The sequence below is a fragment of the Maribacter sp. ACAM166 genome (genome assembly GCF_005771495.1).
Taxonomy (GTDB): Bacteria; Bacteroidota; Bacteroidia; order Flavobacteriales; family Flavobacteriaceae; genus Maribacter.
The window spans coordinates 115,343-172,702 of record NZ_VAUW01000005.1; the positions used below are offsets into that span (position 1 = coordinate 115,343).

General features: G+C 34.1%; 60 protein-coding genes, 4 tRNA genes and 2 pseudogenes (2 of these 66 only partly in view). 31 read left to right on the forward strand and 35 right to left on the reverse strand.

From position 1 onward, the window contains the following. On the forward strand, window positions 1–243 hold the end of the coding sequence (lpxK, locus tag ES765_RS06015; RefSeq protein ID WP_138112257.1) for a tetraacyldisaccharide 4'-kinase. It extends 759 nt beyond the left edge of the window; the window shows 243 of its 1,002 coding nt (coding positions 760–1,002); its start codon lies beyond the left edge, outside the window; the stop codon is at window positions 241–243. Here lpxK and ES765_RS06020 read toward each other — a convergent pair. The 9 genes from ES765_RS06020 to ES765_RS06060 all read right to left on the reverse strand — a co-directional run bounded on the left by ES765_RS06020 (window position 224) and on the right by ES765_RS06060 (window position 9,130). Further along, window positions 224–2,443, reverse strand: a complete 2,220-nt coding sequence (locus ES765_RS06020; protein ID WP_317131396.1) for an ATP-binding protein — start codon at window positions 2,441–2,443, stop codon at window positions 224–226. The genes lpxK and ES765_RS06020 overlap by 20 nt on opposite strands. Next, window positions 2,440–3,450, reverse strand: coding sequence for a type I glyceraldehyde-3-phosphate dehydrogenase (gene gap / locus ES765_RS06025; protein WP_138112259.1), 1,011 nt, complete (start codon window positions 3,448–3,450; stop codon window positions 2,440–2,442). Before gap ends, ES765_RS06020 begins: the two co-directional genes overlap by 4 nt. Window positions 3,451–3,542: 92 nt before the next feature. Beyond that, window positions 3,543–4,415 carry a lipoyl synthase gene (gene lipA, locus ES765_RS06030; protein ID WP_138112261.1) on the reverse strand — a complete coding sequence of 291 codons (873 nt, stop codon included), beginning with the start codon at window positions 4,413–4,415 and terminating at the stop codon, window positions 3,543–3,545. A 109-nt stretch (window positions 4,416–4,524) separates the two neighbouring features. Then, on the reverse strand, window positions 4,525–5,082 hold the full coding sequence (locus tag ES765_RS06035; RefSeq protein ID WP_138112263.1) for an RNA polymerase sigma factor: 558 nt from the start codon (window positions 5,080–5,082) through the stop codon (window positions 4,525–4,527). Between the two features lie 44 nt (window positions 5,083–5,126). Next, the gene (locus ES765_RS06040) at window positions 5,127–5,330 is read right to left on the reverse strand and encodes a membrane or secreted protein (protein ID WP_138112265.1); all 204 of its coding nucleotides are present in this window, start codon (window positions 5,328–5,330) and stop codon (window positions 5,127–5,129) included. 73 nt (window positions 5,331–5,403) lie between these two features. Then, on the reverse strand, window positions 5,404–6,162 hold the full coding sequence (locus ES765_RS06045; protein WP_138112267.1) for an anti-sigma factor domain-containing protein: 759 nt from the start codon (window positions 6,160–6,162) through the stop codon (window positions 5,404–5,406). Beyond that, complete coding sequence (locus ES765_RS06050; protein WP_138112269.1) at window positions 6,159–6,722, reverse strand: RNA polymerase sigma factor; 564 nt, start codon at window positions 6,720–6,722, stop codon at window positions 6,159–6,161. Before ES765_RS06050 ends, ES765_RS06045 begins: the two co-directional genes overlap by 4 nt. Before the next feature lie 201 nt (window positions 6,723–6,923). After that, on the reverse strand, window positions 6,924–7,940 hold the full coding sequence (murB, locus tag ES765_RS06055; protein WP_138112271.1) for a UDP-N-acetylmuramate dehydrogenase: 1,017 nt from the start codon (window positions 7,938–7,940) through the stop codon (window positions 6,924–6,926). Further along, window positions 7,940–9,130 (reverse strand): pyridoxal phosphate-dependent aminotransferase, encoded by a 1,191-nt coding sequence (locus tag ES765_RS06060; RefSeq protein ID WP_138112273.1) that lies wholly within the window; start codon window positions 9,128–9,130, stop codon window positions 7,940–7,942. Before ES765_RS06060 ends, murB begins: the two co-directional genes overlap by 1 nt. 146 nt (window positions 9,131–9,276) lie before the next feature. Here ES765_RS06060 and ES765_RS06065 point away from each other — a divergent pair, with 146 nt between their 5' ends. Continuing rightward, window positions 9,277–10,608 carry a PDZ domain-containing protein gene (locus tag ES765_RS06065; RefSeq protein WP_138112274.1) on the forward strand — a complete coding sequence of 444 codons (1,332 nt, stop codon included), beginning with the start codon at window positions 9,277–9,279 and terminating at the stop codon, window positions 10,606–10,608. 47 nt (window positions 10,609–10,655) lie between these two features. Here ES765_RS06065 and ES765_RS06070 read toward each other — a convergent pair whose 3' ends face one another. Further along, entirely contained in the window at window positions 10,656–11,048 is a 393-nt protein-coding gene (locus ES765_RS06070) for a DUF1573 domain-containing protein (protein WP_138112276.1), read from the reverse strand. Between the two features lie 192 nt (window positions 11,049–11,240). On the opposite strand from ES765_RS06070, the gene ES765_RS06075 reads away from it, so the two are divergent. The 5 genes and pseudogenes from ES765_RS06075 (at window position 11,241) to ES765_RS06095 (ending at window position 16,700) form a co-directional block, all read left to right on the forward strand. Then, entirely contained in the window at window positions 11,241–13,871 is a 2,631-nt protein-coding gene (locus tag ES765_RS06075) for a valine--tRNA ligase (protein WP_138112278.1), read from the forward strand. 128 nt (window positions 13,872–13,999) lie between these two features. Continuing rightward, a pseudogene (locus tag ES765_RS06080) lies at window positions 14,000–14,885 on the forward strand (dienelactone hydrolase family protein). A 138-nt stretch (window positions 14,886–15,023) separates the two neighbouring features. Further along, entirely contained in the window at window positions 15,024–15,191 is a 168-nt protein-coding gene (locus ES765_RS06085) for a lmo0937 family membrane protein (RefSeq protein ID WP_133674558.1), read from the forward strand. Between the two features lie 140 nt (window positions 15,192–15,331). Then, on the forward strand, window positions 15,332–15,925 hold the full coding sequence (locus ES765_RS06090; RefSeq protein ID WP_171017243.1) for a hypothetical protein: 594 nt from the start codon (window positions 15,332–15,334) through the stop codon (window positions 15,923–15,925). Window positions 15,926–15,935: 10 nt separating this feature from the next. After that, entirely contained in the window at window positions 15,936–16,700 is a 765-nt protein-coding gene (locus ES765_RS06095; RefSeq protein ID WP_212744215.1) for a creatininase family protein, read from the forward strand. 13 nt (window positions 16,701–16,713) lie between these two features. Here ES765_RS06095 and ES765_RS06100 read toward each other — a convergent pair whose 3' ends face one another. The 6 genes from ES765_RS06100 to rsfS all read right to left on the reverse strand — a co-directional run bounded on the left by ES765_RS06100 (window position 16,714) and on the right by rsfS (window position 21,477). Beyond that, window positions 16,714–16,971 carry an acyl-CoA-binding protein gene (locus ES765_RS06100; RefSeq protein WP_138112280.1) on the reverse strand — a complete coding sequence of 86 codons (258 nt, stop codon included), beginning with the start codon at window positions 16,969–16,971 and terminating at the stop codon, window positions 16,714–16,716. Beyond that, a complete protein-coding gene (locus tag ES765_RS06105) occupies window positions 16,946–17,629 on the reverse strand; it encodes a phosphatidylserine decarboxylase family protein (RefSeq protein WP_138112282.1) in 684 nt (227 codons plus the stop codon). The genes ES765_RS06100 and ES765_RS06105 overlap by 26 nt, the downstream gene beginning before the upstream one ends. Beyond that, window positions 17,619–18,422 carry a phosphatidate cytidylyltransferase gene (locus tag ES765_RS06110; RefSeq protein ID WP_138112284.1) on the reverse strand — a complete coding sequence of 268 codons (804 nt, stop codon included), beginning with the start codon at window positions 18,420–18,422 and terminating at the stop codon, window positions 17,619–17,621. The genes ES765_RS06105 and ES765_RS06110 overlap by 11 nt, the downstream gene beginning before the upstream one ends. A gap of 1 nt (window position 18,423) precedes the next feature. After that, window positions 18,424–19,035: an LUD domain-containing protein gene (locus tag ES765_RS06115; RefSeq protein ID WP_138112286.1), complete on the reverse strand. Its 612-nt coding sequence runs from the start codon at window positions 19,033–19,035 to the stop codon at window positions 18,424–18,426. Between the two features lie 81 nt (window positions 19,036–19,116). After that, a complete protein-coding gene (gene ftsH, locus ES765_RS06120) occupies window positions 19,117–21,090 on the reverse strand; it encodes an ATP-dependent zinc metalloprotease FtsH (protein WP_138112289.1) in 1,974 nt (657 codons plus the stop codon). A 9-nt stretch (window positions 21,091–21,099) separates the two neighbouring features. Beyond that, window positions 21,100–21,477 carry a ribosome silencing factor gene (gene rsfS, locus ES765_RS06125; RefSeq protein WP_138112291.1) on the reverse strand — a complete coding sequence of 126 codons (378 nt, stop codon included), beginning with the start codon at window positions 21,475–21,477 and terminating at the stop codon, window positions 21,100–21,102. 93 nt (window positions 21,478–21,570) lie between these two features. On the opposite strand from rsfS, the gene ES765_RS06130 reads away from it, so the two are divergent. After that, complete coding sequence (locus tag ES765_RS06130) at window positions 21,571–22,302, forward strand: biotin--[acetyl-CoA-carboxylase] ligase (protein ID WP_138112293.1); 732 nt, start codon at window positions 21,571–21,573, stop codon at window positions 22,300–22,302. Here the strand turns inward: ES765_RS06130 and ES765_RS06135 are convergent. Next, entirely contained in the window at window positions 22,299–22,691 is a 393-nt protein-coding gene (locus tag ES765_RS06135) for an SRPBCC family protein (RefSeq protein ID WP_138112295.1), read from the reverse strand. The two genes, ES765_RS06130 and ES765_RS06135, sit on opposite strands and share 4 nt — an antisense overlap. A 2-nt stretch (window positions 22,692–22,693) precedes the next feature. Next, window positions 22,694–23,338, reverse strand: a complete 645-nt coding sequence (pyrE, locus tag ES765_RS06140; RefSeq protein WP_138112297.1) for an orotate phosphoribosyltransferase — start codon at window positions 23,336–23,338, stop codon at window positions 22,694–22,696. Between the two features lie 7 nt (window positions 23,339–23,345). Between pyrE and ES765_RS06145 the strand changes: the two genes are divergently transcribed. Continuing rightward, window positions 23,346–23,936 (forward strand): NUDIX hydrolase, encoded by a 591-nt coding sequence (locus ES765_RS06145; RefSeq protein WP_138112299.1) that lies wholly within the window; start codon window positions 23,346–23,348, stop codon window positions 23,934–23,936. Between the two features lie 554 nt (window positions 23,937–24,490). On the opposite strand, the gene ES765_RS06150 is transcribed toward ES765_RS06145, so the two are convergent. The 4 genes from ES765_RS06150 to ES765_RS06165 all read right to left on the reverse strand — a co-directional run bounded on the left by ES765_RS06150 (window position 24,491) and on the right by ES765_RS06165 (window position 28,974). After that, window positions 24,491–24,895 carry a response regulator gene (locus ES765_RS06150; RefSeq protein ID WP_138112301.1) on the reverse strand — a complete coding sequence of 135 codons (405 nt, stop codon included), beginning with the start codon at window positions 24,893–24,895 and terminating at the stop codon, window positions 24,491–24,493. Then, window positions 24,882–26,732, reverse strand: coding sequence for a sensor histidine kinase (locus ES765_RS06155; RefSeq protein ID WP_138112303.1), 1,851 nt, complete (start codon window positions 26,730–26,732; stop codon window positions 24,882–24,884). Before ES765_RS06155 ends, ES765_RS06150 begins: the two co-directional genes overlap by 14 nt. Before the next feature lie 783 nt (window positions 26,733–27,515). After that, entirely contained in the window at window positions 27,516–27,968 is a 453-nt protein-coding gene (gene coaD / locus ES765_RS06160) for a pantetheine-phosphate adenylyltransferase (protein ID WP_138112305.1), read from the reverse strand. Window positions 27,969–27,999: 31 nt separating this feature from the next. Beyond that, a complete protein-coding gene (locus tag ES765_RS06165) occupies window positions 28,000–28,974 on the reverse strand; it encodes a D-alanine--D-alanine ligase (RefSeq protein WP_138112307.1) in 975 nt (324 codons plus the stop codon). 172 nt (window positions 28,975–29,146) lie between these two features. Here ES765_RS06165 and ES765_RS06170 point away from each other — a divergent pair, with 172 nt between their 5' ends. The 4 genes from ES765_RS06170 to ES765_RS06185 all read left to right on the forward strand — a co-directional run bounded on the left by ES765_RS06170 (window position 29,147) and on the right by ES765_RS06185 (window position 32,034). Next, entirely contained in the window at window positions 29,147–29,734 is a 588-nt protein-coding gene (locus tag ES765_RS06170) for a PASTA domain-containing protein (RefSeq protein ID WP_138112309.1), read from the forward strand. Between the two features lie 3 nt (window positions 29,735–29,737). Then, window positions 29,738–30,766: an RluA family pseudouridine synthase gene (locus ES765_RS06175; RefSeq protein ID WP_138112311.1), complete on the forward strand. Its 1,029-nt coding sequence runs from the start codon at window positions 29,738–29,740 to the stop codon at window positions 30,764–30,766. A 93-nt stretch (window positions 30,767–30,859) separates the two neighbouring features. Further along, on the forward strand, window positions 30,860–31,621 hold the full coding sequence (yaaA, locus tag ES765_RS06180) for a peroxide stress protein YaaA (protein WP_138112313.1): 762 nt from the start codon (window positions 30,860–30,862) through the stop codon (window positions 31,619–31,621). Window positions 31,622–31,668: 47 nt separating this feature from the next. After that, complete coding sequence (locus ES765_RS06185; protein ID WP_138112315.1) at window positions 31,669–32,034, forward strand: hypothetical protein; 366 nt, start codon at window positions 31,669–31,671, stop codon at window positions 32,032–32,034. Window positions 32,035–32,036: 2 nt separating this feature from the next. On the opposite strand, the gene ES765_RS06190 is transcribed toward ES765_RS06185, so the two are convergent. Further along, a complete protein-coding gene (locus ES765_RS06190) occupies window positions 32,037–32,165 on the reverse strand; it encodes a 30S ribosomal protein THX (protein ID WP_138112317.1) in 129 nt (42 codons plus the stop codon). A gap of 92 nt (window positions 32,166–32,257) precedes the next feature. On the opposite strand from ES765_RS06190, the pseudogene ES765_RS06195 reads away from it, so the two are divergent. Continuing rightward, window positions 32,258–32,918, forward strand: a pseudogene (locus ES765_RS06195) (uracil-DNA glycosylase family protein). A 294-nt stretch (window positions 32,919–33,212) separates the two neighbouring features. Next, the gene (locus ES765_RS06200; protein WP_138112320.1) at window positions 33,213–35,759 is read left to right on the forward strand and encodes a phosphoenolpyruvate carboxylase; all 2,547 of its coding nucleotides are present in this window, start codon (window positions 33,213–33,215) and stop codon (window positions 35,757–35,759) included. Between the two features lie 75 nt (window positions 35,760–35,834). Here ES765_RS06200 and ES765_RS06205 read toward each other — a convergent pair whose 3' ends face one another. Continuing rightward, entirely contained in the window at window positions 35,835–37,328 is a 1,494-nt protein-coding gene (locus tag ES765_RS06205; protein ID WP_138112322.1) for a M20/M25/M40 family metallo-hydrolase, read from the reverse strand. Between the two features lie 343 nt (window positions 37,329–37,671). On the opposite strand from ES765_RS06205, the gene ES765_RS06210 reads away from it, so the two are divergent. Beyond that, window positions 37,672–38,961 (forward strand): sensor histidine kinase, encoded by a 1,290-nt coding sequence (locus ES765_RS06210; protein ID WP_138112324.1) that lies wholly within the window; start codon window positions 37,672–37,674, stop codon window positions 38,959–38,961. Between the two features lie 159 nt (window positions 38,962–39,120). Here the strand turns inward: ES765_RS06210 and ES765_RS06215 are convergent, their stop codons facing one another. From ES765_RS06215 to ES765_RS06265, 11 genes are all read right to left on the reverse strand, one after another. Next, entirely contained in the window at window positions 39,121–39,348 is a 228-nt protein-coding gene (locus ES765_RS06215; RefSeq protein ID WP_138112326.1) for a hypothetical protein, read from the reverse strand. Window position 39,349: 1 nt separating this feature from the next. Then, the gene (gene trpA / locus ES765_RS06220) at window positions 39,350–40,114 is read right to left on the reverse strand and encodes a tryptophan synthase subunit alpha (RefSeq protein WP_138112328.1); all 765 of its coding nucleotides are present in this window, start codon (window positions 40,112–40,114) and stop codon (window positions 39,350–39,352) included. Between the two features lie 4 nt (window positions 40,115–40,118). Next, on the reverse strand, window positions 40,119–41,303 hold the full coding sequence (gene trpB, locus ES765_RS06225; RefSeq protein WP_138112331.1) for a tryptophan synthase subunit beta: 1,185 nt from the start codon (window positions 41,301–41,303) through the stop codon (window positions 40,119–40,121). Further along, window positions 41,300–41,926: a phosphoribosylanthranilate isomerase gene (locus ES765_RS06230; RefSeq protein ID WP_138112333.1), complete on the reverse strand. Its 627-nt coding sequence runs from the start codon at window positions 41,924–41,926 to the stop codon at window positions 41,300–41,302. The genes trpB and ES765_RS06230 overlap by 4 nt, the downstream gene beginning before the upstream one ends. After that, on the reverse strand, window positions 41,926–42,714 hold the full coding sequence (trpC, locus tag ES765_RS06235; RefSeq protein ID WP_138112335.1) for an indole-3-glycerol phosphate synthase TrpC: 789 nt from the start codon (window positions 42,712–42,714) through the stop codon (window positions 41,926–41,928). The genes ES765_RS06230 and trpC overlap by 1 nt, the downstream gene beginning before the upstream one ends. Window positions 42,715–42,818: 104 nt before the next feature. Next, complete coding sequence (gene trpD, locus ES765_RS06240; protein WP_138112337.1) at window positions 42,819–43,814, reverse strand: anthranilate phosphoribosyltransferase; 996 nt, start codon at window positions 43,812–43,814, stop codon at window positions 42,819–42,821. Between the two features lie 67 nt (window positions 43,815–43,881). Next, window positions 43,882–44,463, reverse strand: a complete 582-nt coding sequence (locus ES765_RS06245) for an anthranilate synthase component II (RefSeq protein ID WP_138112412.1) — start codon at window positions 44,461–44,463, stop codon at window positions 43,882–43,884. A 96-nt stretch (window positions 44,464–44,559) separates the two neighbouring features. Then, window positions 44,560–45,957 (reverse strand): anthranilate synthase component I family protein, encoded by a 1,398-nt coding sequence (locus tag ES765_RS06250; RefSeq protein WP_138112339.1) that lies wholly within the window; start codon window positions 45,955–45,957, stop codon window positions 44,560–44,562. 249 nt (window positions 45,958–46,206) lie between these two features. Continuing rightward, window positions 46,207–46,788, reverse strand: coding sequence for a YceI family protein (locus ES765_RS06255; protein WP_138112341.1), 582 nt, complete (start codon window positions 46,786–46,788; stop codon window positions 46,207–46,209). Between the two features lie 31 nt (window positions 46,789–46,819). Next, the gene (locus ES765_RS06260; RefSeq protein ID WP_138112343.1) at window positions 46,820–47,452 is read right to left on the reverse strand and encodes an NAD(P)H-dependent oxidoreductase; all 633 of its coding nucleotides are present in this window, start codon (window positions 47,450–47,452) and stop codon (window positions 46,820–46,822) included. Window positions 47,453–47,465: 13 nt separating this feature from the next. Next, window positions 47,466–47,912 carry a MarR family winged helix-turn-helix transcriptional regulator gene (locus tag ES765_RS06265; RefSeq protein ID WP_138112414.1) on the reverse strand — a complete coding sequence of 149 codons (447 nt, stop codon included), beginning with the start codon at window positions 47,910–47,912 and terminating at the stop codon, window positions 47,466–47,468. A 139-nt stretch (window positions 47,913–48,051) separates the two neighbouring features. Here ES765_RS06265 and ES765_RS06270 point away from each other — a divergent pair, with 139 nt between their 5' ends. The 15 genes from ES765_RS06270 to tuf all read left to right on the forward strand — a co-directional run. Further along, entirely contained in the window at window positions 48,052–48,360 is a 309-nt protein-coding gene (locus tag ES765_RS06270) for a rhodanese-like domain-containing protein (RefSeq protein ID WP_138112345.1), read from the forward strand. Window positions 48,361–48,414: 54 nt separating this feature from the next. Next, window positions 48,415–49,692 (forward strand): DUF2851 family protein, encoded by a 1,278-nt coding sequence (locus tag ES765_RS06275; RefSeq protein ID WP_138112347.1) that lies wholly within the window; start codon window positions 48,415–48,417, stop codon window positions 49,690–49,692. A gap of 11 nt (window positions 49,693–49,703) precedes the next feature. Further along, window positions 49,704–49,931: a PspC domain-containing protein gene (locus ES765_RS06280; protein ID WP_138112349.1), complete on the forward strand. Its 228-nt coding sequence runs from the start codon at window positions 49,704–49,706 to the stop codon at window positions 49,929–49,931. Window positions 49,932–49,934: 3 nt separating this feature from the next. Continuing rightward, a complete protein-coding gene (locus ES765_RS06285; protein WP_138112351.1) occupies window positions 49,935–50,942 on the forward strand; it encodes a potassium channel family protein in 1,008 nt (335 codons plus the stop codon). Window positions 50,943–51,032: 90 nt separating this feature from the next. Further along, window positions 51,033–52,643, forward strand: a complete 1,611-nt coding sequence (locus ES765_RS06290) for an alanine/glycine:cation symporter family protein (protein WP_138112353.1) — start codon at window positions 51,033–51,035, stop codon at window positions 52,641–52,643. Between the two features lie 12 nt (window positions 52,644–52,655). Continuing rightward, window positions 52,656–53,534, forward strand: coding sequence for a ComEA family DNA-binding protein (locus ES765_RS06295; RefSeq protein ID WP_138112355.1), 879 nt, complete (start codon window positions 52,656–52,658; stop codon window positions 53,532–53,534). A 10-nt stretch (window positions 53,535–53,544) separates the two neighbouring features. Further along, on the forward strand, window positions 53,545–54,714 hold the full coding sequence (locus tag ES765_RS06300) for an acyl-CoA dehydrogenase family protein (RefSeq protein ID WP_138112358.1): 1,170 nt from the start codon (window positions 53,545–53,547) through the stop codon (window positions 54,712–54,714). A gap of 102 nt (window positions 54,715–54,816) precedes the next feature. Next, window positions 54,817–55,011, forward strand: coding sequence for a 30S ribosomal protein S21 (gene rpsU, locus ES765_RS06305; RefSeq protein ID WP_138112360.1), 195 nt, complete (start codon window positions 54,817–54,819; stop codon window positions 55,009–55,011). Window positions 55,012–55,101: 90 nt separating this feature from the next. Next, window positions 55,102–55,995 carry a tyrosine-type recombinase/integrase gene (locus ES765_RS06310; protein ID WP_138112362.1) on the forward strand — a complete coding sequence of 298 codons (894 nt, stop codon included), beginning with the start codon at window positions 55,102–55,104 and terminating at the stop codon, window positions 55,993–55,995. Between the two features lie 45 nt (window positions 55,996–56,040). After that, window positions 56,041–56,343, forward strand: a complete 303-nt coding sequence (gene hpf / locus ES765_RS06315) for a ribosome hibernation-promoting factor, HPF/YfiA family (protein ID WP_138112364.1) — start codon at window positions 56,041–56,043, stop codon at window positions 56,341–56,343. 103 nt (window positions 56,344–56,446) lie between these two features. Beyond that, window positions 56,447–56,520, forward strand: a tRNA-Thr gene (locus ES765_RS06320). Window positions 56,521–56,546: 26 nt separating this feature from the next. Continuing rightward, window positions 56,547–56,628 (forward strand) — tRNA-Tyr (locus ES765_RS06325). Window positions 56,629–56,677: 49 nt separating this feature from the next. Continuing rightward, window positions 56,678–56,750: transfer RNA gene (locus ES765_RS06330), tRNA-Gly, on the forward strand. A 74-nt stretch (window positions 56,751–56,824) separates the two neighbouring features. Continuing rightward, window positions 56,825–56,896, forward strand: a tRNA-Thr gene (locus ES765_RS06335). A gap of 55 nt (window positions 56,897–56,951) precedes the next feature. After that, window positions 56,952–57,360, forward strand: the 5' end (the start) of a protein-coding gene (tuf, locus tag ES765_RS06340) for an elongation factor Tu (RefSeq protein ID WP_138112366.1). Its footprint extends 779 nt past the window's final position; only the first 409 of its 1,188 coding nucleotides appear in the window; the start codon lies at window positions 56,952–56,954; its stop codon lies off the right edge, out of view.

A 57,360-nucleotide genomic window follows, 5' to 3' on the forward strand; every position in this document is an offset into this window, starting at 1 on the left:
TTTTTGCTCGACGAAGGCATTGCCTTTGAACATATGAAATTTAGTGATCATCATTTTTTTACGAAACAGGAATTTGCTGTTTTAAAAGAAAAGGAATGTATTCTTACTACCGAAAAAGATTATGTGCGGCTAAGGAGTGAACTTTCACAGCTACATTACATCGAAGTATCGCACCAATTTTTAGATGGGGATATTCAACTATTTGAAAATGAATTAGAAGTTTTTATGACAACGAATTCCTAATATCCTTATCAAAAATGTTCTCACCGATTTTTTGATAGAAAACCTCGGGTTTGAAAGGCTTAGTGACCACATCATTACAACCTGCAGCATAGAAACTTTCTAAACTATCATCCAATGAAATTGCAGTTAATGCAATTATAGGAGTATCTTGATTAAACTTTCTTATTTCTATGGTAGCCTCTTCTCCACTAATTCCAGGCATGTGTATATCCATCAGAATAGCATCGTAAACATTTTCTTGAGCCAAGGTAATGGCCTCGTATCCATTGTTTGCAATATCACTGGTCATTTCCTTTTTGGATAACATCTTTTTGGTAATTACCTGATTGATTTTATTATCCTCAACTATTAATAAATGAAGATTTTTAAAATCATAATCACGAGGAGTAACTTCGAATGTAAAATCTTCAGGCTTATCATCCAAACTCGTCATTTCTATTTCAAAGAAAAAAGAACTTCCTTCGTTCAGTGTACTCTCAAGTTCTATTTTGCTCTTAAATAACCCTAAAAGACTTTTTACAATAGTAAGACCTAAACCAGTACCTCCATATTCCCTATTTATTTGAATGGATCCTTGTTCAAAACCTTCGAAAATATTTTTCTGCTTTTCTTTTGAAATACCAATACCATTATCGTTTACTTCAAAATAAATAGTAACATCATCATCTACCTTGTTGAGTAATTTCGCAGTTACCTTAACTTCTCCACCTTTTGTGAACTTAATAGAATTACCGATTAAGTTCATGAAAATTTGAGAAAGTTTTAATGGATCACTTAATAAATGGCTAGGTATTTCTGAATCATAGTCTAATGTCAATTTAGTGTTGTTTGCCTTCGCACTTTGAGACAATGAATTGATAACTTCATTGATGACTTTGTTAAGATTGAACTCCATATTAAGGGGTTCTAACTTATTAGCATCAATCTTATTAATATGAAGAATATCATTTATGAAGTTCAGTAAATAATCACCAGAGAATTTTAAAGCTTTTAGATGTTCTTTTTGATGCTCTTCTGGATCCTCCTCTAGTAGGAGGTGGGTTAGCCCAGTAACGGCATACAATGGTGTTCTTAGCTCGTGACTTACAGTTGAAAGGAAGTTGGTCTTAGCTTCCATTGCCTGTACGGCATCATCTCTTGAAATTTGCAATTCCTTATTCTTGGTTTGCAATAAATCGTTAGTTTTTAATTTAATTTGATTGTTTCGGTATAAGGTAATTGCTAATAACGAAATAATTATCAAAAAAGCAGCCGTTAATATAGCGGTAAGCTCAGACCTATTTTGTGATTCAGTCAGTTCTTCTATTTTCTTATCTTGGCGAGCAATTAATTCAGTTTTATAATCGTCTTTGATTTTATCTGCCGTCTTAGCTTCAATTTTATTTTTCTCAATGTTGAAAATGGAGTCCTTTATTTGTGCTAAATTTTGATTATTCGTTAACGATTTTTGATATTGGCCAAGTTTTTCATAAACGATGGTTAATAGGTTGTTAGCATCTTTTACATCTACCAAAAACCCATTATTATTCGCTAACGCCAGAGCATTTTCACCGTTTTTAGCAGATTCAGTTAAATCTCCTGTTTTCAAATTGAGCTCTGCAAGGGTTAAATAAGCCTGTGTTGATAGGTACTCCTTTTCGTAAATATCTGTGTTTACAATAAGTGAATTAAGATTTTTTGTAGCGCTTTCGTATTTTTCTAGATTGATGTAAACCTGTGCCTCTGTAAGTAGAAGATTATTGATAAAGTTTCGGTCGTTATTGAGTTGCTTCGCTTCATTAAGCATAAACAAAGCTTGAAAGTTTCTTTTGCTTCGATACAAGAGGATTGCTTCAATGTATTTGTGCATTGCATCACCATAGGGATAAGCTATGTCTTTCAGTAAAACACTGGCGCGGTCCCAGTAGAATTCAGTATCACCTTCTTTATCAATTTTAAGATACAATACGGCAAATTCATGAAGACTATCAATCAAGGCTTTTATATCCTCATTTTTCTCAGATTCAGTTGCTGCTGTATTTAAAGTTTCTAATGCTAAATCTATCTTATCTTGATTCCTGAATTTTCTAGCTTGGTCAAAATAGGGTTGAATGTCTTTAGGGGGAATTCCATTTTGAGATAATACAGACATTGTCGTCACCAATATAAATATTGGAACAAGTATAATTTGCAGTGCTTTATGTGAAAATATTTTCTTCAAATATAGTTTTTACCGTTCATGAAATTAATCAAATCAATAATTCTACTGCTATATCCGGTTTCGTTATCGTACCACCCAATAATTTTGACCATCTTTCCTATAACCGAAGTCATTAAAGAATCAAACGTACAAGAATAACAACTATTGTTTATGTCGATAGAAACAATTGGGTCATTGGTGTAGCACAAAATGTTTTTGAACTGGTTTTGTGCCGCTTTTTCAAATGTATCGTTTATTTCTTCAATTGTTGTAGTCCGTTTCACATTTAAAGTGATATCTGTTAAAGATCCATTTGGTACTGGAACTCGAATACCACAACCTCCAATAACATTGGCAAGTTCAGGAAATATTCTAGTTAAAGCTTTTGCAGCTCCGGTGGTTGTAGGCACAATCGATTGTGAAGCGGCACGCGCTCTTCTTAAATCTCTATGTGGTTGGTCATGTAAGCTCTGATCTGTAGTGTAAGAATGTATGGTAGTAATATAAGCCTGCTCTATGCCGCATAGGTCATTCATGACCTTAATCATAGGCGCTGCGTTATTAGTTGTACAAGAAGCATTTGAAATTATATCATCGGCAGGATTCAATGTGCTTTCATTAATTCCAAAAACAATCATTTTTATGTCTTCTTCCGTTGGAGGTACAGATAAGATGACTTTTTTAGCACCGTTTTTTATATGAAGTGATAATGTTTCTCGATCTTTAAATTTACCAGTGCATTCAACCACCACATCAACATGTGTTGATGACCAATTTATTGTTGATGGGTGTATCTCATTCGTAAGAGATATTGCTTGTCCATTAACAATAATATGCTTTTCATCATACCCAATTTGCTGAGTTGATGTGCCATGAATGCTGTCGTATTTTAATAAATGAGATAGTGTTCTCGTATCTGCCAAGTCATTGATGGCAACTACGCTTAAATGTTCTTGGTGTTGTAATAGCCGGAATAAGGTTCTTCCTATCCTTCCAAAACCATTGATGCCTATATTAATTTTTTGCATTGGTTATACTTGGGGTGTATCCTATTGAGTAAAATTCAAAAAATCGAAAACTAAGGATGAGTTCTGATTGCGATTCAAGATATTCATAAATATTAGAGAATGTGTTTATGCGCTTTATAAGATGATCTTACTAATGCACCACTTTCTACATGCCTAAAACCCATTTCAAGACCTATGTCTTCATATTTTTTAAATTGCTCGGGAGTGATAAATTCCTTAACGGGAAGATGTTTTTTTGATGGTTGAAGGTATTGACCAATGGTAACCACATCAACATTTACATTTCGCAAATCGGCCAAAGTTGTTATAACTTCATCTTCATGTTCTCCAAGACCTAACATGATTCCAGATTTGGTTCTATTAATGCCTTGAATTTTTAAATAATTAAGAACTTCAAGGCTACGTTCATATTTTGCTTGAATACGAACTTCTCTGGTTAATCTTTTTACAGTTTCCATATTATGAGAAACTACTTCTGGTGAAACCTCTATAATTCTATCCAAATGTTTTTCTATACCCTGAAAATCTGGAATTAAGGTTTCTAACGTTGTGCTTGGGTTCATTCTTCGAATGGCCTTTACCGTTTCTGCCCAGATAATTGAGCCCATATCTTTAAGGTCATCTCTATCAACAGAAGTAACTACGGCATGCTTGATTCCCATTATCTTTATAGAGCGTGCCACTTTTTCAGGTTCTGCCCAATCAACATTTTCTGGTCTACCTGTTTTAACACCACAAAATCCGCAAGACCGTGTACAAACATTACCTAAAATCATGAACGTTGCAGTCCCTTCTCCCCAGCATTCTCCCATATTTGGGCAACTACCGCTGGTGCAAATCGTATGCAGATCATACTTTTCCACCAATCCTCTTAGTTGCGTATATTTTTTACCTGTAGGTAATTTCACCCTAAGCCATTTTGGTTTTTTAGGTGGAGCTACATTTTCTTTTAAGACAGTGGACATGCTAATATTTTAATACAAATATACGAACTAAAAAGGTGTTTATAAAGTAGAATGCCGTGCGATGTATTAGCGTTGATAAATTTAAAAATAGAGATGCTTTAATGATAGCCTACTTCCTAGCTTTTATGATTTCTGAAAGTAATTTTTTAGCCCTTAGAAGCTTTACTTTAACACTGTTTATAGGTTCATTCAAGCTGGCTGAGATATCGGCATAGCTTAGTTCATTGAAATACCTAAGATTAATGACTGTTTGATAATGAGGCTTTAATTTTTTGATATCTCTTAACAAATCTGCTAAGTTCTGCTCTTGGATCAATTGATCTTCCCTTGTAGGCGAAGCATCTAAAGCCGTAGTTATGGCCTCAGCACCACTTCTAGAGTCTAATAGGCTTTTTTTTCGTTTACGGACAAGGTCAATATGAATGTTTTTGGATATTGTAATTAACCAAGTCTTAAATACATAGGTATCATTGTAGGTATGTATTTTATCAAACGCCTTAGAGAAGGTTTGAATAGTAATATCTTCAGAATCGTTCTCGTTTTCAGTACGTTTTAATTGAAAACCATAAACATCGTTCCAAAACATATCCAATAAACGACTAAAAGCAATCTGGTTGCCTTCTTTCGCCTTGTGTATTGTTTCTTCTAAATTGTCTACGTTGTTCAAATACTAGTTTTGGGTTGAGTGAGTTCAACGAAAATGAACTTAGCTTAATCAGAAATCGTATCATTTTTACAATCTTGTTCGCTTGGTAGTTTACCACACATACCACATGCTTGTCCGTCTTGATTTAAGAATGGACTTTGACTTGCGCAAGTTCCTGCAAATTTACCGTCTTTTTGTGACCAGATTTTAATTGCGATACCCGCAAAAGCTAATGCTAATAGGCCGATGGTTAAAAATAATAGTTTCATATATTAATTTTATACAAAGATAAATAATAAAGCCCCAAAATTGGGGCTTTAAGAATACTTTATAAAATGAGGATTAATATGCTATGTTGGCAACTATATTTTCAACACTTGGAGTTTGATTACCTCCTTTTTGTTCGATAGTAATATAACCAATCGCATTATCAGCGTAGGGCAGTGCCATCAATTTTTGTTGGTCACCAGCTTCTTCGATAATACCTAGATTAATCATTTTTCCGTTAACCTCTGCCCACATTTGAAAGCACTGACTTTCAGGAATATGAGGTAATTTACTGACGTTGATATACGACAATTTTTTTACAGGGTTAATATATGCAACAGCCTTTAAATCTTTTGCTTTTTGATTTCCCTTTACGTTGTATTTTTTAGTCTGTGGATTATTTAAAACGATAAATTGATTACGTACATCTTCTAGTTGCTCTTTCATGTTTTCCTCTAGCAACTTTATCTTATTGCTAACAACACTTTTTTCTTCTTGTAAGCTCTGATTTTGATTCCAAAAGAAGGTTGAAATACCTGCGAACATAATTGCGGTTATACTAGCTGCAATAGCATAGCTGAAGAATCTTTTTCGTCCGCTGCGTTCAGATTTAATTCTAGCATGAATTAAATCTTTTAAGCCCTGTGGTGCTTCAATAGCATATTGCTTAGCAAAAATCGCTAGGTTGTCTTGTAATTCTACATAGGTATCACGAACCTCGGGATACATGGCAATATAGCGCTCTACTTGCATGGTTTCCATATCTGTGGTAGTTCCTAAAAGATGTTTTTCTAGTAAATCAGAATCAAGAAATATTTTAATTTTGTCTTTCATAACACAACGTTTAATAACATAGCAATTAGTGCTGGACCATAGATTTTACCTAATTCACGCAAACCTATTTTTAATCTAGATTTAATAGTTCCTAAAGGAATATCCAACTCATCACTTGCTTCCTGTTGGGTCATGCCTTGAAAGAAAAGGGCTTCTAGAACAATCTGATATTTGTATTCGATTTTCCCTAGATGCTCTTTTACATCCATTAACTCTGGCCTCGTACTTTCTACGCCTAAAGTATATACGTCAGAAACATCTATTTGGATTTCCTTATCAGATTTTGTGTTAACACTTCTTAATTTGTCAATTGCCGTATTTCGGGTAATCCTAAAAAGCCACGTAAATAGCTTTGCCTTTTTAGGGTCGTAGGTGTCGGCTTTTTTCCAAATTTTAACGAAAGATTCTTGCACAACGTCTTGAGCCAAATCTGGATCTCTTACCACTTTATTGGCAACACCTAAAAGGGTATTGGCATAATTATCGTACAAAAGTGAAATCGCTTTTTCATTTCGCTCTTGTAACAATTCAACAATATGATTTTCTAATAAAGTGCTCATGATTTAAAAAGATGTACAAGATTTTTTTAAAATGGACATCCAAATTGCCAGATTGAACCGTATATGATTAAACGCTAAATTATAAAATTGATTGTTAATGATGCGTTTTATGAAAATATATATCTTATAAGTGCGCAGCTGGTAACTGCCACTTTGTTTTTGGTTGGTTTGGTAATAACCCCTGTAATCTGATTGCAGGGGTTATTTTATTAAATTAACCTCTGGACTTATAGTTATATTAAAGGTTGCTTGAACTTCTTTCATTATTCTCGCAGCAAGATTTAAAATGTCTGAACCTGTAGCGTTTCCATAATTAACAAGTACCAGTGCCTGTTTTTTATGTACCCCAGCATCGCCATATCTTTTCCCTTTAAAACCACACTGTTCAACTAACCATCCGGCAGGTATTTTATAACTGATATCTGATACTTTATAAAAGGGAGCATCAGGATGATTAGCTATAAAAGTTTCAAATACTTCTTTTTGAACTATTGGGTTTTTAAAGAAACTACCACTATTGCCTAATTCTTTGGGATCTGGTAATTTACTTTGGCGAATAGCAATTACGGCATTGGAGATATCTTTTATAGTAGGATTTAGAATAGAATCCTTCTTTAATTGATCTTCGATTGCTCCATACCCAGAGTTTATGGTGTGCTTGTTTTTGGTTAATGAAAAGGTGACTGAAGTGATTACATAATTATCCTTGCCTTCATTCTTGAAAAAGGAGTCTCTATAACCAAATTTGCATTCAGTTTTAGTAAAGGTGATAGGTTGTTGATCTATAATTCTAATGGCATCACAACTTTCAAAAGTGTCTTTTAACTCCACCCCATAGGCACCAATATTTTGTATAGGAGCTGTACCGGTATTACCAGGAATAAGCGACATGTTTTCCAAACCTCCATAGCCATTTTCAAGAGTCCATAGTACCATTTCATGCCAATTTTCACCAGCCATAACCTTAATGCTTACAGTGTCATCTGATTCATTTATTAACCACTTTCCTTTGAGATTGACATGTATAAACAATGCATCAATATCATTTGTAAGCAGCATATTGCTACCACCACCTATTATTATTTTTCGTAGATAATCGTTGTTGCCAAGTATTTCTCGTAATGCTTCAACAGAATTAACTTCCACAAAATATTGTGCCTTGGCATCTATGCCAAAAGTATTGTAGTTCTTTAAGGAAAAATGCTCGTGTATAATCATTAACCGTTATAGCTTTTAAGAGCTTCACCAAGAATTTTTACGGCTCTTTTTAAACTATCTTGGTCAAGTACGTAAGCAATTCTAATCTGGTTTTTCCCTAAACCTTCTGTAGCATAAAATCCTGCGGCCGGTGCTACCATTACTGTTTCATTATCGACTCTAAAATCTTCTAATAGCCATTGTGCAAAATGATCGGCATCTTGAATAGGTAGTTCTGCAATACAATAAAAAGCACCTTGTGGTCTAGCAATTTTTATACCTTCAATTTTTTCTAATTCTGCTATCAATAAATTTCTTCGTGCTACATATTCCGTCTTCACTTCTTCAAAATAGCTATCCGGTGTGTCCAAAGCAGCTTCAGTTGCTATCTGAGCATAGGTAGGTGGCGAAAGTCTAGCTTGTGCAAATTTTAATGCGGTTGCTATAAACTCTTTATTTTTTGAAACTAGAAAACCAATTCTAGCTCCACACATACTATATCTTTTTGAAACCGAATCTATGATAATAGCATAATCATCTAATCCGTCTTCCTTTAAAACAGATGTATGTACTTTATCATCATAAGTAAACTCTCTATATACTTCATCGGCAACTAGAAAAATATTGTGTTTTTTCACCAATGCTGCCAATTTTAAAATTTCCTCTTTACTGTAGAGGTAGCCTGTCGGATTTCCTGGATTACAAATTAGGATAGCTTTGGTTCTTGATGTAATTAGTTTTTCAAATTCCTCGATAGGAGGTAATGCAAAATTATCTTCCAATTTTGAGACTACGGGTACTACTTTTACCCCACATGCTGTTGCAAAGCCATTGTAATTAGCGTAAAAAGGTTCGGGAATAATAATCTCATCATCTGTATCAGCAATCGTATTCATTGCAAAAGCCAAAGCTTCAGACCCACCGGTGGTTACAATAATATCAGAAGCGGTTACCGGAATATTGTTTTTTACATAATACCCCGCAATTTTGGTTCTAAACTCTTCAGAACCTTCAGTGCGGCTATATTCTAAAACAGAAATATTATTATTTTTAACCGCATCTAAAGCTTGTTGTGGAGTTTTTATATCTGGTTGGCCTATATTCAGATGAATAACTTTAACCCCTTTCTTTTTTGCGTTTTCCGCAAAGGGAACTAATTTTCGTATAGGGGATTGGGGCATAGAAAGCCCTTTATTAGAAACAGATGGCATAAAATTTTATTTTTCACAAAAGTGATAAATGATAATGGTTCTTACAATTTTATTGGGTTTTATTTGGTTTTTGGGGTGGTGTTAAAATTATGTTTTGTAGTTGTTAATTATGTATCTTGAATAGCGTTAACTAATTCATAACGATTATGTTACGTGGTATTAGAATTCTAGTCTTTCTTTTTTTTGTTTGTTTCTCACTTTCTGCGGTAGCTCAAACTTACCAGTTACCCGCTGGTGAAAAATTTCATAAAATAAAGTTTGAGCTCATCAACAACTTGATGATTATACCAATTGATGTGAATGGGACCCAGCTTTCGTTTGTTTTAGACTCTGGGGTGGGCACTCCAATTCTATTCAATTTAGCTGATCAAGATTCTATTCAGCTCAATAATGTGACCGAAATAACGATAAATGGACTTGGAGAAGGAGACCCAATAAACGCACTCAAATCTACTGGTAATTTTGTAAAACTTGGCAGTGTTAAGAATCTATCACAAGATATTTATGTGGTTATGGATGCCGGTATTAATTTCTCACCAAGCTTAGGTATTCCTATACATGGAATTATTGGGTATGATCTGTTTCGTGATTTTGTAGTGGATATTAATTATTCAACTAGGGTTATTAGGTTTTATGATTCTGATACGTATAAGTATAGAGTGTCTAAAAATTCTCGGGTTTTAGATATATCCGTTATAAGAAAAAAAGCCTATTTGGATGCCCTTGTAATTGTCAAGAGTTCTAAAGAAATTCCTGTTAAGTTGTTGATAGATACTGGCAGTAGTGATGCCGTGTGGCTTTTTGAGGATGAGCATATCAGAATTCCAGAAAAGTATTATGAAGATTTTCTAGGAAAAGGTCTTGCTGGTGATATTTATGGAAAGCGAACTAAAATTCACCACTTGAAAATTTCAGATTTTATAATGAAAGATGCTAAAGCTGCTTTTCCTGATATGGAAACTTTTAATACGATTACAGACTTTGGGGGAAGAAACGGAAGCTTGGGTGGTGAAGTATTAAAGCGTTTTAACTTGGTCTTCGATTATTCGAATCAGAAAATAATACTAAAGAAGAATTCCAATTTTGATAAAATATTTCAATACAACATCAGTGGTATTGATTTACAGCATGCAGGTATTCGATATGTATCTGAACGAATAGCAGATAGAAACGGGGTGGTGTATAGTGATAAAAAGACATATGGTGATGTTCAAATCGTATTGCAGGGCGCAACAAGGTTAAGCGTCGTGCCAGAAATAATTGTGTCTGGTATACGTCAGGGTAGTCCAGCTCATTCGGCAGGTTTACAAGAAGGCGACGTGATTTTAGCAGTTAATGGCAAACGTATTCATCGTTATAAATTGCAGGAAATCATGCATTTAATTAATGATAAAAAAGGAAAAAAAGTGAAGGTATTGGTAGAGCGTTATAATAACGATTTACTGTTCAGTTTTATTTTAAAACCATTATTTGAATAAAAAAACCCAACTCTAAAGTTGGGTTTTTAAATTATATGAAGTTATTTTTATTTGGTACCGCTTGTAGCTAGTATCTCTCCTTTAATTTTTAAAACCTTAGTAGGCGTATCTGCATTTGATATTACAGTAATCGCTTTACGAATTGGTCCTACTCGATTCGTGTCATATTTAACCTGAATTTCACCTGTTTTTCCTGGTAAAATTGGGTCTTCTGGTTTTTTAGGAATCGTACAACCACAACTAGAGCTCACTTTACTGATTATAAGTGGAGCTGTTCCGGTATTGGTAAATTCAAAAACCCTAATTCCGTCAGATCCCTTGGCAATTTCACCATAATCAACGGTTTCTGTTTTAAATTCGATTTTGGCCGCTGAATCTTGCGCAGTTAAACTTAATCCTAGCAAACCAACAAATAATACAAGTACTATTTTTTTCATCATTTTTAATTTTGGGTGGACTTCAAAATTAAATCTTTTCAGATCAACCTCAAAATCCTTTTGTTATACTCTAACGTTACTTATTTTTGTTTCGTATTTATCTTTGGGTGAAATTGGCTGAAATGACCGTTAGAATGTCAGTTCGGCTTTAATTTTAATATCCCAATCTATAATAAGTCAAAAACTGTTCCAAATATGGAAATTCCATCAAAATATAATCCGCAGTCCACAGAAACCCATTGGTATGAGTATTGGATGAAAAACGGTTATTTTCATTCCGTGCCAGATGAAAGAGAGCCTTATAGCATTGTAATACCACCACCAAACGTTACGGGAATACTACATATGGGGCATATGTTGAATAATACTATTCAAGATGTGTTGATACGAAGAGCCCGTCTTTTAGGGAAAAATGCTTGTTGGGTACCTGGTACCGATCATGCTTCAATAGCGACGGAGGCGAAGGTCGTAGCAAAGCTAAAAGAGCAGGGGATAAATAAGAACGACCTCACCCGTGATGAGTTCTTAGAACATGCTTGGGACTGGACCCATCAGTACGGTGGTATTATTCTCGAGCAATTAAAGAAATTGGGTTGTTCTTGTGATTGGGACCGTGCAGCATTCACAATGGATCAAGAACGCTATGATAGTGTTATTAAAGTATTTATAGACTTATATAATAAAGGATTGATTTACCGTGGCTTCAGAATGGTGAATTGGGATCCAGAGGCTATGACGACCTTATCTGATGAGGAAGTTATTTATGAGGAAAGACAAGGTCTGTTGTACTATTTGGCCTATGAAATTGAAGGTTCTGATGAAAAAGTAACGATAGCAACTACGCGGCCAGAAACAATTTTGGGAGATACTGCTATTTGTATTAACCCCAATGATGAGCGGTTCAAACATTTAAAAGGGAAAAGAGTCATTGTGCCTATCTGTAATAGAGTGATTCCTATTATTGAAGATGACTATGTGGATATGGAATTTGGTACAGGATGTTTAAAAGTGACTCCAGCACATGATATTAATGATAAATCCTTGGGTGAAAAACACAACTTGGAAACCATTGATATATTTAATGATAATGCTACATTGAATAGCTTTGGCTTACACTACGAAGGCAAAGATCGTTTTGTAGTAAGAAAGGAAATTTCTCAAGAATTAGACGAAAAGGGGTTTTTAGTGAAAACGGAAACCCATATTAATAAAGTAGGTACTTCAGAACGTACCAAGGCAGTAATAGAGCCTAAATTATCTGACCAATGGTTCCTGAAAATGGAAGATTTGGCCAAACCAGCTTTAAAGGCTGTAATGGAAAGTGGTGATGTAAAACTATATCCAAAGAAATTTGAAAATACATACCGTCATTGGATGGAAAATGTTCGTGATTGGAACATCTCAAGACAATTATGGTGGGGGCAGCAAATACCTGCATTTTATTTTGGTGATGGGCAAGATGATTTTGTTGTGGCTGCCACTATTGATGATGCATTAGAGCTTGCAAAAAATAAAGCGGACAATCCAAATCTACAAAAGAGTGACCTAAGGCAAGATGTTGATGTATTAGATACTTGGTTCTCTTCGTGGCTTTGGCCAATGAGTGTTTTTGGAGGTATTTTAGAACCGGATAATGAAGATGTTAATTATTATTATCCAACCAATGATTTGGTTACCGGTCCGGATATTCTATTTTTCTGGGTGGCCAGAATGATTGTTGCCGGATATGAGTTTAGAGGTGAGAGACCTTTCGAAAATGTATATTTCACAGGTCTAGTAAGGGATAAGCAGCGAAGAAAAATGTCCAAATCCCTCGGGAATTCGCCTGATGCCTTAAAACTTATAGAGGATTATGGAGCAGACGGTGTACGAGTTGGTTTGTTGCTAAGTTCTGCGGCAGGTAATGATTTAATGTTTGATGAAGATCTATGTCAACAGGGTAAGAATTTTGCGAATAAAATCTGGAACGGATTTAGATTATTAAAAGGATGGGAAGTTGCAGATATTCCACAGCCAGAAGCTTCTAAATTAGGTCTGGAGTGGTATGAGGCTAAATTGAACAAAACCTTGTTGGAAATAGAAGACCATTTTAGTAAATTCCGTATTTCAGATGCATTAATGTCCATTTACAAATTGGTTTGGGATGACTACAGTTCTTGGTTATTAGAAATTATTAAACCAGCATATCAACAGCCCATTGATAAAACTTCATTTGATCAAGTAATTCATTTATTCGAGCAAAATTTAAAATTGTTGCATCCATTTATGCCTTTCTTGACGGAAGAGGTTTGGCAACATATTTCAGAGCGAAATACTAGCGAGGCTTTGGTTATATCTAAATGGCCAGTAGCTGGAGATATAGATGAGAATTTGATAGAACAGTTCGAGTTTGCTGCTGAGGTTATAGCAGGAGTACGGACTATTAGAAAGAATAAGAATATTCCGATGAAAGAAGCACTGGAGCTTTCTGCCTTAAATACTGAGGAAGCAAGTAAAGATTGGGATGTCGTAATATCTAAGTTGACAAATGTTTCTGAAATCACGTATTTAAAAGAGCAATTAGAAGGTGCTTTGACATTTAGAGTAAAAAGTAACGAATACTTTGTGCCTATCGAAGGTGCGATAGACATTGAAGCTGAAATCTTAAAAATAAAAGAAGAGTTAAAGTATACGAAAGGGTTTTTAACTTCAGTTCAGAAAAAACTATCAAACGAACGTTTTGTGAATAATGCACCTGAAAAAGTTATTACTATAGAGCGGCAAAAACTTGCAGATGCAGAAGCGAAAATCGAAACATTAGAAAAAAGTTTAACGAGTTTAAGTTAAATATTTAAGCAAAAGTATTCTGAAAAGGCCTCATTCCTATTACAATTAGAATGAGGCTTTTTCCGTATAATATTCAATTTATGAATTCTTATTTTTAGTACTTTTAGTAAAGTACTAAAAGAGAAAAAATGAAATCGCTTAGAAAAGAAGACATCAAACAAGAAGTTTTTGACCTTTATGATGCCTATGCTCATAATAGAATTCAAAGACGTGATTTTGTGCAGAAGTTATCCGTATATGCCGTAGGTGGAATAACCGTTGGGTCTTTGATGAGTTTTTTAATGCCTAATTATCAAGATACTTTTTTAGTAGACAAAAATAATCCCGAATTAGATTCTGAATTCATAACCTATAATTCAACTAGGGGAGGTGGTGTGATTAAGGCATTATTATCCAAGCCAAAATCTGCTACAACTAAATTACCTGGAATAGTTGTGGTGCATGAGAATAGAGGGCTAAATCCATATGTTGAAGATACTGCCAGAAGGGCAGCTTTGGCAGGGTTTATCACCATAGCACCCGATGCTCTGAGTCCATTGGGTGGGTATCCTGGCAACGATGACGAGGGGAAGGGATATGCAGCGAGAACGTGATAGAAATGAAATGCTAGAAGACTTTATAGCCGCCTTTTACTATTTAAAGTCCAATGAGGATTGTAATGGCAAAATCGGTGTAGTAAGGTTTTGTTTTGGAGGATGGATATCTAACATGATGGCGGTAAAAGTTTCTGATTTATCAGCGGCAGTACCTTTTTACGGTGGTCAACCTACTGAGGGTGTTGACACTATTAATGCGCCTTTACTGTTGCAATATGCTGGTTTAGATGAGCGCGTAAATGCTGGTTGGCCAGCATATGAACAGGCACTTAAGAAAAACAATAAAAAGTTTGAAGTATTTTTCTATCCAGAGGTAAATCATGGGTTTCACAACACTTCTACTCCCCGATATGACAAAGATGCTGCGGAATTAGCATGGTCACGTACTATTGATTTTTTTAAAGAAAAATTAGCGTAATATATTGATAATGAGCAAATTTTTACTTGACTAGTAGGTAGGTGTTTCAAATTTTGAGTTATTATTACTATGAATTGAGTTAAATTCTCAATCATAGAAAAACTATTTTTAACATATAACAATCTAAAAACACACATTATGAGAAGTCTTTTATGGTTAGTAGCAGTTATTTGTATAATAATATGGTTACTTGGTATGTTAGGTATAGTTCCTGGTCTTGCGACTGGTAGTTTAGTACATATTTTATTGGTAATTGCAGTTGTTGTTATTCTTTACAATATAATTTCAGGTAAAAAGGTATTATAGATTTTATTTCGAAATACCAAGATTCAAAATAGAAAAAAGCCCTTGAAAATTTTTCAAGGGCTTTTTTATGATTTTAGATTAGTGAAATAATAGGTACATCTGATTTTAAATTCCTTAACTTTCAATTAAACATTTTGAAAATGAGACAATTAAAAATTTTAGGGTTTTTCTTTTTAGGTGCATTTCTTACAGCGCAAGATAAAAATGAAATGGTCATTCCAAGTAAAGCTATTCAATTGATTACAGCCACGTTACCTGCTCCTGAAAATGAACGGATGGGTGCAATGGTATATGGGTATGATGAGGACGGAAAATTTATAGTCCTTAGGGAAGGAAGAAACAATCTTGTTTGCTTGGCAGATGATCCTTCAAAAAATGATATAAGCGTATCTTGCTATGCTAAAAATTTGGAACCATTCATGCAAAGGGGAAGAGAACTTGCTGCTGAAGGGAAAAGTACGAAAGATAAAAGACAGACACGAGGCGAAGAGGTCGCTCAAGGAAAATTAAAAATGCCTAAAGAGCCAAGTATGACTTATATTTATTATGGTTCACAAGAAGATTATGATATAGAAACCGGAGTCTTGAATAATGGTCAATTTCGTTATGTAATTTACACCCCTTTTGCAACAACGGAAACTACAGGATTACCCGATAAACCTCATTCAAAAGGAATGCCTTGGTTAATGGATCCAGGTACTTTTCGGGCTCATATAATGATTGGACCTTTTTAATTTTACAGTTATGATAAGACCATATATTCTAGAAGAGACAAATTGGGAACATTTAAAAGATGAACAATTTGAACTAGCTATATTGCCTTGGGGAGCTACTGAGGCACATAACTATCACCTCCCTTATGGGACCGATAATTATCAGGCGCGAAGTATGGTCGAATCTGCTGCGGGTCTTAGCTGGGAAAAGGGAAAGAAGGTGATTGTTCTACCAACCATCCCATACGGAGTTAATACAGGCCAGAAAGATATTTATCTTGATATGAACCTCAATCCTTCTACCCAACTGGCGATACTTCAAGATATTGTTACAGTTTTGAATAGGCAGGGTATTTATAAGCTTTTACTATATAATGGTCATGGAGGTAATAATTTCAAACCCTTAGTGAGGGAATTGGGTTTAATGTTTCCTGATATGTTCATTAGCTTTTGCTTCTTCCCGCAAATGTTAGACAAATCTCAATATTTTAAGGAGAAAGGTGATCATGCAGATGAAATGGAAACAAGCTTGATGCTTTATTTACGACCTGATTTAGTTTTGTCAAAGGACAAGTGGGGTAGTGGTGAAGAAAAGAAGTTTAAGATAAAAGAATTTAATGAAGGCTGGGTTTGGGCAGAACGGGAATGGTCGAAAGTGAGTAAAGATACAGGTATCGGTAACCCAGAATATGCAACTAGTGAAAAAGGCGAGCGATTCTTTTATGATGTCTGTGAGAAAATGAATGAACTTTTTTGTGCTATTTGTGATGCAGATTTAAATGACTTGTATGAGTGAAATTTTAATAGCTCTATTTTAATTCTTTTCCTACCAATTCTATATAAGCCTTCATAGCTTGCTTTTTGGTCATGTTTTTGGCTTGAAACAATGCATTAGCCTTAAATGCATTGATTAATGGGGTCCTACTACCAGGATTATCAAAATTGGAGTTTGCAATTTTGTAATACGCGTAAAGTTTAAGAAGTATATCGGCTGGTATAGGCTCAGTAAAACTATTTACGTGAGCTACAGCCTCTTCAAATTCAATAAGTGATTTCTTCTTTTTCATTTGGATCAACAAAAGACGCAATACAGGTTTGTGCTCCTTTTACTTTTTGATTCAGTTTGACATTGATTTGACAATCTAAAGGTAAGAACAAGTCTACTCTAGAACCAAATTTTATAAAGCCCGAATCATCACCTTGCTGTACGCTTTCACCTTTCTCGGCATAATTTACAATTCGTCTAGCCATTGCGCCAGCTATTTGCCGATATAATATTTCGCCAAATTTTGGAGTTTTAATAACAACAGTGGTTCTTTCATTTTCTTCACTAGCTTTTGGATGCCACGCTACCAAATATTTTCCTGCATGATATTTGGAAAATGTAATACTACCACTAGCTGGATATCTAGTAACATGTACGTTAGTGGGTGACATGAAAATTGAAACCTGTCTTCTTTTTTCCTTAAAAAATTCTTTTTCAAAAACCTCTTCGATTACAACGACTTTACCATCTACCGGCGAGAGAATCTCATTAAAATTCTTGATTGCAAGTCTTTTAGGGTTTCTGAAAAATTGTAAAATAGCTACCATTGCAACTAAGCCAATTAATTGAATCATTAGCTTTAACCAAGAAATATCAATAAAGAAATCAGCTAAGATTATACTGACTCCTACCAAGCAAAAAGAAAACAATATGATTTTTTGTCCCTCCCTATGAAACATAGCTAAATATATTTAAAGTTAAATAAGTAAACGGTGCTGCAAATACCAAACTATCCAAACGATCTAACATTCCACCATGTCCTGGTAGTATAGCGCCACTATCTTTGACACCAGCAGCTCTTTTGAATTTAGATTCTATTAAATCACCTAAACTTCCTGCTATAACTATGACAGTTGCTAATATCATCCATTGTAATGTACTTAGCAATTGTTCATGGGTTGAGATGATATAAGCAGCGCCAAGTGCAAATATAAAGCCGCCCAATGTTCCTTCAACTGTTTTCTTAGGAGAAACTGATGGGAATAATTTGGTTCTACCAATGCTTTTACCAACTAGATAAGCGAACGAATCATTCACCCATATTAAAATAAATATTCCCATAATGAGAAGTTTGGCAAATGCATCATTTTTATAAGGAATCATGGTAAGAAAAATACAACCACCACCAATGTAAAATAAACCTATTAAAAATTTTAAAAGCTTATTGAATTTAATTGGTTTTTTAGAAAAGAGATTTATAAGTAGGTAAATGTCAATTATGATGGTTATGACCATCAATAAATTGATCAATTGCTGGTCTTTTACCAAATAAATAAATGCCCACCAAAGTGCTAAATATGCTGCGAAAATATGATAGCCTTTTAATCCTACCAGTTTTTTATATTCATATAAACAAGCAAGGCCAAAGGTCATGAATAAGAAATCGAAAGCATCAGAACTAAGGAAAACTGCAGATAGTAATAGGATGATATAAACCGCCCCCGTTAATGACCTTCGTAAAATTTCCTTCATACTATAAATCTTCCAGGAGTAAAAGATAAAGATTTTTAGTGCTACTGCCATATGTTAGAAAGTCATCGGAGTTTTCTTCAGTAGCTTTAAAGTGTTTTAGCGTGGTTATATTGGTTGGAATATTTTGTCCGTATTTTTTCTTAATTGTTTTTAGGCCTTCACCTATAGATTCTACCAATTGACTGGTTGTGGCAAAAACGACAACATTGCTAGGGAGCTCATTTACTTTTTTCTCGTGTAATTGATTAGAGCAAACAAGAATACTTCCATTCTGTGCAATTAAATGTTCACAGGTCGTAAAGAAAACCTCGCTTTTTTTGGAATCACTTGTAAAGGAGATAGACTCCTTTACAAATTTTTCTGCAAGCCTATTGTTTAATACATAAAAAGGCTCGTTTTCCCAACTGTTCTCGGTTACAATATTTTGTATTGCTCTAGAAACTTCTAAATCTGAAATACAGTATATAAATTTACCTCCATTTTGTTTGAAGTGAATAGTGAATTTTTCATCTGCGGGAATATTTAAATCTGGCATATGGTCACCTCGGGTTTCTACAGTTTCTTTTGAAACCTTCTTCTTACCGCCACCAAATAACATATCTAAAAAACCCATTTATATAGTTGTAATAATTTCGTATTTAAATTAATGCACTATTATTTATTCTCTGTAATTTCTTGCTCTTCTGTCGGATTATTATCTTTTTCTTCCTTTAATTTCCTTTAATTTCCTTTCATTTTCTAAGGCTAAGATGTCTTTTTCGAAATTTCGTTTTCCGAATATTTTTTCTAAATCCTCTTTAAAGATAACTTCTTTCTCCAATAATCTTTCGGCTAATGTTGTAAGTTTATCCTTATTATCCGTAAGAACTTTAATAGCTCTTTGATACTGTTCTTCTATAATTTTAGATATTTCAGAATCTATTTTTCTAGCCGTATCCTCACTGTACGGCTTAGAGAAGCCATAAGAATCTTGTCCTGAGGAATCATAATAGGTTATGTTTCCAATTTCTTCACTAAGGCCATAAATTGTTACCATAGCCCTAGCTTGTTTAGTAACTTTTTCTAAATCACTTAATGCACCAGTAGAAATTTTATTAAAAATCACCTTTTCTGCCGCTCTACCACCCATTGTAGCGCACATTTCATCCAACATTTGCTCAGGTCTTACAATCAAGCGTTCTTCAGGCAAATACCAAGCAGCTCCTAACGATTGTCCACGTGGTACAATAGTAACTTTAACCAATGGAGATGCATGTTCTAACATCCAACTTGTAGTGGCATGACCAGCTTCGTGATAGGCAATAGTTTCTTTTTCTCCTGGTGTAATAATCTTATTTTTCTTCTCAAGACCACCAACAATTCTATCTACTGCGTCTAAGAAATCTTGTTTGTCAACTGCTTTTTTCTCGTTACGAGCTGCAATTAATGCTGCCTCATTACAAACATTGGCAATATCTGCACCTGAGAAACCTGGAGTTTGTCGGGCCAAGAAATCTAAATCTAAAGTTTCTAAAGTTTTAATTGGTCTTAGGTGTACTTCGAAAATTTCTTTTCGTTCACGAATGTCTGGTAAATCAACATAAATTTGTCTATCAAATCTACCTGCACGCATTAAAGCCTTATCCAAAACATCTGCACGGTTTGTCGCGGCTAATACAATTACATTTGTATTGGTGCCGAAACCGTCCATTTCTGTCAATAATTGATTAAGTGTATTTTCACGTTCGTCATTAGAACCAGTGAAATTATTCTTGCCCCGAGCTCTCCCTATTGCATCAATTTCATCAATAAAAATAATTGCTGGAGATTTTTCTTTTGCTTGTTTGAATAAATCTCGTACTCTAGAAGCACCTACACCTACGAACATTTCAACGAAATCTGAACCTGAAAGCGAAAAGAAAGGAACTTTTGCTTCACCGGCAACCGCTTTAGCTAAAAGGGTTTTACCTGTTCCTGGAGGGCCTACCAATAATGCACCTTTAGGGATTTTACCACCAAGAGAGGTGTATTTATCTGGGTTTCTTAAAAAGTCAACAATTTCTTCAACTTCTTCTTTTGCCCCTTCTAAACCAGCAACATCTTTAAATGATGTTCTTGTATCGGTCTTCTCATCGAATAATTTAGCTTTAGACTTACCGATGTTAAAGATTTGACCACCTGCGCCGCCGCCGCCGCCGCCAGACATTCTTCGCATTAAATAAATCCAAATACCGATTATCAAAACAAATGGTAATAAGGATAATAAGAAATCGAGAATTGCTGTAGACTCCTTACCGAATTCAATAATCGTAACTAGGTTGTTTTCTTTCTTTATATCGGTAATTTCATTTTGAAAAATTTGAAGATCACCATAATCCAAAGTATATTGAGGTACATTACCGGATGTAGGGAGGAATGATTTCTCATTAACATCTTTATGTAAATCTTTTGCAATGGCATCATCAGTCAAGAATACTTTTGCTTGATTAGTGTTTGTAATTATCAAAATCTTTTTGACATCACCATTTCTTAAATACTCTTGTAATGCTGAAGTGGTTGTTTTATTAGTACTAGCGAGGTCATCACTAGTTAATAACTGAAATCCTATAAGTAATACTGCTACTAATCCATAAATCCACCAAGAACTAAATTTTGGTTTTTTTGGATTTGTTTTGTTTTCTTTTGCCATCTTAATTTTTTATTGATTAACGCTGCTATCTATAGTGGTGAATTTTGCATCTCCCCATAGGCCTTCTATGTCATAGTATTCACGGATTTGCTTTTGGAATACATGGACCACTACATTTACGTAATCCATTAATACCCATTCGGCATTATCTTCACCTTCTATGTGCCAAGGCTTGTCCTTAATCGCTTTGCTTACTGTTTTTTGGATAGATCCTACGATAGCATTTACATGCGTATTGGAAGTACCGTTACAAATAATGAAGTAATCACAAACGGTATTCTCAATTTCTCGTAAATCTAATAGAATTACATTGTGTCCCTTTACTTCGTCAACTCCCTGTATAATTAATGCAATTAACTGATCTACGCTAGTTTTACTTTCCTGCATTCAAAAATTTTATTTTTTACAAAGTTATTATTTTTTTGTTCTTTTAGGTCTAGTTTTTAACAATAGATTAAAGAATAACATTATGTTCTACAAATGCAAATAATCAAACTTGATGCCACGGAATCTACGAACACCTATTTGAAGGAATTGTCTGTCAAAATGAATCTCGAGGATTTCACTGTAATAACTACCCGAAATCAAACTTCTGGTAGAGGGCAATTCAATTCTAAATGGGAGTCAGAAGAAGGTAAAAACATAGCAATCAGTATTTTAAAGAATAATATTGAATTGCCAATTAACAAAATATTTTTAATGAGTATTTGTGTTTCGTTGGCTATTCTGGATAGTTTAAAGCAGATGGGGATTCCGAATTTAAGTATTAAATGGCCTAACGACATTCTGTCAGGTGATTTTAAAATAGGGGGAATTCTAATTGAAAATATGATTTCTGGTTCAAAAATAAATCGGAGTATAATTGGATTTGGATTAAATGTAAATCAACAAGAATTTAAATACGCTCCAAATGCTGCTTCGATGAAAAAAATAGTGGGGCAAAGTTTTGATCTCGAATCAGTTTTTACTTCCTTAATCGAAAATTTACATCTTCAGTTGGGAAAATCTATTCTTTCATTGGAGAATGAATTATACGCGCAGTATCATTCTCAATTATTTAAAATAGGAGAGCAGTGTAAATTTAAAACCCAAGATAAAAAGATGATTACCGGAATAATAGAAGGTGTTTCTATTAGCGGAAAACTTAGGCTCAAGCTAGAAAATGGAAATCTTCAAGAATTTGGATTAAAAGAAATACAACTTCAATATTAAATCTTGCCTAAATTATTTGATAGTGTATTGATAAAGTTTGTGATTGGAGTTTTAATCATCATGGCCATCATCGCGTTGAATTCGCCTGAGAAACTTAAGGTTACTTCACTTTTCTCATTTTCTAATTCTGAAATATCGGCAGTTAGTACAAAAGGAAGTTTATCGCTTGCAGCACCTAGAACCAATTTGTTAAATGGACTTTGTTCTTTTTTTTCCAAAACTATTTCTGGCATTCCTTTTAAAGCGAAAAGAAATCTATTTTCATTTAAAACTTCGAACTTATCAATGTTTTCAGGCATTAATTGTCTGAAATTTGATAATTCGTTTAGGAAGTTATACGTGTCTTCTTTACTTTTTAATACTTCCGCTTTAGGTGATTCTATAAACATAATTATTTAATTGTCCATTGAGAAGGATTTTTTCTCCATTCCAATAGCGTTATCAATTGATCTTCTTTTACGTAACCACTATCAGAGGCCTGTTCAATAAGATATTCATAACTGCTTAACGTATGCAGTTGTGTGCTTTTTTCCTTGAAATTGGTTAGGGCTGTTTCAAAATCATACGTAAAAATGGCTAACATACCTTTTACGTTAGCATCAATAGCTCGTAAAGCATCTACTGCATTTAGACTGCTTTTACCAGTGCTAATAAGGTCTTCAATCACAACTACTGATTGATGAGCTTCTAAATGACCCTCAATTTGATTTTGCCTACCGTGTGATTTTGGTTCTGGCCTCACATATACAAAGGGTAGGTTGAGTTTGTCAGCTACCAATGCTCCTATTCCTATTGCGCCCGTAGCCACCCCTACAATACAATCTGGCTTGCCATATAATTGCTCAACTTGTTTTGCCATTTCATCACGAATGTAATTTCTGATGATAGGGTATGATAGCAAAATTCTATTATCGCAATATATTGGAGATTTCCATCCGGAGGCCCATGTAAAAGGATTTTCCGGTTTCAATTTTATTGCATTAATTTGCAGCAGAAGCTCTGCTGTTTTTTTAGCCGTGTTTTTGTCTAAAACCATGACGCAAATGTATAAAGTTTTTGTTAATGAATTGCCTTTGATTTTAACAAATAAGCTCTCGGAAACAGCAAATGGGGAGTATTTTTTACTAAATCAAGAATCTATACAAGAAGCAATTAGGTCTTTGAAGAAGAAAAAGCTAGAAGAAGCCTATATCTACCACCCGAATCACGAGGAAATTTTAAAGAAATTTACAAAGGAAATTCCATTAGTGGTTGCTGCAGGAGGGGTAGTAACAAACGAAGTGGGTAAAGTATTGTTTATCTACAGAAACGATAAATGGGATTTGCCAAAAGGTAAATTAGATAAAGGGGAATCTATTGAAGATTGTGCCATACGTGAAGTCATGGAAGAAACTGGCGTAAAAGGACTGAAAATTGAAAATTTCTTACGAACTACCTATCATATTTTTAAGAATAACGGTATATATACGCTTAAGCAGGTGCATTGGTATGCCATGAAAACTGATTATACAGGGAAATTAAAACCCGAAAAAAAGGAAGGTATCGTAAAAGTAAAATGGAAAGGTCCAGTTAAAATACAAAAGGCCCTTCAAAATTCATATGTGAATATTAAGATTTTGTTCGAAGGCGATTAATTAGAACGTAGTATGCTATAGATTGGATATTATATATGGGTATTTCCATAAAGCTCACGTTGTTTAAAAAACCAGTATAGTTGAAGCTACCAATCGCCATTTAAAGTTGAATCTAGTTTCTTTTTGGCTTCAAATTTGGTTTTTAAAACAGATTTATTTTTAAGCATTCTTAGTACTATATCCTCAAAAAAATAGTGCGAGAATCCTTTTTTTTGCTGTAGAATCGTGTCGAAAAAATTCCAATTATTCACTGTATCAGTAATGGGAAGACTATATAACTACTATCTGTAGTATCAATTGTTTGAATATTTACAATAAAAAATTAGTTGGTAAGTTTTTTGTAAAAGTTAATTACCTCGTAATAAGTTGCGGTTTTCTGTCTTGTCAGAGCGTTCAAAAGGTGTAGGAAATTCACCTTTGGTATTTTTTATTTTTTCTCGCAAGAAATGAATAGAGTAATAAGAAGGGAGAGTGGTAGTATTCTCATTGCCGAATAACTATTAAAAGATGAAGGCCCCATTTAAGTCAGCAAAAAGAATCAATACTTCATTGTTTTAGGCGACTTGGGTGATTTCCTCTATTTTTATTTTATTAATTGGCTTTTGATTAAATGTAATTACGTGGTGGCTTTTATTTTTATAGGATTCCCATTGTTTTTTGTCAAATGAATCGATTGAAGATGTAATAATGTTAATTTTTATTTTATCTGTAATAGGAAGCTTCAGGAAGGCCTCCAGAAATTCCCAACCATCCATTATCGGCATATTAATGTCTAAAAAAATAACCTTAGGAATAGGCTGCTTATCATCAAGTTTTTTCATTATTGCATCATAGGCCAATAATCCATTTCCATAAGATTCTATCGAGTTACATTTTATAGTAGAAGTAATTAATTTACGTAGACCAAAAACTACTATAGGGTCGTCGTCAATTATTGTGATATCACTAATTTTTGTCATTAAAGAATATTTTAAATTCTGTTCCCATTCCTATTTCACTACTTACTTCAATTTTACCATTCATAGCATCAATTTGGTTTTTGGTAATATATAGACCAATACCTCTTGCATCTTTATGATCATGAAAGGTTTTATACATACCAAATAATTTTTTACCATACTTTTCAAGGTCTATTCCTAAGCCGTTATCTGCTATTGTTAAAATTGAGTAGTTGTTTTTTTTAATCGCACTAAGGGTGATTTTTGAATTTCTATCTGGATGTTTAAATTTCACCGCATTGGTTATAAAATTAGTCAAGATACCATCTAAATATGTAGGCACCGATTTAATTTTGAAATCCTCGGGTATCGTATTTTTTATTTCAGCTCTATTGTTCAATAGATAACCGGTCAAATGTTGATTTATGGTTATTACCTTATTATGCAAATTGATATTCTTTTTATCAATATTGGTATTGGTATTTATTGTAATGACATCATTTAGACTGTCTAAGGTCTCTAATAAATTATTAGAAGCATTAGTTAGCATTTCAATTATTCGATTTTTTTCATCTTCATCTTTTTCAGTTTTCAAGAAATCTAACAACATTGAAAAATTTGCAGAATGGGATCTAAGATTGTGCGATACAATATGGGCGAAATTCAACAGTTTTTTATTCTGAATCGACGCTATATTTATAATATTCCTTAACTCAGATTCTTTTTCTTTTAATTTCGTAATATCAAGACTTATACCTACAATTCCATACGCAAGTCCTTTATTATTTAGCAATGGTATCTTTGAGCTAAGAAAAGAGGTTTCTTTGCCGTCTAATTTGATGTTTAGCGTTTCCTTGCCAATGATAGGTTTTAAGGTATTCATTACCAGCAAATCTTCTTCTCGTGAACGAGCGGCAGACTCTGAAGGGTATAGTTCGAAATCACTTTTTCCTAATAAATCTTCGGGATTTTTAACTCCTAAAAATTCACACTCTGCTTTATTTACCAAAATCTTTCTAGATTCCGTATCTTTTATATAGACATTAACTGGTAGGTTGTCAATTAAGGTTCTTAATAATTTTTCGTTATCTAAAGTTTTTATATCGGCCTCAACTTGGTCATGTATATCTTGAATTGTACCTATTAGGCCAATTAGTTCACCTTTATGGTATATAGGTTTACCACCGGCCATTACCCATTTCTCATTTCCTGTAGCTGTAATAATCTGTAACTTTAAATTACTATAAGCCTTTCCTTTATTCTGGGCTTCAAAAACTGCCATGGATATGGCGTTACGACTATGACCCTCTTTAAAGTAATGAATGGCGTTTTCTATATTAGGTGTGAAATGTGGAGGCACTTCATGTATCGCCTTTGTCGTAGTACACCATGTAAGTTGGTTGTCAAGAATATCATACTCCCATTGTCCGATTTTTGTTATTTCGGCTTGTTGTTTTAGTAATAAATTCTTTTTATTAAGTTCCAATTCATTATTTACAGAATCGGTAATATTATTCAATTGAATAATAGCACCAATAATATTTTCATTGGTGTCATACCAAGGAGCATTAGACCATTCAAACCATACGTCTTGGTCATCAATGTCTTTTGCTTGGTGAATACCCATCGGTTGTGGATTTCCCTTAAAACAATTTTCCAATTCCTTTTTCCATTTGGAGCTTAAATTAGGAAATGCTGTAAATAAACTCGCGGTGTTGTAACTCTCGTTGTTATTAAAAATGTTCATCCATTTTTCGGATGTATGAACAATATTATAATTAGTGTCAATAAAAGCAGTTGGTGTAGGCAACTGTCTAATTAAATACGAGGTACTTGATGTTTGGGGAACTTTAATCATACCAATGTAATTTCTTACTAAAGTAGTGCGACTGCTGAGTATTATTGAATATTTGTTGTGAAACTTAAGATATACGTTGTATACAGTAGAATTAACGACTCTATGAGGACTTATTGTTTTTTATTAAAACACATTTTGAAAACGGTACCTTTTTCCAGTGTTCTATAGGCTGTAACCCTAGAATTCATCACTTCAGTTTGATTTTGGTGACCTTATGGGCCAATTCCACTTGTATTTATATACTTAAAAAGTATTGTAAAGCCCAAAGAGTTTGTTTCTAAAATTTTCTAAACCCAATGCCTTTTCCATAGCATTCTATGATTAAAGCAGTCTAGTTTTTACCTTTATTCCTATTTTGTTCACAAGGCTTTACCTGGAACTTCGTCTGAAATTTCATTAGTTATTTCCGTTTATTTATTTAGGGAATTAAGAAATAACGAAAAGTTAGTTGCGTCTAAACTTTAGGCTAAATATATTTTTAATTTTTATGAAATAAATCAACAATTTTTAGATTTCAATACGCAATAAATTCAATTGAAAATTTGAAACCTAACTGGGTGATGCATATATCAGTAGGAAATCTGTATGCACTATAACTATGGGTAATTGAATTTGCCTAATTCAATCCAAGAAAAAAGTTGGACTATTTATTGGTGTAAGTATGGTTAGAAAGAGACTTCCTATTAATTCATGAGAACATTCTACCTAAAACCTTGAATTAATGTGATGTTATCAAAAGATGTTGTTGAAAAGCACTTTCGTGTTGTGAAATGGCTTTTAAATCTATTTTCTTACAGAAGTAGGCACCAAACCAGTATAGTCCCCACCGTTACGAATTACGTCTCTCACAATAGATGAACTTATATATGATTTACCCGATGAGGTCAATAAAAACACAGTTTCAATCTCTGATAATTTTCTATTGGTATGAGCAATTGCTTTCTCGAATTCGAAATCTGCAGGATTTCTTAATCCTCTCAAAATAAAACTTGCATCTTCTTTCTTGCAGAAATCGACTGTTAAACCTTGATACGTTTTTACAGTAATTGAAGGTTGCCCCTTAAATGCCTCTTCAATAAATTTCATTCGTTGCTCTAGACTGAACATATATTTTTTATCGGCATTCTTTCCTATGGCAATGATTATTTCATCAAATAATGTAATCCCACGTATAATGATATCATGATGGCCTAAGGTTAATGGATCAAAAGAACCAGGAAAAATTGCTCGTCTCATAGAAAGGTTTTACTTTTTAAATATAGGTATTTTAAGACAGTGCCTCTGTAATGGTATATTCAAATAACATACCCAATTCAATACCAGCTGCTTTTGCTTGTTGTGGGAGGATACTTTCTGTAGTTAACCCTGGTGTCGTATTGATTTCTAATAAATAAGGTTCATTACCAATAAAGATGAATTCACTTCTTGAGAATCCGGTCATTTTAAGAAGATCATATATCTTTTTAGATGCCGCCGTTACTTTATCTAGCTGCTCGGTATTAATTCTTGCAGGTGTAATTTCTTGAGATTTCCCTCCATATTTAGCCTCGTAATCAAAAAAATCATTTTCAGTAACGATTTCGGTTATTGGGAACACCGTCGTTTTTCCTTTGAGTTTTAAAACCCCTACAGAAACTTCTGTGCCTTCAAGAAAGCCTTCGATGATTATTTCATCATCTTCTTTGTAAGCTGTTTCAATTGCACTTTTTAATTCTTCTTTTTTATACACTTTAGTAATACCATAACTACTACCAGATTTATTTGCTTTCACAAAACAAGGTAGTTTTACCGTATTAATAATTTCAGATTCATTTACCGCGTCACCCTTATTTAAGTAGTACGAGGGGGCAGATTTTATACCATAAGGTTTCAGAACACTGAGCAAATCTCTTTTATTAAAGGTGAGCGCTGCTTGATAAAAGCCACAAGAAGTATGGCAAATCCCTAACAATTCAAAATACGCTTGCATAAGACCATCTTCGCCAGGTGTGCCATGTATGGCGTTGAATACGCAATCGAATTTAACAGATGTGCCGTTCAATGAAATAGAAAAATCATTACGATCTACCGGTGTCTCATTATCCAAGTCATCTACATAAACCCATTTGTTTTTAAAAATATGTATTCTATAGAGGTTGAATTTATCTTTGTTCAAATAATCATAGACCACGTTTCCACTTTTTAGCGATATTTTATATTCGCTTGAATAACCACCCATTATAATTGCAATATTTTTTTTCATGTGTAAAGTCTATAGAGAAAGTTAGAACAAAGATGAAGTATTGGTGTAAAATAAAAAAGAAAACTAAGCCCATTCATTAAAGATTAAAGAATTTAGGTTTCAATCAACTATCAATAGAAGCGGCCAATTGGTAAGTGGGCATTTACTATATTTGTTGGGTTAAATAATAGGTATGAGGAATTTTTTCAATTTTTTAAAAAGTAAGACCTTTTTAATTCAATTAGGTCTTGCAGTATTAGTTTCGGTAATTACGGTTTTTCTTGTGTTGAATTGGCTAAAAAGCACCACGAACCATGGTGAATTTGTAGAAGTGCCAGACTTCTCTAAACAGTCTGTAATGAACATGAGAAAATCAATTGAGAATGCAGGTTTAAGATATGAAGTGTTGGATTCTGCCAATTATAATCCCGATTATCCAAGATTTTCCATTATCGAACAAACCCCATCGGCAGGAGCGAAAGTCAAGACCAATAGAAAAATTTACTTAACGGTTAATCCATCAGGATACAAAAAAGTCACCGTTCCTAAAATCATACAGGTAACCAAAAGAAATGCCTCTTCAATGTTGAAGGCGGTTGGTTTAGATGTACAACGCGTTACATATGTAGATGAATTAGGTAAGGATATGGTTTATCAACTAAAATTTAAAGGGAAGTATATAAAGCCGGGTGATAAATTGCCTAAAACATCAAAGATAGAATTGGTTTGTGGCAATGGTACTATACCTGAACGCGCAATAATAAAAGCAGATTCAGAATAACGAATGAATACTATAGAACGACCAGAAAAGGAAGACGGTGAACTTTTTGAACATCATCGCTTTTTAGCATCAAAAGGGCAGATTCCATTAAGGGTAGATAAATTTTTAATGAATTTCATTGAGAATGCCACACGAAATAAGATTCAACAAGCCGCCAAAGACGGTCATGTTTGGGTAAATGATGAGATTGTAAAATCGAATTATAAGGTAAAGGCAGATGACGAGGTCAAGGTTTTATTTGAACATCCACCTCATGAGTTTTTATTAATTGCTGAAGATATTCCTTTAAATATCGTTTACGAAGACGATGTGCTTTTGGTTGTAAATAAACCTGCTGGCATGGTAGTGCATCCAGGTCACGGTAATTATTCTGGTACATTGATTAATGCATTAATTCACCATACAGATAATTTGCCTGTAAATAGTAATGAGCGACCTGGTTTGGTACATCGCATAGATAAAGACACTTCTGGCTTGCTGGTTGTGGCAAAGACCGAAGCCGCAATGGCTCATTTAGCAAAACAGTTTTTTGATAAGACTTCTGAGCGTGAATATATTGCCTTGGTTTGGGGCAATGTTGAGGAAGACGAAGGTACCGTGATTGGTAATGTGGGAAGAAATCCTAAAAATCGCTTGCAGATGCACGTCTTCCCTGATGGGGAGGAGGGAAAGGAAGCAGTCACCCATTTTAAAGTATTGGAACGATTTGGGTATGTGACCTTGGTTTCATGTAAATTGGAAACTGGTAGAACCCACCAAATACGTGTTCATATGAAATTTATAGGGCATACCTTGTTTAACGATGAACGTTATGGTGGAGAAAGAATTTTAAAGGGTACCACGTTCACCAAGTACAAGCAATTTGTAGATAATACATTTAAACTACTTCCAAGGCAGGCCTTACATGCTAAAACCTTAGGCTTTATTCACCCCCTTACAGGCGAGCATATGAGGTTCGATTCGGAGGTTCCTGAAGATATGACAAATGCTATAGAGAAATGGCGTCATTATAGCCAAAAAAGTATAGAATAAGATTCTTCGATACAGTTATTTGAACTCTTTTTTGACTTTTGTAGGTCTTCCTATAATTCCTTTTTATTTTTGAGACCACTTTAAAATTACATTATGAAAATTGTTATTTCACCAGCTAAATCATTGGATTACGATAGTGTATGTCCTGTATCAAAATATACCATACCTAATTTTATTGAGGATGCTGAAAAGCTAAATAAAGTTTTAGCCAAGAAAAAACCTAAGGCTTTATCTGAACTTATGTCAATTTCTGATAATTTGGCACAATTGAACTGGCAACGTAATCAAGAATTTCAAACTCCTTTTACGCTTGACAATGCACGGCAGGCGATATATGCTTTCAATGGTGATGTGTACCAAGGTTTAGATGCTTATACGTTATCTGAAGATAAAATTGAACATTTGCAAAAAATGCTTCGAATTTTATCTGGCCAATATGGACTATTGAAACCACTTGATTTAATGCAACCCTATCGTTTAGAAATGGGAACATCATTGAGTGTTGGTAGAAAGAAGAATCTATATGAATATTGGGGTAACAGGCTTACTGATTTTTTGAATGATGAAATGAACGAAGAGGAGGTACTAGTCAATTTAGCAAGTAACGAATATTATAATGTTCTACAGCCTAAAAATATAAAGGCAACAATAATTACACCCATTTTTAAGGATTGGAAGAATGATAAATTAAAAATCATAAGTTTCTTTGCGAAAAAGGCTAGAGGTTCTATGGTGCGTTACATAATAGATTCTGAAGCGAATACGCTAGAAGATATTAAAGGTTTTAATTTAGACAATTATGAATTCAGTCATGAACATACCCTCAAACAAAATGAACCTGTATTTATTAGATAAAATATTATGTCCTCTTCTTCGTTATTAACTATACTTAACTAACGCATATGAAAAGGATATTCTTACTTTCTATTTTTAGCATAGTTCTACTATTCTCTTGTACTGATAGAGACGATAATGTGGACATGGTAAATATTCGAATTCAAAATAGTACCAAACAATTTTTCAGTGAAGTGCGCATTGCCCAGCGAGATACGGTATATGTCAATATTGCTGCAGGTGATTTTTCTGAATATATGGAATATGAGACGGCCTACCAATCATCAGCTCTTACAATCTTGACAGATTCAATGAGTTTGAATTATTTTCCTTTAGAAATACCCTCAGATTCTTTGCCTATCGGCTTTTATACCTATGAAATTACATTGGGCGAAGAAAATCAAGTTGGACTAATATTTAGAATAGACGAATAAGCCTATTTCTTTTTGTCTACTTTTATTTTCTCTTCAATTGTAGGTCGTTTTTTAATTTTTCTCGGTCTTCTTGCTCCGTAAGAATTATTTGATATTTTTCCTTTTTTAGACTTTTTGTCTCCCTTACCCATAGTTGTTATCGTTAACTTTCATTTAAAGTTAGTAATTTAGAAATGAATTGTCAATTAAATTGACTCAAGATCATAAACCTATAACGCTAAATATGTTTTTGCATACCCACCCTTACGAACCGTTTATTGACGGGGAATCTATAAAATTGATAGTGGGTACATTACCTCCACCAAGATTTACAACAGGAGATTTGAAAGAAGGCGATGTGAATTTCTGTTATGGAAGTCGAAATGGTCAATTATGGCCTATTTTAGATAGAATTTTTGGCTTGAATCTAACCTATGAAACAACTAACGAAGCCATAGAACAACGCAAGTCATTTTTAAAACAAAGGCAGATTGGTATTTGTGATATCGTAGCATCTGCTGAACGTGATAAGATAGATGCGTCAGACATAGGTATGCTGAACATTCAATTGAGAAATGTTCTAGACTATTTGGAACGATACCCAAAGGTGACAACGCTTCTATTTACAGGTGGTAATAGTAAAAATGGACCAGAATATTTTTTTAGAAAGCATTTGAAAGGGTATAGTATTTCCTTGACGAAAATTTCAGATTTCATTCCTAGAATACATGAATTTGTACATCCTAATTACTAAAACAAAGATTAGGACAGTGTCGTTAATTGCTCCTTCGGGGGCCGCTAATAGAGCTATAGGTAGTTTAGAAAGTTATAAGAGGATGAAGCGTGAAAATGCAACATTAAACACGTTAGACTTTAGAGTACTACAATACAAGGATTATTTCTAACTTAAATTTCAACAGGACTCTTTTTTAAACTAAAAAGAGTCCTGTTTTTACAACAAGACTCTTTTACGAGAACACTATATGAAAATGAAAATTTTATTTACTTGACTACACTGTAAATGTATATCTCTTATGCCTTTTATGGGAATATTTGTTGTCAATATGCACTTTTTTGTGGTATCCTTCTAGTAATATGATATTTCAATGAAATGATTCTCTTGATTCTCTTGGAATAGCGATATTTATATTGGAAATTTATCGAGTTGCCATAATGTAATGGCTAAAAGTTTTTGAAATATGCAACAACAAGAAAGGTTGGCAGAATTTAAGAAATCTGTCCAAAATAAATTTAATGTATACAACAGTCTATTCCTTAATCTTCCATATGAGAATATTGAGAATGTAGGTATGTTAATTCCATTATTGCTAGACCAATCAGAAAAAGGTCTGAGTAATGGTCTTAATCCAAAGGAAATTCTTGAGAATTTTTTTGAAAATTATGTTGATACAAAATCAGAAAAAGAACAAATAGATTTTATGTTCCGTATTATTCAATATGTAGAGCGCCAAGTGGTACTTTATGATAGTGTTGAGGATGCGGCATTTCCAAAGCTACATAAGCATTCTAGTTCTTTATCCTTGAAAGATTATTTTCAATTGGTAGAAAAGAATAATTCTTGGGATACAATTTGGGATAAATTGAGCAGTTTTAGTGCGAGAATCGTTTTAACGGCGCATCCAACACAGTTCTATACTCCTGCCGTTTTAGATATTATCACCAATTTAAGAACCCTTATTTTAGAAGATAAGATAGATGAAATTGATGTTGGACTACAGCAGTTGGGACTGACATCGTTGATTAATGCCAAAAAGCCAACACCTTTAGATGAAGCAAAAAATATTATTTATACCCTAAGGCATGTTTATTATGATGCCATCGGCGATATGTATGCGTATATAAAGGCTAGTGTTGGTGCGAAAAATTTTGAAAATCATGACATTGTAAAATTAGGATTTTGGCCTGGTGGTGACCGAGACGGAAATCCGTTCGTTACAGCAGATATTACTAAAGACGTGGTGAACGAGCTTCGTTTAACATTAATGAAATGTTACTACAATGACCTTAAAGGGCTTTTGAATAAACTTACTTTTAAAGCTGTTCAAAATCCTTTACAAAAGTTACGTTCTAACTTGTATATCGCCATGTTCGACAGTTCAAAAGATATAGGTTATGAAGATTTAATAGTACCGCTAGAGGAAATAAGAAAGATTTTAATTGAAAAATACCAAGGACTTTATTTAAAAGATTTAGAACTTTTTATTGATAAAGTGAAAATATTCAAAGTTCATTTTGCCACAATAGATATTCGCCAAGATCATAGTATGCATACCAAGGTGATTACAGAGGTGCTTATTAAGAAAGGTTTTATTAAGAACAATATTGATGAACTACCAGAAGAAGGTCTTATTGATATTTTGTTGCATGAGAATCTTCAATTGGTCGCCGAAGATTATGATGATGAAATTGTTCAAGACACGATTAAGAATATCTTACAATTACAGACGATACAAGATAAAAACGGAGAAGAAGGTTGTAATCGATATATCATAAGTAATTCTGAGGATATTTATTCTATTCTTTTCGTATACGCGCTTTTTAGATGGTGTGGGTGGGCAGATAAGAAAATAACGTTTGATATTGTACCATTGTTCGAAACAATGAACGGTATGGATACTGCACAAGCTACCATGAAGTATTTGTACAACTTACCAGAGTATAGGGCACATTTAGAAAATAGAAATAACAGACAAACGATAATGCTCGGTTTTTCTGACGGCACAAAAGATGGTGGTTATTTAAAAGCAAATTGGTCTATCTTAAAAACGAAAGAAGAACTTTCTACCGTTTGCGAAGAAAATGATATTGCTGCCATATTCTTTGACGGTAGGGGAGGACCGCCAGCTAGAGGTGGTGGTAAAACACATCGTTTTTATGCTGCACAGACCAATAAAGTGGCCAATAACGAAATTCAACTTACGATACAGGGGCAAACCATTACCAGTACGTATGGTACAAAAGAACAGTTTATATATAATAGTGAGCAGTTGTTGACAGCAGGGCTTTCGAACACTATTTTAGGAAAGGAAATTACTATTTCTGAAACCAATAGAAAGTTGGTTGAGGAATTATCTAATTTAAGCTTTAAGAAATATGATGCATTAAAACATCATGATAAGTTTATGCCCTATTTAGAGAATATGAGTACGCTTAAGTATTATACGAAGGCTAATATTGGTAGTAGACCAGGTAAGCGGGGTAATAAGGCCAAGTTAGAATTATCTGATTTACGTGCAATTTCGTTTGTAGGCTCATGGAGCCAATTGAAGCAGAATGTACCAGGGTACTACGGTATTGGCACAGCTTTAAAAACGTTGGATGATGATGGAAGATTCGAAGAAGCTAAAAAACTCTATGAAGAAGTACCTTTTTTCCAGGCTTTAATGTTGAACAGCATGATGAGTCTTTCTAAATGTTATTTCGAACTTACCAGTTACATGAAGGAAAATGAGGAGTATGGTGCATTTTGGGAGATTTTACATGAGGAGTACAAGCTTTCAAAAGCAATGCTATTAAAATTATCTGGCATGAAAATTTTGATGGAAAAGGAGGCTGTATCTAGAGAATCTATTAATATTCGAGAAAATATAGTACTACCACTTTTGGTTATTCAACAGTATGCTTTACAACGTATTGGAGAAGGAACTGAGTATAAGGAGTTGTATGAGAAAATTGTAACTCGTTCATTGTATGGAAATATTAATGCGAGCAGGAATTCAGCCTAAATCTTCTTTCAAGACGGAATATTAAGAAAGGGACCAATTTGGTCCCTTTCTTGTTTTTAATTGCTTTTGTAAACCTTATTGTGGCGTACGTAACAAGGCATGAAAAAGTTGAATGCCATAAGCAATCTGACCGATTTTTAAATTCTCATTCGGGCTGTGTTGATTATTGTCTGGGTTAACCATAGGCACAATAAAAGCTGGAATCTTTAATTCGTTTATAAATGGAGAAATCGGTACGGTACCTCCCATAATTCTTATTTGAACTGGTTTTTCGCCAAATTTATCTTCCATCGTATTTACTATGAAATTTCCAAATGGATTGGCTAAATCTGTTCGAAAAGCGTCTGTTACAGAACCTTCTGTTATGGTCACTATCTTATCATGCTGCATACGCTCCTCTTTTGTAGGAACAGTTTCCATAATATAATAACCTTGTTTTTTAATATGCTCTTTTACTAATGATTTTAATCGATCACCATCTGACTCTGGCACTAACCTTAAATCCAACTCTGCAGTAGCGGTTGCAGGAACAATTGTTCTCGCTTTATCGCCAATCCATCCAGAACCCAAACCTCTAATATTTAATGATGGATATTGTAATGATTCTTGATAAAATGAGCCAACTTTTTCAGGAGTTGAAATTGCTAGATTTGTGTTGATCTCCTCTTCATTATCTGGAACGCTTTTTAGAATTTCCAAAGTTGCATCATCTAATGTAATGCCGTCGTAGTATCCCTTGATTAAAACTCTACCATCAGAATCTTTCAACGTGGCCAATAATTGAGCTAGTTGAAAGCCCGGGTTTGGAGCATAATTTCCATAATGTCCACTATGTTGTGGATTTAGTGGTCCGTAAGTAGTTATGGATAGTGTGGTGATTCCTCTACATCCATAAATAATAGTTGGTTTACCTGATACGTGTACAGGACCATCATTGATAACCAAAAAATCTGCCTTCAATAAATCTTTATAGGTGCGTACCGCTTGTGGAAGTGGAGCACTACTTTTTTCCTCCTCGCTGTCTAAAATTACTTTTACGTTATACGGTATGTCGATATTCTCTTTTCTTAAAATATCAATTGCGTTTAGAAACATTACAATTGGCCCTTTGTCATCTGAGGTAGATCTGCCAAAAAGACGCCAGTCGTAATTGATGTCATCATTTAACTCAGAAAATGATTCCGTTTTCCAACCATCACCATCCTTAGATTTGAGTACTACATCATAAGGGTTTTTCTGATCCCATTTAGCAGGGTCGACCGATTGTCCATCCAGATGCATATAGAACAAAATGGTGGGTTTGTTATCGTCCACAGGCAATGCAGCAAAAAAGAGGGGTAAACCATCTGTTTCCAAGATTGAAGTATTAAATCCTCTTTCTGTAAACTTTTTTCTAAGCCAAAAAAGGTTGGAGTCTATATCATCTGGATTAAGGGCATCGTTGGGTATAGATACAAAGTCTCTAAGTTCAACGATGGCATTTGCTACCTTCGATTTTATCAATATAGAGTCTTGTGCGGTAATAGTGAAAAGGCTTAAAAAAGCCATAAAAAAAAGTGATTTCTTCATTCTAGTGTTCATTTCTAAATCAAAGTTAAATGTACTGATATTTAAAGAAACGAAACCTTAATGATTGTATGTTTTAGGGAGTAGATAAATTATATCAAGTTCAATCTGAATCTCATCTATTTTCGGTTAGAATTAAAAGTGAATTACGATTTTTGAATTTAAAAAAAAGAATAGAATATGGTTTATTACTATAAAAATTGAGAGGATTTTATATACAATGGTTGTTGTTTTAAGTCTGATTTCAGATAAGTAGAGAGATATACATTACTATTTTTTAAAGCAACTTAAAAAATATATTAAAATATAAGAAAAGTAATCTATTTTCACTCTATTTAATACCGTTATGGAAGAAGTAGGAGTTTATGTAAAGCAAGGAGATAAAGTACATTTCTCATTTAAGCGAATTAAATACTTAGCAAGTTTGCTTATTGGGTCAATGACCTTAGGCATTATTATGCATACCCTGATGTATTATAGGACCTTTGGTTTGGGTATTATGGTTTATTGTGATTTGCTATATTTAGTAGTTATTGCAATTTTGGCAATATTATATATTTTAAAGGTTATCAAGTTAACAACCTTCCTTGTGATTATTTCTTATTTGATACTTTTCTCCTATGCGCTAGTTTTACCGTTTCTATTTAAGCTAGAAGATTTTAGCTTTTACTCTTATTTTCTGGAAATACAGTTTTTGATTATGTTATTTGGTCTTATCCTAACCATTGGAGTTAGGCCATACCATGATTTAATTTTGGGAGCACTTAACATAGTATTTGCTACTATTTGTATTTTTATTGTGCAAGAGTTTCAAGTTGAAACATTTCTGTATTACGTGTCCATTGTAACAGCAAAATGTATTATTTGTTATGTGATTTTTGAACAGTTTTTTAAGCTAAGAAGAAAAATGAAAAAACATAATGAAACTATTATAAAGCAGAATGCGGAACTTTTGGAGTTGACCAATTTTAGAAAGGACATTATTAGAATTATTGCACATGATCTACGTAATCCTGTTAATCAAATAGCATCCTTACTTGATGTGGAAACATATAGTGAAACTGAAGAAGAACGAAATGAAATCATGGGTCATATGAGAAACTCTGTAGGCACTGCCTATAATATGCTAGAGAATCTTTTGAATTGGGCCATGCAGAATGATGACTCTTTAAAAGAATTTACCATGATTAATGTTGAGGACCTTATTCTTTCAGTTGAAAACCAATTGTCGGATGAGCTGGTTCATAAAAGGATTAAGATTGTTAAAAGAATTGGTTTTAATGAAGAAATATTCTACTCCAAAAATGTAATTGAATCTGTTACTAGAAACTTACTGCTAAACGCAGTTAAATTTTCGCCTATGGATAATGACATTATCGTTTATTTAGAAAATAGGGACACAAATTTCAGTCTAAAGTTTTTTAATAAAATTGAAATGACTGAAATAGAAAATATTGATAGATACACTACAGATAAAATACCATTGCAAAGTACAAATGGAACGAATAACGAGATAGGTTCTGGCAACGGATTGTTGGTGTGTCGTGAAATGTTGGAAAAAAATAATGGTAAACTAACACTAGAGTTAAAAGATGATGGTGTATTTGCAACAGTCTATGTTACTAAAGTGCTTTAGATTTTAGTTAATCGGAGCTGGGTTTAGGTAGAATTAAAAAGGTTGAAATAATTCAGATTATGGTTTATACTTTATTTTTATCAAAACCTATTGCCCTGTATTCATAACCAATAGAACAAAATATAAATATTTCGTAGGCCTATAGTATCCTTTAGGCTATTAATTTGCTCGTTTCTTTACCACGCTAATGACTAGTAATCGTATTAAAAGTATATAGGGAAAGCCGTGTAGAACTACATCGAACCAATCCATAAAGCCCATACCATTGGCTCCGCCTATAATCCATTGGAGTTTGCCCCAAATATGTGGTTCTGGGAAAAAAGGTGCCATACCCAAGGTTAGGCATAAAAGGATAATTAGTTTCCAATTGTTTACAAACTCTTTCATATTAACGTATTTGTTTTATGAATTCAGGTATTGCATCAACCCCTTTAGCTGTAATATGTTTTATAAAAGCTGAACCAATAATAGCTCCATTTGTAGTTTTGGTAGCTTGTTGAAAGGTTTCCGCGTCCTTGATACCAAAGCCAATAATCTGTGGGGTTTTTAAATTCATCTTGAAAATTCGCTCAAAATAGATTTCTTGTTCTTGCCCAAAACCAGATTTTGATCCAGTAACACTAGCGGAACTTACCATATAGATAAATCCGTCTGAAGCTTTATCAATCTGGCGTATTCGTTCATCGCTCGTTTGTGGGGTAATAAGAAATATATTGCGTAAACCGTATTTTTTGAATATTGCCTCATATTCCGATTGATAAACATCTAATGGTAGATCTGGCATAATGATGCCGTCAATACCAATTTCTTCACACTTTTTACAAAATGCCTCAACACCGTATTGTAGCAACGGGTTGAAATATCCCATAACAATCAATGGAATAGAAACCGATTTACGAATATCTTTCAGTTGATCAAAAAGTATTTCTGTAGTCATCCCATTTTTCAATGCTGCAGTAGAGCTTTCTTGAATAGTGGGGCCGTCTGCTAAAGGATCACTAAATGGTAGGCCAATTTCAATCATATCGACACCGTTCTTCTCTAAATCTTGTATGATTTGAACGGTATCGTTAAGTGCTGGATAGCCTGCTGTAAAGTATATGGAAAGAAGTTTTTCATCTTCTTTTAATTTATTGTTTATTCTATTGTTCATGTTCTTATGCTAGCTTGAAATAATCTATATAGGTGCTCAAATCTTTATCACCTCGTCCCGAAAGACTTATGACTACTATATCATCTGGTTTGAATTTCTTATGGTCAAAAATAGCAAAGGCATGTCCTGTTTCAATGGCTGGTATGATTCCTTCTAATTGTGACAATTCTAAGCCTGCGGCCATTGCTTCGTCATCTGTAGCAGAATAAAATTCTGCACGCCCAGATGTATGTAAATGCGAGTGCATAGGTCCTACTCCAGGATAATCTAAACCGGCAGAAATAGAATAGGGTTCTGTAATTTGTCCGTCAACGGTTTGCATTAACATGGTTTTGCAACCATGGATGATACCTACTTTTCCTAGTGCGGATGTAGCCGCACTTTCTCCGGATTCAATTCCTTTACCTGCTGCTTCCACAGCGATGATGCCAACTTCCGGTTCATGAAGAAAATGGTAGTAGGTGCCAGCGGCGTTACTTCCGCCACCTATACAGGCAACGACATAATCAGGATTTTCACGTCCTTCTTTTTCTTTTAACTGCCATTTAATTTCTTCCGATATAATCGATTGAAAACGTGTAACCATATCAGGATAGGGGTGTGGCCCAATAGCAGAGCCTATAATATAATACGTATCTACTGGATTGTTGACCCAATCCCTTATGGCTTCGTTGGTTGCATCTTTCAGGGTTCTACTTCCCGATTTTGCAGGTCTTACCTCTGCACCCAACATTTTCATTCGGGCTACATTTGGGGCTTGACGAGCAATATCAATTTCACCCATATATACAATACATTCCAGACCCATAAGTGCACAAACAGTTGCTGTTGCAACCCCATGTTGACCTGCACCAGTTTCTGCAATAATTCTAGTTTTGCCCAGTTTTTGGGCCATAAGAATTTGACCAATTGTATTGTTAATCTTATGCGCACCGGTATGGTTGAGGTCTTCCCGTTTTAGATAAATTTTGCAACCGTGTTTCTCAGATAAACGTTTTGCAAAATATAGAGGAGATGGTCTACCTACATAATCCTTTAAAAGCTGATGAAATTCTTTTTGAAAAGATTCTTCATACATTATTTCAAGATAATTACGACGTAATTCTTCAACGTTGGGGTACAACATTTCGGGAATAAATGCACCGCCAAACTCACCGTAATATCCTTTTTCGTCAACATTGTAATTCATAGCGCTACTTTAAATAGTTGTAATTCAATAATTTTTTTCAACCCCGGCTCCAATTCAAATTTACTGTTCACATCAATGGCATGACAGTATTTAGATTCTGGTAATTCCATAAATTCTTTAATCTGAACCATATTTTCTAAGCCAATACCACCACTTAAAAAGTATGGTTTTGTAGATGGATATTTTTTTAAAACAGTCCAGTCGAAGGTATAACCATTCCCTCCGGGTAATTTACCTTTGGTATCAAATAGGTAATAATCGCATACCTTTTCAAAAGGTTTCAACGAGTCAAAATCAAATTCGTCTTTTATTAAAAAAACTTTTATAATATCAACCTTCTGATTGATATTTTTCAATTCCGAAGAAATTTTAGCACAGTATTCTGGACTTTCATGACCATGGAACTGTAATCCTTGTAATTGGTATTTTTTTACAGTCTCTATGATATAATCGAACTCAGCATCAACAAAAACTCCAATTTTATTTATGTTATGAGGAATATCAGGTATTTCTCTTTCAAAGAATCTTGAAGAATGTTCCCAAAAAATAAAACCAAGATAGTCTGGACGTAATTGTGCAACTTCAGACGTATTCAATTTCATTCCACAGACTTTTAGCTTCATTACGATTTTTTTAATTTTTTAATAAATTCTATCGCACTTTGCCCAGGGTTCTCAGTTTTCATAAAATTCTCTCCAATTAAAAATCCTTTGTAACCATATTCCTTTAATTCTTGAATCGCTGCAATAGTACTGATGCCACTTTCAGAAACTTTCACAAAATCATCGGGGATCAATTTAGATAGTGATTTACTTGTATCAAGACTGACTTCAAAAGTTTTTAGGTTGCGGTTATTTACCCCCAACATATCTAGACTTGGCATGATAGATTTGTGTAGTTCTTCTTTATTATGCACTTCTAACAGCACATCCAATCCTAAACTTTTGGCAAGTTCAGAAAAGGTTTTGATTTCTTGTCTCGTTAAAATAGCGGCAATTAACAGTATAACATCTGCACCATATGCTTTCGCTTCTATAATCTGATATTCGCTAATAATGAATTCTTTTCGCAACAAGGGTAATTCTACAGATGCTCGTGCCAAAACCAAATCTTCTAATGAGCCGCCAAAGTACTTAATATCGGTTAAGACACTAATGCCACAAACGCCAGCTTTATTATATCCTTTTGCTACTAGGCCTACATTGGCATCTTGGTTTATACTCGATTTTGAGGGAGATCTACGCTTAAATTCAGAAATAATACCAGTGTCACTTTGCTTCAATGCAGTAGACAAAGAGTTTGTCTCTCTTTCAAACAGAGCCGATGCCTCATATTGTGATACTGGAATTATAGATTTTTTTAAATCGACCTCCTTGCGTTTATCCGCTACTATTTTTGAAAGTATATCCATAAGGTAGTTTTTGGTTGTCACACCTATTATCCCGAAGGAATCTATTTTTTAAGGCCTATAAGTGACAGATTACTTTGTCGCAAAAAGCTCCGCCTATTGACATTTTAATTTCTACTTAATTCCTGTATTTTTTTTAAGCTTGCTAAGCCTTTTCCTCTTAACAAAGATTCTTTAGCTCTTTCAAAACCTTGAATGGGTGTTAGCCCTTCTACTGTAGCAATGGCAATACCAGCGTTGGCACATACTACATTGTTCTGCGCTTCCGTACCTCTACCTTGTAAAACATTCAGAAATATTTGAGCAGAGTCCTCAATAGAGTCGCCACCAACGATGTCTGCTTGATTTATTTGTTTCACACCAAAATCAGACGGTTTTAACATGCTTTCTTTTTTGTTTGAAATGGTTTTGGTATTTCCTGTTAATGAGATTTCGTCGTAGCCATCTAACGCATGTAAAACCGTAAAATTTTTATCGGTCTTTTGATAAAGATATCCGTACATACGAGCAAGTTCTAAATTAAACACGCCTACCATTTGATTTTTTGGAAATGCCGGATTCACCATAGGTCCTAACATGTTAAAGAACGTTTTTACACCTAAATCTTTACGAATGGGAGCCACGTTTTTCATTGCTGGATGGAATAAGGGTGCATGCAGCACACAAATTCCCGCTTCATCGATACATTTTTCTAGAAAGTCGGCTTCATTACTAAACTTAATACCTAGAAACTCCATCACATTACTACTACCGCATTTAGATGAAACTCCGTAGTTACCATGTTTGGTCACTTTTACACCAGCACCAGCTGTAACAAAAGAGGCCAGAGTTGAAATATTGAATGTGTCTTTACCATCACCACCGGTTCCACATAAATCAATTGGATTATAGGCTGATAAATCAACGGACAAACACAAATCTAATAATGCATCTCTAAAACCTTCTAGTTCTTCAATGGTGATGCTGCGCATCATGTAAACCGTTAAAAAGGCCGCTATTTGACTCGTATTATAATCTCCTTTTGCGATATTGACCAAAATATGCTTTGCATCATCCTTGGAAAGAATTTCGTGATTTATAAGTTTATTTAGTGTATCTTTCATTTTCTTGATAGTATTAAGAATTTAGTGCTAAGTATAAAATAAATCGTATTCCCTTAGTATCCTTTTACTAAGCTTTAGCGTTCAACCAATTCTCTAACATTTTTTTCCCATGTGGCGTTAATACAGATTCTGGATGAAATTGTACAGCATGAACATCATAGGTTTTATGGCGTAAAGACATGATTTGTCCGTTGTCATCAACTGAGGTAACTTCTAAAATATCTGGCAGTTCTGGGTTTACGACCCAAGAATGATATCTGCCTACTTCAATTTCAGTTGGTAGACCTTTAAAAATAACATCCTCTTTTATAATTTTGATTTTAGTGGCAATACCGTGATAAACAGTATCTAAATTAATAAGTGAGCCACCAAATACTTCTGCAATAGCCTGTTGCCCAAGGCAAACACCAAAAATACTTTTGGTCGGTGCGTATCTAGCAATAATTTCCTTCAACAACCCTGCTTCATCTGGTATACCAGGACCTGGAGAAAGAACAATTTTATCAAAAGCTTCCACTTCTTCTAAAGTGAGTTGGTCGTTTCGTTTTACAATGACTTCACAATCTAATTCTTCTAAATAGTGAACCAGGTTGTACGTAAAACTATCGTAATTATCTATGACTAAAATGGGCCCACCTGACCTCCCCATTTGAGAGAAGTTAGATTGTTTGTTATTTTTTTTTGTATCGTTCATTTTTAAATTTCAACTATTCGTAAGGCATGGTTTATAGTCTCCCTTAAGGAGTTAAATGTCCTCCGCGATTTCTAATGCCTTAGTCAAAGCGCCCAATTTATTATAAGTTTCCTGTAATTCGTTTTCTGGATTAGAAGCAGCTACTATTCCCGCTCCTGCCTGATAGTGTAGTTTATGGTTTTTACTAAGAAAAGTTCGTATCATAATGGCATGATTAAAGTTGCCGTTGAAATCCATGAAACCGATTGCACCACCGTAATAACCCCTACTTGTTTTCTCGTATTTTTCAATTAATTGCATGGCCATGTGCTTTGGTGCACCACTTAAGGTACCTGCTGGAAATGTGTCTGCTACCACTTTCATTGTAGATCTATCACTTTTTTTCATTCCGGTAACTTTCGATACCAAATGTATAACGTGTGAGAAAAACTGTACTTCCCGGTAATTTTCTACCTGTACCACATTACCATTTCTGCTTAGGTCATTTCGTGCCAAATCTACCAGCATCACATGCTCACTGTTTTCTTTATCATCACTTTTTAATTCTTTGGCCAGTTCAGCATCCTGTTCGTCATTCCCAGTTCTTTTAAAGGTGCCTGCTATAGGGTGTATTTCTGCTTTTCCATCACTGACAATTAATTGTGCCTCTGGTGAACTTCCAAAGATTTTAAAATCGCCATAATCAAAATAGAATAAATAGGGAGAAGGGTTTACCGAACGTAAAGCCCTATATACATTGAATTCATCACCTTTAAACCCTTGAGAAAACCTTCGGCTTAAAACCAGTTGAAAAACATCGCCACGTTGACAGTGTTTTTTAGCTAAGGCAACTTGTTCTCTGTATTCCTCTTCCTCTAAATTAGATTGTGGTTCACCTTCTATCTTGAAATTATAGGTAGCAAAATTTTTAATATTTAAAAGTTGCTCTAATTCTGGTATATTATTTTCAGTTTCATAGCAATGAGCGAAAAGATAGGCCTCATTTTTAAAATGATTGATGGCAATAATATTTTGGTAGACCGCATAGTAGATATCCGGTATATGGATAGAGTCCTTTTTTACGGTTAAATTAACATCTTCAAAATACCGTACGGCATCATAGGCCATATAGCCAAAAAGGCCGTTGTTGATGAACTTAAAATCATTACTATCGGCCTTAAATGCTTTACTGAAAGCATCTATAATTTCTACAACATTTGTGTTTTCATCAATTGAAAATTCTTCGATAGCCCCATCTGGGAAATTTTTAGTTACCGTTTCGTTTTCAATTTTTATAGAAGCTATAGGATTGCAGCAGATATAGGAGAAACTATTATCATTGGCGTGATAGTCACTACTCTCCAATAAAATACTATTTGGAAAACGGTCTCTAATTTTCAAATAGACACTTACCGGAGTTAGAGTGTCCGCAAGAATTTTTTTATGATATGTTTTAAATTGATAGGCCATAGGTACTTTTATAAAATAAGGAAGGCTTGTCGTGATGACAAGCCTTTATATAGTTTTACTACAATGATGCTTAGCTCACGTTGTTGTTCGTAAGTTGTTCCACCACCAAGTATTTACAATTAAATTGTTCATTTCGCATCAAATATAGAAAGGAATTTTAAACCTACAAACTTTGTTTATGTGAAAAATAAAAATCCCTTTAATATTTTAAAGGGATTTAAAATTAGATACTATCTAATAGTCAAATTGTTATAGTGCTAAATCAACCACTAAATCGAACTCATCATAAATTGCTTTATCACCAAGGTCATCAAAAAAGCTTCCAGAACCATATTTGATATTAAATTTAGTTCTATCTAGCTTAATTGTTGCAGTAGCTTTGTTTTCGAACATAGACACTACCAGTGTGACAGGCTTAGTAATTCCTTTAATGGTCAAATCACCAGTTACAGTATATGAAGTATCATTCATAGGTTTAACTGAGGTGAAAACTAATTTAGAGGTAGGGTTAGCTTCTACGCCAAAGAAATCTGCAGATTTTAAATGGCCTTCTAATTTTTCTTTTCCTTGACCGGCTTTTAAATCATTATTAGTTAAAGATGTCATATCAACAACGAATTCTCCACCTGTTAATGATTTACCGTTCATTTCCAAAAAACCAGATTTCAAATTTATGGAGCCGTCATGTTCCCCTGTAACCTTATATCCTTTCCAAGTCACGGTACTTTCACTAACTTTAATTTGTTTTTTTTCATTTTCAATAGGGGTAGAGGCTATTGCTGTAAATCCGAAAACTGCCGCTAAAGCGATACTTAATATAGTTTTATTCATGCTTTTTATTTTAAATTGTTTGTGAGATTAGTTATATATATGTAATTATTTGTTCTTTTGAATATCGAACCTTTGGGTGATTTTGAGTTTTATCCTCATCTGATCTATACCCTATAGTTAAAACAACAGATGCGTTAAGGTTTTTGTCATTAAGACCTAGTATCTCATTATATTGTGTTTTGTCAAAACCTTCTATTGGGCAAGTGTCGATTTCCATTTCAGCTGCTATAGTCATGAGATTACCTAGCGCTAAATAGGTTTGGTCAGATGTCCATGATTTTTTTTGGGCGTCCGTAAGACCTAAAAGAATACCTTTCACGAATTGCGAGTAACCTTCAACATCCTTTTTTGTTACACCACGAATTAAAATGAGATTATCTACATAATTGTCAACTAAACTTTCATCAAAAGTAGGTTTGTTGGCTAAAACCAAAAGGTATGATGCATCAGTTATTTGTGATTGATTCCAAGAAGCCTTTCTTAATTTAGACCTTACTTCGCTATCTTCTATTACATAGAAATGATATGGTTGTAAACCGTATGATGATGCGGTTAATCGTGCTGCTTCTAATATAGTATTAAAATCTTCTTTGCTTACTTTTTTAGAATTATCAAACACTTTCGTGGCGTAGCGCCAATTTAATTTATGTAGAACGTCTTTCATGTTTTGTTAAAGCTTAAAATTTATTTAGTAATGTATTTAATTCGTTTAATTCAGATTCATTAAAATTTACAAGAATTCTATTTTCTGTTTCAAAAAGTATTCCATCGATGTTATTTAGAATGCTTAATCCTGATTCTGTTATCAAAATCTCTACTTTTCTTCTATTCTGCTCACATACTTTTCGACTTACAAAACCTTTTAAAATTAACTTGTCTACCAACCTAGTTGTATTGCTCATTTTGGAAACCATACGTTTATTAATTGTAGATAGGTTTGCGGGGTTCCCTTTTTGTCCACGAAGAATACTTAATACATTAAATTGCTGAATAGATATTTCAAAAGGTTTTAATGCAGATGAAATTTCTTCATCAATTTTATTCATTATTAAAGATAAGTGAATGATTGTGCGTTTATGGAGCGGTATTTCAATAGTTGACTTTATAATCTTTTCAACATTCATGTTCATACAATATTTGTCTATACAAATGTAAAGTGTATTTTAATTATTATTAATTTTAGTTGATTAATTTTTTGTTAAAATTTGACAGGAATTCTATTTTAAAAAAAATCGATTATTTTTACCTCTTAATATAAGTACTATGGCAGATTTATCACAACAAGTTTGGGAAGAGCAATTAGAAAAGGATTCTAATGCTGTTATTCTTGACGTTAGAACAAATGAGGAAATTGAAGACGGAATAATTCCTAATTCTATCAATCTAGATATTTATAAAGGTCAGGAATTTATAAACGAATTGGAGAAACTTGATAAATCCAAAAATTATTATGTCTATTGTAGATCTGGTAATAGAAGTGGTCAAGCTTGTGCTATCATGAAAAGTGTCGGTTTTGAAAATTCCTATAACCTACAAGGTGGTTTTATGAATTGGGAAGGAGAGACAGCTTAGTATTTTTCTTTTAAAATTATACCCGCTTAATAGCGGGTTTTTTACATTTAGGGCATGAGAGAAGATTTACTGCATTATGTCTGGAAGTACAGAAAGTATCCGGTGAATGGTCTTACCACTTCAACAGGTGAAACTATAAATGTAAAATCATCAGGCATTCATAATCAATTAAGTGGGCCTGACTTTTTTAATGGAAAAGTTGAACTCAACGGTCAATTATGGGCTGGTAATGTGGAAATTCATATAAAGTCTTCAGACTGGTATGCACATAATCATCAAAAAGATTCAAACTATGATAATGTGATACTGCATGTAGTTTGGGATGACGATGTCTCAGTTTTTAGAAAAGACGGAACTCAGATTCCTACGCTATCCTTAAAACAATATATCTCAGTAGAACTACTTGAAACCTATCAAACCCTATTTGATGCTAGAAATTATAAATTCATCAATTGTGAAAAGGACTTTAATCAAGTTGATGAATTTGTGAAGAATAATTGGTTAGACCGGCTTTATGTAGAACGATTGGAGCAAAAATCGGTTTTTATTAATCAATTGCTTGAGTATACGAATAATGATTGGGAGCATGTGTTGTTTTTAATGCTCTTGAAAAACTTTGGTTCTAAGATAAATGGCGAGGCATTCTTAGAATTAGGAAAATCTATTCATTTTTCTATTATCAGAAAACTTCATCTACAAACATTGGCGCTAGAAAGTTTATTAATGGGGCAGGCAGGTTTTTTAAATGAAGATTTAGAAATGGACCAATATTATAAAGACTTGAAAGGGGAGTATTCATTTTTGAAAAATAAATACCAGCTTACTCAACCCTATAAATCCCCAGAATTTTTTAGACTAAGACCTTCAAATTTTCCAACGATTAGATTAGCACAATTATCTGAAATTTATGGAGCAAATAACAATTTATTTCATTTATTAATTGAACAGGATAAACCAGATTTTTCTGAAATATTTAATTTAGGAACAAGTGAATATTGGAAGTCTCATTACAATTTCGGTAAAAATTCTAAAAAGGTTTCAAAGAAAATTTCAAGTTCCTTTTTAGATTTAGTTTTGATTAATACTATAATTCCACTGAAATTTTGTTACCAACGTTATAAAGGTACTGAAGATAATGAGTCGTTATTTAAGACAATGGTCAAAATTAAAAATGAAGAGAATAGAATTATATCGAATTATAGCAAGTTGGGTAGTAAAATTAATGAAGCAAAGGCATCTCAATCATTTCTTCAGTTATATACTGAATATTGCGACAAAGACAAATGTTTAGATTGTGCCATAGGTGCACATTTAATCAATTTAAAAGTCTAATTTTATACGTCATGAATGTATTCTATAACTTATTACACTACTTTCAAAAAAGAGGATTCGAAGTTTGTGGTAGAATTGCCGAGCGTTTAGGTATAAGGGCTAGGGTAGTTAGAACATCATTTATATACCTCACTTTTGTTACGGTAGGTTTTGGTTTTGCACTTTATCTTTTTCTAGCTTTCTGGTTAAGAATTAAAGATTTAATATATACCAAACGAAATTCTGTTTTTGATTTGTAATTTATGATAAACTTATTTCGGTCTAAGATATATTTGGCATTGGCCTTAATGCTTATGGTGTTGGCATTTGGTGTGTTTGGTTATAGGATGATATCCGATTATTCTTGGGTCGATGCTTTTTACATGACTATAATAACGGTCACAACGGTTGGTTTTTCTGAGGTACGACCTATGGGGCCAGAAGGGAAAATTTTTACCGTTGTTTTAATCGTTACCAGCGTTTTTATATTCGGTTACGCTATTTCTGTTATAACAGAGTATATGCTTGGTAGAAATTCATTGCAATTATTAAAGAAGAAAAAAATGAAAAATCTCATTGAAAATTTGGATCAGCATGTTATAATCTGTGGTTTTGGGAGAAATGGTATGCAAGCAGCAGAAAAATTAAAAGCCTATAAAAAACCGTTTGTAATCATTGAAAAGGATAAGGAGGTAATTGAGCGATACGGCGATGAGGTGTTATTTATCGAAGGCGACGCTAATGATGATGATGTTTTGTTAGGGGCAGGTATTGAAAGGGCTCAATACTTAATTGCTACCTTACCTGATGATGCGGCGAATCTTTTTGTTGTTTTATCTGCAAGACAACTTAAAAGGGATTTATTTATAATTAGCAGGGCCTCGTTGGTGACTTCACAGAAGAAACTATTTTTAGCTGGTGCAAATAAGGTCATTATGCCAGATAAAATAGGAGGGGACCATATGGCGTCTTTGGTTGTGATGCCAGACCTTATAACTTTCATGGATAAACTTTCAATGGAAGGTGAGAATACAACCAATTTAGAGGAATTATCCATAGAAGATTTCTCAAACCATACTAATTGTAACTCACTCAGAGATTTGGACTTACGTAATAAAACAGGCTGTACAATAATAGGGTATATATCCCCGGATGGTAATTATACTATAAATCCAGAAGCTGATTTTAAACTACAGCCAAAGAGTAAGGTTATTGTTTTAGGTAGACCTGAACAAATTAAAAAATTAAACAAAATGTTCCATATCGAATAATAATCTTTATAGCTTATATATTTGATTGCATCCATTATTTTTAAGATATTGCTAGACTAACTAACTAATCCAATAATAAATTTGAAAACTATGAAGTATAAACTTCTGACCTTTTTATCATTTTTACTACCATATTTAACCTTTGCGCAAGAAAAAGGTTTAGACGAAAAAGTAAATGATGCTTTTATGCCATTTGCAACCTGGTGGGAAGCCACGGTATTGACACCTATACCCATTGCTGGTTATGATATTCCAATAGTGCTGATTTTATTAGTTGCCGGAGCAACTTTTTTTACAATTTATTTTAAGTTTCCAGGTATTACTAAATTTCCTTTGGCAATCAACGTTGTTCGAGGGAAATATGAGGAAATCGAGAAGTATGGTTTGGAAAAGGTTGAATTACACATGACCGAAGATGGAGATATACCAGATACCATTCGTGATGAAAGTGAAGAGGGGGAAGTTAGTCACTTCCAAGCATTGGCAACCGCAGTTTCTGGCACGGTAGGTCTTGGTAATATTGCAGGTGTTGCGGTAGCAATTGCATTAGGTGGTCCTGGAGCTACATTTTGGATGATTGTTTGTGGCTTGATTGGAATGTCTACAAAATTTGTAGAATGTACATTAGGAGTCAAGTATAGAGATGTCGGTCCAGACGGAACAGTATATGGTGGACCTATGTATTATTTGTCTAAGGGGCTCAGCGAAAATAACATGAAAGTTTTGGGCAAGATTCTTGCCGGAATGTTTGCCATACTTTGTGTAGGAGCATCATTTGGAGGGGGTAACGCATTCCAATCTAATCAAGCTACGGTACAGTTGACTTCTATGTTGAATTTAGAAGGTGGAGCGACGGGTGTTATCATCGGTGTTATTCTAGCTATTTTAGTGGGAATTGTAATCATTGGTGGAATTAAAAAAATAGCAAGTGTTACAGAGAAGATTGTTCCTTTTATGGCTGGGGTATATGTTTTGGCCTCTTTGGTTATCATTTTTGCGAACTTTAAATATATAGGAGATGCCTTTGAGTTAATTTTTTCAGGTGCTTTTTCTCCAGATGCTGCTTTAGGCGGTTTTGTTGGTGTAATTATAGTTGGTTTCCAAAGAGCTGCTTTCTCTAATGAGGCAGGTGCAGGTTCTGCGGCAATTGCTCACTCTGCTGTTAAAACAAGGTATCCCGCAAGTGAAGGTATTGTTGCATTATTAGAGCCATTTATTGATACGGTTGTAATCTGTACAATGACAGCTTTGGTTATTATATTTTTCAACATGGATGCAGGTGCATTTGAATATGGTAATGGTATTGGAAGTACTGTTCTATTGAATGAAACCGGAGCTTATGTTGGAGGGGTTGATTTAACTTCAATGGCATACGATTCTGTAATACCAGGTTTTAGATATGTGCTTACCATTGCAATAATTCTATTTGCTTTTTCATCAATGATTTCTTGGTCTTATTACGGACTTCAATCTTGGAAATATTTGTTTGGAAGAGGTAAAACAGCAGATATCACTTATAAAGTATTATTCTTGATGTTCGTTGTAATTGGAGCAGCAGCTACCTTAGATGCTGTAATTAAGTTTTCTGATGCAATGATTTTGGCATTAGTATTCCCAAACATGATTGGTTTACTTATACTTTTCCCTAAGGTGAAGAAAAGTTTTGAAAGATATTTATCGGCAATCAAAAAAGTCTATTAAAAACTAGATGTTTTGAAAAATATTAAATCCCACTTCAAGTTCAATAAGCAAGAACGAAGTGGGATTTTCTTTTTACTGTTTATCCTTATAACCATTCAGTTAGGTTACTTTTTATATAATGCAAATAAATTCAACGAATCCTATCCATTAACTCTTAATGAAGTTGACCAGCATAAAATTGATTCACTGAAACAGGCTTCAATAAAAAATAATACGATAAAAATATATCCGTTTAACCCAAATTTTATATCCGATTACAAAGGGTATACGTTAGGCATGTCGATTGCTGAAATTGATAGGTTGCATGATTTTAGGGCTTCTGAGAAATTCGTTAATTCTGCAGAAGAATTTCAAAAAGTTACTAGTGTTTCAGATTCATTGTTGAAGTTTATTTCACCCTATTTTAAATTTCCAGAGTGGACTAAAAGGCCTACTTACAAATTCAATAAAAATAGTATTGTAAAAAAAGGACGTTTCATTCCAAAGTCAGTAGAGTGGATAGATTTGAATAGTGCTTCTGCAGAAGAATTACAACGTGTAAGCGGCATAGGGGAGAAGCTATCCGCAAGAATTATAAAATTCAGGAATAGATTGGGCGGATTTTTGGTGGATGACCAATTATATGAAGTTTATGGTTTAGATGAAGAAGTGGTTAAGCGTGCATTAAATCAATTTAAGGTGGTAAGTAAGCCTGAAATTATAAAGATTAATGTGAATACTGCAACGGCAGAAGAATTATCAAAATTGATATATCTTCAAAAAGAAGTAGCTCTACGTATAGTAAATTATCGTAATCTCAACGGAAGTATCAATTCTTTGAGCGAATTGATAAATATTGAAGGATTTCCTCCAGAACGAATTGAGAGAATTGGTTTATATTTGTCGCTCTAAAAAAAACGCTATGCAAAGTATGTACTTCACTGAAGAGCATCAACTGTTTCGAGAAAGCTTGAAAGACTTTTTACGAATAGAAGTTGTTCCCCATATTGATAAATGGGAAGCTAATGGAACAATTGAAAGGTTTATTTGGAAGAAATTTGGGGATATGGGCTATTTTGGCTTAGCTACTCCAGAAGAGAGCGGAGGTTTAGGTCTAGATCTTTTTTATACCGTTATCCTATTAGAAGAATTACAAAAGGTAAATTCAGGCGGTTTTGCTGCTGCAATTTGGGCGCATGCTTATTTAGCGATGACTCACTTGAACAAGGAGGCAGATGCATTTGTCAAGGAGAAGTATTTGCGTCCAAGTGTTGATGGGGATAAAATAGGTTGTCTTTGTGTTTCTGAGCCTTTTGGTGGAAGTGATGTTGCTGCAATGCGAACAACCGCCGTTCGAGAAGGTGATCACTATATTTTGAATGGTTCAAAGACATTCATTACAAACGGTGTTTATGCCGATTATATGATTGTAGCAGCTAAGACAGCACCTGAATTAGGGAATAAAGGAATTAGCATTTTTGTCGTAGATCGGCAAAGTGAAGGCGTAACAGCAAACAAGTTAAATAAATTAGGGTGGCGTGCTTCCGATACTGCCGAATTGGCTTTTGATAATGTGAAAATACCTGCTCAAAACCTTATGGGTAAAGAGAATATGGGTTTTTCATATATCATGGAGCATTTCTCGTTGGAACGATTGATAATGGGTATTAATGCACATGCTAGATCAGAACATATTCTAGAATATGCACTTAAATATATGTCAGAAAGAGAAGCCTTTGGGAAAACAATCAATCAATTTCAAGCCTTGCGACATAGAGTTGCAGATTTGTTTGGGGATATTGATATGTGCAAAGAATACAATTATTCTGTTGCTTATCGCTTAGATAAAGGCCAGTATGTTGTGAAGGAGGCGACAATTTCTAAATTGAAATCCACGAAAATGGCAGATGAGGTTGCTTACGAATGTTTGCAGTTCTTGGGTGGTTATGGGTATATAGAAGATTATCCTATGGCCCGAAATTTCAGAGATAGTAGATTAGGACCTATAGGTGGTGGAACTTCGGAGATTCTTAGAGAGATAATAGCTAAGATTATCATTGATAAAAAGGAGTATAAATCAGCTACGGTTTAAGATAAGGTAATTAAAGTTTTTTAAAATTCGATTATAGGTTGCTCAATTGGATATAGTTGTTATATTTGCATCTTTAATCATAAAGAGAGGAGGTTGTAGCCCATGTTAATTATACCAATAAAAGAAGGAGAAAACATCGATAGAGCTTTAAAGCGTTTCAAACGTAAGTTCGATAAGACAGGTACGATGAGACAGTTGCGTAAGCGTCAGCAGTTCAATAAGCCATCAGTTGTTCGAAGAGCACAGATACAAAAAGCAGAATATATTCAAGGTCTAAGAGATCAAGAAGAAATCTAAATTTTGTTTAAATGAAATAGAAATCCCGCAAATAGCGGGATTTTTTTTGCTTATATCCCAAGTGAGATAAAACTTTGATACCTTTAGAATATGTTAGTATCAGAATTCACATTGTATTTATCACTAGAGAAAAAGTATTCTAAACATACTACCAAAGCATATGAAAGAGATATCCTTGAGTTTAGTGAATTTTGTAGAATAGAAGGCGGTGTCGCTGACATTGATTCAGTAGGGTATAGTTTTATACGTAGTTGGATTGTTAGGCTGTCTGATGCGGAGATAAACAATCGATCTATTAATAGAAAGATTTCATCCCTCAAGGCTTATTTTAAGTTTCTTCAGAAAATAGAGGTGCTAGAGGTGAATCCTTTACTTAAGCATAAGGCCTTGAAAACGTCAAAAAAAGTTGAGATTCCATTTTCAGAATTAGAAATGCAGAATGTGCTTGCGGCAATTGAATATACTAATAATTTTCAAGGGTGTAGAGATCAACTTTTGATTCACGTGCTATATGCGACCGGTATGAGAAGAGCTGAGTTGATACAGCTTAAGGTGTCTGATATTAGTTTCGAAGCAATGACAATTAAAGTTCTAGGTAAGCGTAATAAGGAAAGGCTGATACCTATGTTACGGGAAACCAAAGTTAAATTTGAATATTATTTGAAGATGCGAAAAGCATTAAGCCAGATAAAGGCTGAGAACTATGTTTTTCTTACGGAATCGGGTGATAAAATATACGAAACTCTTGTTTATAGAGTAATAAATAAGTATTTTAGAGTGGTGTCGTCAAAAGTAAAAACAAGTCCACATATTCTTAGGCATACCTTTGCTACGCATCTTTTGAATGAGGGTGCTGATTTGAATTCGGTTAAAGAGTTGTTGGGACATTCAAGTCTAGCGTCTACTCAAGTATATACCCATAATAGCATTGCAGAATTGAAAAAAGTTCACGCTAGTGCGCATCCAAGAGGTAGTAAGTGCTAATTGTATAATCAGGCCAAAATCATTTAGGCCATAAAATTTCTGACTATGAAGGTGAATACACAAACGGTAAATTTTAATGCGGATAGTAAGTTGATTGATTTTCTACAGAACAGGCTTGACAAGGTAGAAACCTTTTATTCAAAAGTAATTAGTTCTGATGTTTATTTAAAGGTTGAAAACACAAGTTCTAAGGCTAATAAGATAGCTGAGATAAAGATTAATGTACCTAAAGATAAATTTGTTGTTAAAAAACAATGTAAATCATTTGAAGAGGCGGTAGATTCAGCTTGTAATTCGCTGGAAAGAAGATTGATAAAGCAAAAGGAGAAATTAAGATTACAAGCTTGATAAAAATAATTTAAAATTTGTTTTAAATAAACAAATAATTCTATACATTTGCAGTCCGTTAGAAATAGCGGGCTTTTTTTACAACGAAAAAGTGATTAAATAAGCCGATGTAGCTCAGCTGGCTAGAGCAGCTGATTTGTAATCAGCAGGTCGTGGGTTCGAGTCCCTCTATCGGCTCTTAAGTTCTTAAAATATTAGTTTGAGGGGAGATACTCAAGCGGCCAACGAGGGCAGACTGTAAATCTGCTGACTACGTCTTCGCAGGTTCGAATCCTGCTCTCCCCACTAAACTTTTAAGTTAGGAGTTTTAAGTTGAAATATTGTAATTTTATAAGCGGGAGTAGCTCAGTTGGTAGAGCGTCAGCCTTCCAAGCTGAATGTCGCCGGTTCGAACCCGGTCTCCCGCTCTATAAATTTGACAGAAATGTCATTCCTGCGAAGGCAGGAATCTGTCTTATTGAAGATGGATTCAACACTTTACGCCGGTGTAGCTCAGGGGTAGAGCGTTTCCTTGGTAAGGAAGAGGTCACGAGTTCAATTCTCGTCATTGGCTCAATTAAGGTATAAATTTGTACACTAATATAAACTAAGATTAAAATTCATTAAACATGGCAAAGGAAAAATTCGACCGTTCCAAACCGCACTTAAATATAGGTACTATTGGACACGTTGATCACGGTAAAACTACATTAACTGCTGCTATTACAACTGTTTTGGCAAATGCAGGTCTTTCTGAAATGAGAAGTTTCGATTCTATCGATAACGCTCCAGAAGAAAAGGAAAGAGGTATTACTATTAACACTTCACACGTAGAGTATTCTACTGCTAATCGTCACTACGCTCACGTTGACTGTCCTGGTCACGCGGATTACGTAAAGAACATGGTTACAGGTGCTGCTCAAATGGATGGTGCTATTTTGGTTGTTGCCGCTACAGATGGTCCAATGCCACAAACTCGTGAGCATATCCTTTTAGGTCGCCAAGTTGGTATTCCTAGAATGGTTGTATTCATGAATA

What these genes read in the sequence shown, in the direction of transcription:
- ES765_RS06135 (WP_138112295.1), bottom strand. Translation starts at nt 22,691, where the DNA reads ATGTTTATAGAATCACCTAAAGCGGAAGTATTAAAAAGTAAAGAAGAC.
- ES765_RS06060 (WP_138112273.1), bottom strand. Translation starts at nt 9,130, where the DNA reads ATGCCATCTGTTTCTAATAAAGGGCTTTCTATGCCCCAATCCCCTATA.
- trpD (WP_138112337.1), bottom strand. Translation starts at nt 43,814, where the DNA reads ATGAAAGATACACTAAATAAACTTATAAATCACGAAATTCTTTCCAAG.
- ES765_RS06255 (WP_138112341.1), bottom strand. Translation starts at nt 46,788, where the DNA reads ATGAATAAAACTATATTAAGTATCGCTTTAGCGGCAGTTTTCGGATTT.
- ES765_RS06285 (WP_138112351.1), top strand. Translation starts at nt 49,935, where the DNA reads ATGATAAACTTATTTCGGTCTAAGATATATTTGGCATTGGCCTTAATG.
- rsfS (WP_138112291.1), bottom strand. Translation starts at nt 21,477, where the DNA reads ATGCAGGAAAGTAAAACTAGCGTAGATCAGTTAATTGCATTAATTATA.
- ES765_RS06155 (WP_138112303.1), bottom strand. Translation starts at nt 26,732, where the DNA reads ATGATTAAAGTTCCCCAAACATCAAGTACCTCGTATTTAATTAGACAG.
- murB (WP_138112271.1), bottom strand. Translation starts at nt 7,940, where the DNA reads ATGATTATACACGAGCATTTTTCCTTAAAGAACTACAATACTTTTGGC.
- ES765_RS06300 (WP_138112358.1), top strand. Translation starts at nt 53,545, where the DNA reads ATGCAAAGTATGTACTTCACTGAAGAGCATCAACTGTTTCGAGAAAGC.
- hpf (WP_138112364.1), top strand. Translation starts at nt 56,041, where the DNA reads ATGAAGGTGAATACACAAACGGTAAATTTTAATGCGGATAGTAAGTTG.
- ES765_RS06045 (WP_138112267.1), bottom strand. Translation starts at nt 6,162, where the DNA reads ATGAAAGACAAAATTAAAATATTTCTTGATTCTGATTTACTAGAAAAA.
- ES765_RS06190 (WP_138112317.1), bottom strand. Translation starts at nt 32,165, where the DNA reads ATGGGTAAGGGAGACAAAAAGTCTAAAAAAGGAAAAATATCAAATAAT.
- rpsU (WP_138112360.1), top strand. Translation starts at nt 54,817, where the DNA reads ATGTTAATTATACCAATAAAAGAAGGAGAAAACATCGATAGAGCTTTA.
- ES765_RS06085 (WP_133674558.1), top strand. Translation starts at nt 15,024, where the DNA reads ATGAGAAGTCTTTTATGGTTAGTAGCAGTTATTTGTATAATAATATGG.
- lipA (WP_138112261.1), bottom strand. Translation starts at nt 4,415, where the DNA reads ATGTCCACTGTCTTAAAAGAAAATGTAGCTCCACCTAAAAAACCAAAA.
- ES765_RS06165 (WP_138112307.1), bottom strand. Translation starts at nt 28,974, where the DNA reads ATGAAAAAAAATATTGCAATTATAATGGGTGGTTATTCAAGCGAATAT.
- ES765_RS06200 (WP_138112320.1), top strand. Translation starts at nt 33,213, where the DNA reads ATGCAACAACAAGAAAGGTTGGCAGAATTTAAGAAATCTGTCCAAAAT.
- ES765_RS06250 (WP_138112339.1), bottom strand. Translation starts at nt 45,957, where the DNA reads ATGGCCTATCAATTTAAAACATATCATAAAAAAATTCTTGCGGACACT.
- ES765_RS06115 (WP_138112286.1), bottom strand. Translation starts at nt 19,035, where the DNA reads ATGGGTTTTTTAGATATGTTATTTGGTGGCGGTAAGAAGAAGGTTTCA.
- ES765_RS06245 (WP_138112412.1), bottom strand. Translation starts at nt 44,463, where the DNA reads ATGGGGAGGTCAGGTGGGCCCATTTTAGTCATAGATAATTACGATAGT.
- ES765_RS06040 (WP_138112265.1), bottom strand. Translation starts at nt 5,330, where the DNA reads ATGAAACTATTATTTTTAACCATCGGCCTATTAGCATTAGCTTTTGCG.
- ES765_RS06110 (WP_138112284.1), bottom strand. Translation starts at nt 18,422, where the DNA reads ATGAAGGAAATTTTACGAAGGTCATTAACGGGGGCGGTTTATATCATC.
- coaD (WP_138112305.1), bottom strand. Translation starts at nt 27,968, where the DNA reads ATGAGACGAGCAATTTTTCCTGGTTCTTTTGATCCATTAACCTTAGGC.
- ES765_RS06215 (WP_138112326.1), bottom strand. Translation starts at nt 39,348, where the DNA reads ATGAAAGAGTTTGTAAACAATTGGAAACTAATTATCCTTTTATGCCTA.
- ES765_RS06265 (WP_138112414.1), bottom strand. Translation starts at nt 47,912, where the DNA reads ATGAATGTTGAAAAGATTATAAAGTCAACTATTGAAATACCGCTCCAT.
- gap (WP_138112259.1), bottom strand. Translation starts at nt 3,450, where the DNA reads ATGCAAAAAATTAATATAGGCATCAATGGTTTTGGAAGGATAGGAAGA.
- ES765_RS06185 (WP_138112315.1), top strand. Translation starts at nt 31,669, where the DNA reads ATGAAAAGGATATTCTTACTTTCTATTTTTAGCATAGTTCTACTATTC.
- ES765_RS06075 (WP_138112278.1), top strand. Translation starts at nt 11,241, where the DNA reads ATGGAAATTCCATCAAAATATAATCCGCAGTCCACAGAAACCCATTGG.
- ES765_RS06070 (WP_138112276.1), bottom strand. Translation starts at nt 11,048, where the DNA reads ATGATGAAAAAAATAGTACTTGTATTATTTGTTGGTTTGCTAGGATTA.
- ES765_RS06150 (WP_138112301.1), bottom strand. Translation starts at nt 24,895, where the DNA reads ATGACAAAAATTAGTGATATCACAATAATTGACGACGACCCTATAGTA.
- ES765_RS06310 (WP_138112362.1), top strand. Translation starts at nt 55,102, where the DNA reads ATGTTAGTATCAGAATTCACATTGTATTTATCACTAGAGAAAAAGTAT.
- ES765_RS06050 (WP_138112269.1), bottom strand. Translation starts at nt 6,722, where the DNA reads ATGAGCACTTTATTAGAAAATCATATTGTTGAATTGTTACAAGAGCGA.
- ES765_RS06290 (WP_138112353.1), top strand. Translation starts at nt 51,033, where the DNA reads ATGAAGTATAAACTTCTGACCTTTTTATCATTTTTACTACCATATTTA.
- ES765_RS06145 (WP_138112299.1), top strand. Translation starts at nt 23,346, where the DNA reads ATGTATAAAGTTTTTGTTAATGAATTGCCTTTGATTTTAACAAATAAG.
- ES765_RS06065 (WP_138112274.1), top strand. Translation starts at nt 9,277, where the DNA reads ATGTTACGTGGTATTAGAATTCTAGTCTTTCTTTTTTTTGTTTGTTTC.
- ES765_RS06090 (WP_171017243.1), top strand. Translation starts at nt 15,332, where the DNA reads ATGAGACAATTAAAAATTTTAGGGTTTTTCTTTTTAGGTGCATTTCTT.
- ES765_RS06270 (WP_138112345.1), top strand. Translation starts at nt 48,052, where the DNA reads ATGGCAGATTTATCACAACAAGTTTGGGAAGAGCAATTAGAAAAGGAT.
- trpC (WP_138112335.1), bottom strand. Translation starts at nt 42,714, where the DNA reads ATGGATATACTTTCAAAAATAGTAGCGGATAAACGCAAGGAGGTCGAT.
- ES765_RS06230 (WP_138112333.1), bottom strand. Translation starts at nt 41,926, where the DNA reads ATGAAGCTAAAAGTCTGTGGAATGAAATTGAATACGTCTGAAGTTGCA.
- ES765_RS06260 (WP_138112343.1), bottom strand. Translation starts at nt 47,452, where the DNA reads ATGAAAGACGTTCTACATAAATTAAATTGGCGCTACGCCACGAAAGTG.
- ES765_RS06105 (WP_138112282.1), bottom strand. Translation starts at nt 17,629, where the DNA reads ATGTTTCATAGGGAGGGACAAAAAATCATATTGTTTTCTTTTTGCTTG.
- ES765_RS06100 (WP_138112280.1), bottom strand. Translation starts at nt 16,971, where the DNA reads ATGAAAAAGAAGAAATCACTTATTGAATTTGAAGAGGCTGTAGCTCAC.
- ES765_RS06275 (WP_138112347.1), top strand. Translation starts at nt 48,415, where the DNA reads ATGAGAGAAGATTTACTGCATTATGTCTGGAAGTACAGAAAGTATCCG.
- ES765_RS06210 (WP_138112324.1), top strand. Translation starts at nt 37,672, where the DNA reads ATGGAAGAAGTAGGAGTTTATGTAAAGCAAGGAGATAAAGTACATTTC.
- ES765_RS06095 (WP_212744215.1), top strand. Translation starts at nt 15,936, where the DNA reads ATGATAAGACCATATATTCTAGAAGAGACAAATTGGGAACATTTAAAA.
- trpA (WP_138112328.1), bottom strand. Translation starts at nt 40,114, where the DNA reads ATGAACAATAGAATAAACAATAAATTAAAAGAAGATGAAAAACTTCTT.
- yaaA (WP_138112313.1), top strand. Translation starts at nt 30,860, where the DNA reads ATGAAAATTGTTATTTCACCAGCTAAATCATTGGATTACGATAGTGTA.
- ES765_RS06170 (WP_138112309.1), top strand. Translation starts at nt 29,147, where the DNA reads ATGAGGAATTTTTTCAATTTTTTAAAAAGTAAGACCTTTTTAATTCAA.
- trpB (WP_138112331.1), bottom strand. Translation starts at nt 41,303, where the DNA reads ATGAATTACAATGTTGACGAAAAAGGATATTACGGTGAGTTTGGCGGT.
- ES765_RS06280 (WP_138112349.1), top strand. Translation starts at nt 49,704, where the DNA reads ATGAATGTATTCTATAACTTATTACACTACTTTCAAAAAAGAGGATTC.
- ftsH (WP_138112289.1), bottom strand. Translation starts at nt 21,090, where the DNA reads ATGGCAAAAGAAAACAAAACAAATCCAAAAAAACCAAAATTTAGTTCT.
- ES765_RS06205 (WP_138112322.1), bottom strand. Translation starts at nt 37,328, where the DNA reads ATGAAGAAATCACTTTTTTTTATGGCTTTTTTAAGCCTTTTCACTATT.
- pyrE (WP_138112297.1), bottom strand. Translation starts at nt 23,338, where the DNA reads ATGGTTTTAGACAAAAACACGGCTAAAAAAACAGCAGAGCTTCTGCTG.
- ES765_RS06175 (WP_138112311.1), top strand. Translation starts at nt 29,738, where the DNA reads ATGAATACTATAGAACGACCAGAAAAGGAAGACGGTGAACTTTTTGAA.
- ES765_RS06130 (WP_138112293.1), top strand. Translation starts at nt 21,571, where the DNA reads ATGCAAATAATCAAACTTGATGCCACGGAATCTACGAACACCTATTTG.